Raw genomic sequence first — 54980 nt, 5'->3', positions numbered from 1 at the left:
GCACCCCGTCAGTCCCATCGCACCGAAAGCTGAGTACGCAGCCCGTCATGTCGATCGACATCGCCAACGAGTCCGGTTGGGACGCCGATGAGGAAGCCATCCTCGACGTCGCCCGCTTCGCCCTGGACAAGATGCGGATCCACCCGCAGTCCGAACTGTCCGTGATCCTGGTGGACGGAGCGGCGATGGAGGAGCTGCACATCCAGTGGATGGACCTCCCCGGCCCCACCGACGTGATGTCCTTCCCCATGGACGAGCTGCGCCCCGGCAAGGAGGGCGAGGAGCTGCCGCAGGGCCTGCTCGGCGACATCGTGCTCTGCCCGGAGGTCGCCGAGCAGCAGGGCAAGGCGGCCCCCTCCAAGCACTCGATGGACGAGGAGCTCCAACTGCTCACCGTCCACGGGGTGCTGCACGTCCTCGGGTACGACCACGAGGAGCCCGAGGAGGAGGAGGAGATGTTCGCCCTCCAGAAGCGCATCCTGGACGACTGGCGGGCGGGCCGGGGCCTCGGTGGTCTCTCCCCGGCCCCCACCACCCACTGAGCGCGGAGCCCGAACCCCTGTGAGTGGTGAAAGTACGAGCTTCATCCTCGGTGCCGTGCTCCTCGTCGTCCTCGGCTGGCTGGCCGCGTGCGCCGAGGCGGGCATCTCCCGGGTCTCCCGGTTCCGGGCGGAGGAGGCCGTGCGGGCCGGGCGGCGCGGCTCGGCCCGGCTGCTGACCGTCGCCTCCGACCCGATCCGCTACCTCAACCTGGCGACCCTGATCCGGGTGGCCAGCGAGATGGCGGCGGCCGTCCTGGTCACCGTGGTGTGCGTGCGCAACGTGGAGCCGATCTGGCAGGCCGTGCTGCTGGCGTTCGGCGTGATGGTGCTGGTGTCCTTCGTCGCGGTGGGGGTCTCGCCGCGCACGATCGGGCGCCAGCACCCGCTCACCACCGCGACCGCCGCCTCCTTCGTGCTGCTGCCGCTGGCCGCGGTGCTCGGCCCGATCCCGCGGCTGCTGATCCTGCTCGGCAACGCGCTGACCCCGGGCAAGGGCTACCGGGAGGGGCCGTTCGCCTCCGAGGCCGAACTGCGGGCGCTGGTCGACCTCGCCGAGAAGGACGACCTGATCGAGGACGAGGAGCGCCGGATGGTGCACTCGGTCTTCGAGCTGGGCGACACCATCGTCCGCGAGGTGATGGTGCCGCGCACCGACCTGGTGATGATCGAGCGGCACAAGACCGTCCGGCAGGCGCTCACCCTGGCGCTGCGCTCGGGCTTCTCGCGGATCCCCGTGGTCGGGGACAGCGAGGACGACGTGGTCGGCATCGTCTACCTGAAGGACCTGGTCCGGCGCACCCACATCAACCGGGAGGCGGAGTCCGAGGAGGTCGGCGCGGTGATGCGCCCGGCCGTCTTCGTACCGGACTCCAAGCCGGCCGGCGACCTGCTGCGCGAGATGCAGCAGCGCCGCTCGCACGTGGCGATCGTGATCGACGAGTACGGCGGCACGGCCGGCCTGGTCACCATCGAGGACGTCCTGGAGGAGATCGTCGGCGAGATCACCGACGAGTACGACCGGGAGATCGCGCCGGTGGAGGACCTCGGCGACGGCTCGTACCGGATCACCGCCCGGCTGCTGGTGGAGGACCTGGGCGAGCTGTTCGGCATCGAGCTGGAGGACGAGGACGTCGAGACCGTCGGCGGCCTGCTGGCCAAGCACCTCGGCCGGGTGCCGATCCCCGGCTCGGCCTGCGAGATCCCGCTGCCCGAGCCCGCCGGCACCGGGCTGACCGGCATCCTGCTGACCGCCGAGTCCTCGGCCGGGCGCCGCAACCGGATCGGCTCGATGGTCGCGACCCCGGTCCGCAAGGCCGCGGAGGCCGGGGCGGAGCCCGGCGAGTAGCGGTCGCGCCCCGGCGGAGCGACCATGGACAGCATGACGCATCAACTTCGCGCGGAGTACGGCCCGCAGGGTGCGACCGGCGGGGTCAAGGTCTGGCACGTGGTGCGCGACGGCGACCCCGCGACGGCGCTCTGCGGCCGCAGCCTGGCCGACGACGCCGAGACGCGGCCCGAGCAGGAGTGGGGCACCGGGCTGCGCTGCTGCCAGCAGTGCGGTTCGCTCTACATGCACGAGGTGCCGCACATGCAGGGGAGCCATCCCTACAGCTAGGCCGTGGTGGAGGTCGCCATGAAGCTGCAAGACGAACTGCCCGTGAACAGCCGGCTCGCCACGGTGTGGCGGATCGGGGCGGGGCTCGGGGGGATCTTCCTGATCGTGTTCGGGTGCCTGGGGCTGGCCGATCACCCGGGCTTCCTCGCCACCCACGGTGACCGGATCACCGGGCTGTCGACCAACGGGGCGCTGAGCATCCTGTCCATCGTGGCGGGCGCGATCCTGGTGGCGGGGGCGGTGGTCGGCGGCAACTTCGCGTCCAACCTGAACATGGTGGTCGGCGTGCTGTTCGTCCTGTCCGGCTTCTACGGCCTGGCGGTGCTCGGGCGGCCGGACGCCAACATCCTGAACTTCCGGATGTCGAACGTGCTGTTCGCCTTCATCTTCGGGGTGATCCTGACGACCTTCGGGATGTACGGCCGGGTGAGCAGTCACCTGCCGCACGACAACCCGTTCTGGCGCGAGCGCACGGAGCACGAGACGGCGCGGCCGTCCGGGCCGAAGACTTTCGTCAAGGTCCTCAACCCGAACCCCGGTCCGACCCACCCGGTCGGCCACTGAGCGGCCGCGGGGGCCGCCTATGCTCGGCGGCATGAGTGACATCGTCGAGCTCGACCCCGAAGACAAGAAGATCATCACCCTGGCCCGCTCGGCCCGCGCCCGCAACGGCGTCGCCGAGGGGGCCGCGGTGCGTGACGAGACCGGCCGGACGTACGTGGCCGGGACGGTCGCGCTGGAGTCGCTGCGGCTGAGCGCGCTGCAGACGGCGGTGGCGATGGCGGTGGCCAGCGGTGCGAAGTCGCTGGAGGCGGCGGCCGTGGTGAGCGAGGCGGAGCAGCCGGCCGAGGCCGACCTGGCGGCCGTCCGGGACCTCGGCGGGGCCGGGACGCCCGTGCTGCTGGCCGGTGTGGACGGGACGCTGCGGGTGGCGGCCGAGGCCCGCTGAGGGCTGCCGAGGGCTGCTCAGGGCCCGCTGCGGCCTGCCGCGGCGGGCGATGCCGGGCGATGGCGGCGGCCTGGCGAACACCTGCCCGAACCGAGCGGATAGTCTCACCGGGGGAGTGAACTCGGTGAGGGGGCTGGGCACATGGGGGCGGTGGCGTTCTTCGCCGGGCTGCTGCTGTTCGTGATGGGGATGGGCAAGTGGCAGGAGACCGGCTCGCCGTATTGGCTCTGGGGTTCGGTCGCCTTCCTGGTCCTGTTGGTGGTGATGTCGGTGGTTTCGCGGGGCGGTCGCAAGGGCTGATCGGGCGGTGCGGGCGGGCCCGGGCAGCGCGACTCCGGTGATCAGGGAGAATGGAGCACATGAGTGCCCCTTCCTCCTCGTACCGCTCCGGCTTCGCGTGCTTCGTCGGCCGACCCAACGCGGGCAAGTCGACCCTGACCAACGCTCTGGTGGGGACGAAGGTCGCGATCACCTCCGACCGCCCGCAGACCACCCGGCACACCGTGCGCGGCATCGTGCACCGCCCGGACTCCCAGCTCGTCCTGGTCGACACCCCCGGCCTGCACAAGCCGCGCACCCTGCTCGGCGAGCGCCTCAACGACCTGGTCCGCAGCACCTGGGCCGAGGTCGACGTGATCGGCTTCTGCCTGCCCGCCGACCAGAAGCTCGGCCCCGGCGACAAGTTCATCGCCAAGGAACTCGCCGAGGTCAAGAAGACCCCCAAGGTCGCCATCGTCACCAAGACCGACCTGGTCGACTCCAAGCGGCTCGCCGAGCAGCTGATCGCCATCCACCAGCTCGGTGAGGAACTGGGCATCGAGTGGGCCGAGATCATCCCGGTCTCGGCTGTCGGCGACAAGCAGGTGGAACTGGTCGGCGACCTGATCACCAAGCTGCTGCCGGAGGGCATGCCGCTCTACCCGGACGGCGACCTCACCGACGAGCCCGAGCAGATCATGGTCGCGGAGCTGATCCGCGAGGCCGCCCTGGAGGGCGTCCGGGACGAGCTGCCGCACTCGCTGGCCGTCGTGGTCGAGGAGATGCTCCCGCGCGAGGGCCGCCCGGCGGACCGCCCGCTGCTGGACATCCACGCCAACGTCTACATCGAGCGGCAGAGCCAGAAGGCGATCGTCATCGGCGCCAAGGGCGCGCGGCTCAAGCACGTCGGCACCACCGCCCGCAAGCACATCGAGGCGCTGCTCGGCACGCCGGTCTTCCTGGACCTGCACGTCAAGGTGGCCAAGGACTGGCAGCGCGACCCGAAGCAGCTGCGCAAGCTCGGCTTCTGAGCCCCGGCTCCCAGCGAAGGCCCGCCCGGATCTGATCGACCGGGCGGGCCTTCGGCGTGTCCGGGGGCCGGTGGGGCTACGCGCCCTCGCGCAGGACCAGCGACACCAGTTCGCGCTGCGAGTCGGTGAGCTTCGGGTCGGCGCAGTAGACCGTCCGGCCGTCGACGGTGATCTCGTAGTGGAAGCCGTCCGGCACCCCGTACGAGGGCGCCCGCAGCCCGCCCGCGACGGCCTCGCGGGCGAGCGCGTGGACGTGCGGGGCGTCCGTGCGGTCGACGGTGTCGAGTTCCGCGTGGCGGACGATCCCCGCGAAGCCGCCGGTCCGGGTCACCTGGATACGCATGGTGTCCATGGTGCTACCAGGGGAGGGAGTTTGCCGGTCTTTTCCCGGACCGTGACCTTAAGCCCGGCTCAACCTGGTCTCAATCGGTCCTCGGCCGGGGCCGTCGCCGGGGCCTTCATCGTGGCTGCCGGAGGGGCTGCCGGAGGGGCCGCCGGAGGGTTCAGCCGGGGCTGACGCCCACCTGCGCCCAGGAGGCCGTCACGGTGTCCGCGACCGAGGACTGGTCGGGGTAGCGGGCCTTGGCGGCGGCCACGGTGGCCCGGGCGAAGGCGGTGAAGTCGGCGTCGGCGGCCAGCTGGTGGCCGGTCAGGGCGTCGTACCAGATCCGCCCGGCGCGGTCCCAGGCCTGGCCGCCGAGGGCGGTGGCCAGCAGGTAGAACGCGTGGTTGGGGATGCCGGAGTTGATGTGCACGCCGCCGTTGTCGTCGGTGGTGTCCACGTAGTCCCGCATGTGCGCGGGCTGCGGGTCCTTGCCGAGCCGGGGGTCGTCGTAGGCGGTGCCGGGGGCCTTCATCGAGCGCAGCGCCACGCCCTGGATGCCGGGGGCGAGCAGTCCGGCGCCGATCAGCCAGTCGGCGTGGGCGGCGTCCTGGCGCAGCGCGTACTGCTTGACCAGCGAGCCGAAGACGTCGGAGACCGACTCGTTGAGCGCGCCGGGCTGGTCCTGGTACTGCAGGCCGGCGGTGAACTGGGTGACGCCGTGGGTGAGTTCGTGGCCGATGACGTCGACGCAGGCGGTGAAGTCGCCGAAGATCTCGCCGTCGCCGTCGCCGAAGACCATCTGGTGGCCGTTCCAGAAGGCGTTGTCGTAGTCCTGGCCGTAGTGCACGGTGGCGTCCAGGCGCAGCCCCCGGTTGTCGATCGAGCGGCGGCCGAAGACGGTGGCGTACAGGGCGAAGGTGTCGCCGAGGCCGTCGTAGGCGTGGTTGACGGACTGGTCGGCGACCGGGGCCTGGCCCTCGGTGCGGACGGTCCGGCCGGGCAGCCGCTGGCTGTGGGCGGTGTCGGCGATCAGCCGGCTGGGGGTCGGGCCGGTGCTGACGGGCGGGGGAGGGGTGAGGCGGGCCGCGCGGTGCGCGGTGTCGAGCAGGAGGGAGCGGACGGCGGGCTCGTGACCGGCCTCGGCGAGGCGGTCCAGGACGTACGGCGGGACGATCGCGCAGATCGGAACTGCTGCAGTCATGTGGCCCAGGGTGAGGCCTCGATGACCGGTTGTCACCACTCTTGGCGTGACCGGTCGGTGTCTCAAGGGGTGGAACGGTGGCCCGGATCACTTCGGGGGCGCGCGGCCCTGGGTTACGCTGGGGCCATCATGCGCAACGGGCTGCTTCTTCTTAGCTGCCGCGTCGAGGGCCTGTAGTCCACAGGGCCGGCTCCCTCGCCGCGGGGATCGAGCTGTGCGCGTCATCCGGCGATCCAACGGAGGGTCGCGAGCGGCAGCTGCCGGCCAGTCGGTGTCGACCACCCCGACCCGCCCCCGCACCACGCATCACAGGAAGCCGAGAGTCATTCCATGACCGAGCAGAGCTCCGCCGCGCCCATCCCCGCCGGTCGCGCCTTCGTCGACCGTCCCACCCCGATCACCGCCGCGTCCGTGCGCCAGCTGCCCTCCGGCATGCGGTACGGGCGCTACCTGCCGTTCGACACCGTCGACCTGCCGGACCGCACGTGGCCGAGCACGGTGATCACCAAGGCGCCGCGCTGGCTCTCCACCGACCTGCGGGACGGCAACCAGGCGCTGATCGACCCGATGTCCCCGGCCCGCAAGCGCAAGATGTTCGACCTGCTGGTCGCGATGGGCTACAAGGAGATCGAGGTCGGCTTCCCGTCCTCCGGAGCCACCGACCACGCCTTCGTGCGGTCGCTGATCGAGGAGGGGGCGATCCCCGAGGACGTCACCATCTCGGTGCTGACGCAGGCCCGCGAGGAGCTGATCGAGAAGACCGTCGAGTCGCTGGTCGGCGCCCCGCGCGCGACGGTCCACCTGTACAACGCGACGGCGCCGCTGTTCCGCCGGGTGGTGTTCCGCAACGACCGGGCCGCCACCAAGGCGATCGCCACCGACGGCACCCGGCTGGTGATGGAGTACGCCGAGAAACTGCTGGGCGAGGAGACCGTCTTCGGCTACCAGTACTCGCCGGAGATCTTCGTGGACACCGAGCTGGACTTCGCGCTGGAGGTCTGCGAGGCGGTCATGGACGTCTGGCAGCCGGGCGAGGGCCGCGAGATCATCCTGAACCTGCCGGCCACCATCGAGCGGGCCACCCCGAACGTGCAGGCCGACCAGTTCGAGTGGATGTCGCGCAACCTGTCGCGCCGCGAGTTCGTCTGCCTGTCGGTGCACCCGCACAACGACCGCGGCACCGCCGTCGCCTCCGCCGAACTGGCCTACATGGCGGGCGCGGACCGCATCGAGGGCTGCCTGTTCGGCCAGGGCGAGCGGACGGGCAACGTCGACCTGGTGACCCTGGGCATGAACCTGTTCTCGCAGGGCATCGACCCGCAGATCGACTTCTCCGACATCGACGAGGTGCGCCGCACCGCCGAGTACTGCAACCAGATGGAGGTGCACCCGCGCCACCCGTACGCCGGCGACCTGGTGTACACCTCCTTCTCCGGCTCGCACCAGGACGCCATCAAGAAGGGCTTCGACGCCCTGGAGGCGGACGCGGCGGCGGCGGGCGTCCCGGTGGGGGAGCACACCTGGGGCGTGCCGTACCTGCCGATCGACCCGAAGGACGTCGGCCGCACCTACGAGGCGGTCATCCGGGTCAACAGCCAGTCCGGCAAGGGCGGTGTGGCGTACGTCCTGAAGAACGACCACAAGCTGGACCTGCCGCGCCGGATGCAGATCGAGTTCTCCCGGATCATCCAGGCCAAGACCGACGCCGAGGGCGGCGAGGTCACCCCGGCCGAGATCTGGCGGGTCTTCGAGGACGAGTACCTGCCGACCCCGGACAACCCGTGGGGCCGGATCTCGCTGAGCGGTTCGCGCACCCTGACCACCGAGGACGGCCGGGACGCGCTGATCGCCGGCGCGCTGGTGGACTCGGTACCGGTGACCCTGACCGGTGTCGGCAACGGCCCGGTCTCCGCCTTCACGGACGCGCTGGCCCGGATCGGCCTGGACGTCCGCGTCCTGGACTACGCCGAGCACGCGCTGAGCGAGGGCGGCGACGCCCAGGCCGCCGCGTACGTCGAGTGCGCGGTGGACGGCAAGGTGCTGTGGGGCGTCGGCATCGACGCCAACACCGTGCTGGCCTCGCTGAAGGCGATCATCAGCGCCGTCAACCGGGCACAGCGCGGGTAGTTCGTACGAGTGAGATGTGGCGGGGCCGTCCTCCGGGGCGGCCCTTCGCCGCGCCTGGGGCCAGTTGTGTCCTGCGCCACATTTTTTCGGGTCGGAAGCCGTTCGAGGTACTGACACGTGCCGGTAACCATGGCAACATCGATCCACCGGAAAGCCGGGTCGGTGGGACGGCCTCGGTGTCCGGTCGCGTGACCTGCCCATTGTTGTGCAGGCCGTCTGCCATGTCTGGGGAGTGGCGCCGTGACCAGGTTGTGGGGTGTTCGCCCGCGGTGGCGGACTGACGTTCTCGGTGACTTCTTCTGCCCGGGCTGTGGCGGGGACCGCAACTACCGCCGGCAGCACGGCCGGCGGTGGCTGCGGTTGCTGGGGACCCCGGTGGCCCCGCTCGGCCCGGTGATCGGCAGCGTGCAGTGCACCAGCTGCCACGGCCGCTACGGCGTCGAGAGCCTGGAACAGCCCACCTCCGTACGGCTCGGCGCGATGCTGCGGGACGCGCAGTACACCATCGCGCTCGCCCTGCTCGCGGCCGGCGGCACCGCGCACCGCGCGGCCCGCGAGTCGGCCTGCACGGCGGTGCGCGAGGCCGGGTTCGAGGACTGCGGCGAGGCCCAGGTGCTGGCCGCGCTCGCCGCGCTGTCCGGGCTCGGCGGCGAACTCTACGACGCCCACGGGATGGCCGGCGGCCTGGCCGTGGAACTGCACGCGGTGCTCGAACCGCTCGCCCCGCACCTGGCCCACCAGGGCCGGGAGCGGCTGCTGCTGCAGGGCGCGGCGATCGCCCTGTCCGACGGGCGCTACCTGCCGCAGGAGCGCGAGGCGCTGGCCGCGGTCGGGCGCTGTCTGGATCTACCGCAGTCGCGGGTCGGGGCGCTGCTGGAGGCGGCGACCCGGGCTCCGTACTAGACCTTCTCCGCAGTAACCGGACCTCCCCCGCAGGACGGAACCTCCTCCGCAGAACCGGGCCCGCTCCGCAGTGCCGGGCCCCGGGCCTGCCGCGCAACCCCCCGAGCCATCTCCGATCCCCCACAAAACGGGCCCGAAATCCCCCTCCGGGCCCGCCGTGACCCGCACCGCTCGGTCCTCCCCCACGGACCCGGTGCGGGCAACACGGCTGTCGGCGGCCGGGGCGCGCCGTGGGGGAGAATGGTTCCCATGAGTCTTTTCCGGGACGACGGCGTCGTGCTGCGGGCGCAGAAGCTCGGCGAGGCCGATCGGATCATCACCCTGCTGACCCGGCACCACGGCAAGGTGCGGGCGGTGGCGCGCGGGGTGCGCAAGACCAAGTCCAAGTTCGGCGCCCGGCTGGAGCCGTTCTCGCACGTGGACGTGCAGTTCTTCAGCCGGGGGAGTGAGCTGATCGGCCGTGGGTTGCCGCTGTGCACCCAGGTGGAGACGATCGCGCCGTACGGCGGGTCGATCGTCACCGACTACGGCCGCTACACCGCCGGGACGGCGATGCTGGAGACGGCCGAGCGGTTCGCCGAGAACGAGGGTGAACCGGCCGTCCAGCAGTACCTGCTGCTGGTGGGCGCGCTGCGCACGCTGGCGGCCGGGCTGCACGAGTCGCACCTGGTGATGGACGCCTTCCTGCTGCGCTCGCTCGCGGTGAACGGGTACGGCGCGAGCTTCACGGACTGCGCCAAATGCGGGCTGGAGGGGCCGAACCGTTTCTTCTCCCTTCCCGCAGGCGGGGTCCTCTGCCCGGACTGCCGAGTGCCCGGATGTGCCGTACCCTCCCCTGAGACACTGGTACTGCTCGGGGCGCTGCTGTCAGGGGACTGGCAGACGGCCGATTCCTGCGAGCCGAGGTACTGGCGGGAGGGCAGCGGCCTGGTCGCGGCCTATCTGCAGTGGCATTTGGAGCGGGGCATCCGCTCGATGAGATACGTGGAGAAGTGAGCACATGGCAGCGCGACGGCTCTTCGGCGGCGGCAAGCAGAGGGAGTACCTCCCCCCGACCCCGCACCCCAGTGGCGCACAGCCCCCGAAGATTCCCGGCGAGCTGGTCCCCGAACACGTCGCCATCGTGATGGACGGCAACGGCCGCTGGGCCAAGGAGCGCGGACTGCCCCGCACCGAGGGCCACAAGGTCGGCGAGTCCGTCGTGCTGGACGTCCTCAAGGGCGCGATCGAGCTCGGCGTGAAGAACATCTCGCTGTACGCGTTCTCCACCGAGAACTGGAAGCGCTCGCCCGACGAGGTGAAGTTCCTGATGAACTTCAACCGGGACGTCATCCACCGCCGCCGCGACGAGATGGACGCGATGGGCGTGCGGGTCCGCTGGGCGGGCCGGATGCCCAAGCTGTGGAAGAGCGTCGTCCAGGAGCTCCAGGTCGCCGAGGAGCAGACCAAGGACAACGACGCCGTCACGCTCTACATGTGCGTCAACTACGGTGGCCGGGCCGAGCTCGCGGACGCCGCGGCGGCCCTCGCGGCCGACGTCGCCGCCGGGAAGCTGGACCCGAAGAAGGTCAACGAGAAGACCCTCGCCAAGTACATGTACCACCCGGACATGCCGGACGTGGACCTGTTCCTGCGCCCCAGCGGCGAGCAGCGCACCTCCAACTTCCTGCTCTGGCAGTCCGCGTACGCCGAGTTCGTGTTCCAGGACGTGCTCTGGCCGGACTTCGACCGCCGCGACCTGTGGCGCGCCTGCGAGCAGTACGCGAGGCGCGACCGCCGCTTCGGCGGGGCGATCCCGAACGAGGTGCCCGAGCCGCTGGACCTGCCCACCCAGCGCTGACGCGGTACGGCGGCGGTACGGCGAAGGGCCCGTGGGAATCGCTCCCACGGGCCCTTCGCCGTACCGGTGCTCCGCTGGTCAGACCTTCTTGGCGCACTCCGCGCAGGTGCCGAAGATCTCCAGGGTGTGCGCGATGTCGCTGAACCCGTGCTCCGCGGCGACCGCGTTGGCCCAGCGCTCCACCGCCGGGCCCTCCACCTCGACGGTGGCGCCGCAGTGCCGGCACACCAGGTGGTGGTGGTGTCCGCTGCTGCACCGGCGGTAGACGGCCTCGCCGTCGGCGGTGCGCAGCACGTCCACCTCGCCGGCGTCGGCGAGCGACTGGAGGGTGCGGTAGACCGTGGTCAGACCGACGGAGTCCCCGCGGTGCTTGAGCATGTCGTGGAGCTCCTGCGCGCTGCGGAAGTCCTCGATCTCGTCCAGGGCCGCCGAGACGGCGGCACGTTGCCGGGTCGAGCGGGCGCGCGGCGACGGGCCTGCGGTGGTCACCGTGGGTCCTCCTGGGGTGGTGGGCGTCTCGCACCTCATTGTGCCAGCCCCGCACCCCGCTCCGGAGTGATCGCGTCGGAGGAACCGCGGCCCGGGAGTTGCCCCGGGATCTGTCCCGGGATCTGATCCGGGGATTGCCCCGGGGATTGTCCCGGGACGGGTTCCGGCAGGGCGACGTCGCAGACCTTCGGTCCGGGGTCCGCGACGCCCCTGCGGTGGCGCCGCCGGGCGAGCGGCGCGGCGAGCAGGCTGAACACCGCGAACACCGCGATGGCGAGCAGCACGATGGCCGGGCCGGAGGGCACGTTGAGGTGGTAGGAGCCGGTGACGCCGGCCAGCGAGACCACCACGCCGAGCGCGATCGAGGCCGCCTGGGTGGCGGCGAACGACCGGGTGAGCTGCTGGGCGGCGACCACCGGGACCACCATCAGGGCGCTGACCAGCAGCAGCCCGACCACCCGCATCGCGACGGTGACGGTGACGGCGGCCATCACCGCGAGCAGCAGGTTGAGCGTGCGCACCGGCAGGCCGGTGACCCGGGCGAAGTCCTCGTCCTGGCAGATCGCGAAGAGCTGCCGGCGCAGGCCGACGGTGACCGCGACGACCACCGCGCCGAGCACCGCGATGGTGATCAGGTCGGCCGGGGCGACGGTGAGGATGGAGCCCCACAGGTAGCTCTCCAGCGAGCCGGCGCCGGCCTGGGCGGAGAGCGAGACGAGCAGCTTGCCGCAGGCCATGCCGCCGTAGAAGAGCATCGCCAGGGCGATGTCGCCGCGCTGGTTGCCGCGCGAGCGGACCAGTTCCATCGTGACGGCGCCGAGCACGCAGACCAGCACGGCCATCCAGACCGGGCTGGTCTGGAAGATGAAGCCGAGGCCGACGCCGGTCATCGCGACGTGCCCCATGCCGTCGCCCATCAGGGCCTGCCGGCGCTGCACCAGGTAGATGCCGACGGCCGGGGCGGTGATCCCGACCAGGACGGCGGCGAGCAGGGCGCGCTGCATGAAGTCGTAGGAGAGCATCTCGGTCATGCCAGCAGCCTCGGCGGGGTGTGGTCGGCGTGCGGGTGGACGTGGTCGTGGCCGGGCAGCGCGTGCAGTCCGGTGTTGGGCACGGGCGGGCCGTCGTGTGCGACGCAGCCGTCCCGCAGCACCACGGCGCGGTCGATCAGCGGTTCCAGCGGCCCGAGTTCGTGCAGCACGAGGAGGACGGCGGCGCCGCGGGAGACCTCGGCGCGCAGGGTGTCGGCGAGCACCTGCTGGCTGGCGGCGTCCACGCCGGCCATCGGCTCGTCCATGATCAGCAGGTCGGGGGTGCCGACCAGGGCGCGGGCGATCAGCACCCGCTGCTGCTGGCCGCCGGACAGGTCGGCGACGCCGTCCCCGGCCCGCTCCAGCATGCCGACGGCGGCGAGCGCGCGGTCGACCGCCGCGCGGTCCCGGCGGCGGAACGGCAGCAGCCGGTGCTGCGGCAGCCGCCCGGTGGAGACCACTTCGCGCACGGTGGCCGGCACGCCGGAGGCGGCGGTGGTGCGCTGCGGAACGTACCCGATCCGGTGCCAGGCGCGGAAGCCGGCGTACGGGATGCCGAACAGCTCCAGCGTGCCCTGCCCCAGCGGGACGGAGCCGATGACGGCCTTGACGGTGGTGGACTTGCCGGAGCCGTTGGCGCCGAGCAGGGCGACCACCTCGCCGGGCTGGACGGTGAGGTCGACGCCGCGCAGCACCGGCCGACCGCCGCGGGAGGCGACGGCGTCGCGGAGGCGGACGGCCGGGGGTATCGGGTGGGTCATGGTGCTGTCGTCCCGTCAGCTGGTGGGGGTGCCGGTCGCGGTGGGAGTGGTGCCGGTCGCGGCGGGGGTGGCGCCGAGGGCGGTCTGGAGGTTGGCCAGGTTCTGCTTCATGACCGAGAGGTAGTCCTCCTTGCCCGGGTCCTTGACGCCCTCCAGCGGGTCCAGCACGGCGGTCTTGAGGCCGAGGTCCTTGGCGACGGTGTCGGCGAGCTTGGGGCTGACCAGGGTCTCGAAGAAGATCGTGGTGACGCCGTTGTCCTTGGCGGCCTTCTGCACGTCGGCGAGGCGGGCCGGGGTGGGCTCGGACTCGGGGTCGACGCCGTTGATGGCGACCTGGGTGAGGCCGTAGTGGTCGGCGAGGTAGCCGAAGGCGGCGTGGCTGGTGACGAAGGTCCTGGACTTGGCGTCCTTCAGGCCGTCCCGGAACTCCTGGTCCAGCGTGGTCAGCCGGCCGACCAGGTCGTCGGTGTTCTTGCGGTAGTCGTCGGCGTGGGCCGGGTCGGCCTTGGCGAACCCGTCGCCGACGCTCTTGGCGATCGCCGCGTAGCGGGTCGGGTCGAGCCAGATGTGCGGGTCGCCGGCCGGGCCGTCGTGCTGGTGGCCGTCGGCCTCGGCGGTGCCCTCGTCGAGGTGGTGGTCGACCAGCGGGCTGGCGGCGGTGGCGTCGATCTTGTACTTGGCCGAGGACTGGCCGACGGCCTGGTCGACGGTGGGCTGCAGGCCCTTGAGGTAGATGATCGCGTCGGACTTCTGGACGGTGGCGACCTGCTTGGCGGTGAGCTCCAGGTCGTGCGGCTCGACGCCGGCCGCGGTGAGGTCGGTGACCGCGACGTGGTCCTTGCCGATCTGCTGGGCCAGGTACTCCATCGGGTAGAAGGAGGCGACGACCTTCAGCTTGCCGTCGGCGCTCTGGGCGCTGCTGCTGCCACCGCAGGCGGTCAGGACGAGGGAGGCGGTGAGGGCGGTGGCGGCGATGGCTATCGAGCTGCGGGTACGTCGTCCGATCATCATGACAATCATTCTCATCTTATCTGGAAATGATTGTCAACTCACTCGGACGGGTGAACGGCAGGTGGCCGTGGCTGGGAGGGGCCGGACGATACCGATTTGAACCCCGTACCCGTATGGCCGGTAACCTGAGGTATTCGGGTACGCGCAACCAGCCGTGCCCTGACCGTGCCGTACGTACTGAAGAGAGCACTGTGGCCGCCGACAAGATCGACACGATCGTCAGCCTGAGCAAGCGCCGTGGCTTCGTCTACCCCTGCAGCGAGATCTACGGCGGCACGCGTGCCGCCTGGGACTACGGGCCGCTGGGCGTCGAACTCAAGGAGAACATCAAGCGCCAGTGGTGGCGCGCGATGGTCCAGGCCCGTGAGGACGTCGTGGGACTCGACTCGTCGGTGATCCTCGCGCGCGAGGTGTGGGAGGCCTCCGGCCACGTCGCCACCTTCAACGACCCGCTGACCGAGTGCCTCTCCTGCCACAAGCGCCACCGGGCCGACCACCTGGAGGAGAAGTACGAGGCCAAGCACGGCTTCCCGCCGCCGAACGGCCTCAAGGACGTCAACTGCCCCGACTGCGGCACCAAGGGCCAGTTCACCGAGCCCAAGGACTTCTCGGGCATGCTGAAGACCCACCTCGGCGTCACCGAGGAGGCCAGCGGCCTGGCCTTCCTGCGGCCCGAGACCGCCCAGGGCATCTTCACCAACTTCAAGGCCGTCCAGACCACGTCGCGCAAGAAGCCGCCGTTCGGCATCGCCCAGACCGGCAAGAGCTTCCGCAACGAGATCACCCCCGGCAACTTCATCTTCCGCACCCGCGAGTTCGAGCAGATGGAGATGGAGTTCTTCGTCAAGCCGGGCGAGGACGAGCAGTGGCACGAGTACTGGCTCCAGCAGCGCTGGGACTGGTACGTCGACCTCGGCCTGCGCACCGAGAACATGCGCTTCTTCGAGCACCCGAAGGAGAAGCTCTCCCACTACGCCAAGCGCACGGTGGACATCGAGTACCGCTTCAACTTCGGCGGCAGCGAGTACTCCGAGCTGGAGGGCGTCGCCAACCGCACCGACTACGACCTGCGGGTGCACAGCGAGGCGTCCGGCCAGGACCTCAAGTACTTCGACCAGGAGAGCGGCGAGCGGTACTTCCCGTACGTCATCGAGCCGGCGGCCGGCCTCAACCGCGCCATGCTGGCCTTCCTGATCGACGCCTACTTCGAGGACGAGGCGCCCAACGCCAAGGGCGTCATGGAGAAGCGCGTCGGCATGCGGCTCGACCCGCGCCTGGCCCCGGTCAAGGTCGCCGTCCTGCCGCTGTCGCGCAACGCCGACCTCTCCCCGAAGGCCCGCGGCCTCGCCGCCGACCTGCGCACCGCGTGGAACGTCGAGTTCGACGACGCCGGCGCCATCGGCAAGCGCTACCGCCGCCAGGACGAGATCGGCACGCCGTTCTGCGTCACCGTCGACTTCGACACCCTTGAGGACAACGCGGTGACCGTCCGCGACCGCGACACCATGTCGCAGGAGCGCGTCTCGCTCGACCAGGTCAAGGCGTACCTGGGCGCGCGACTGATCGGCTGCTGAGCCCGCTCCGCCCTTCTGGAGCCCTCGTTCGCCCCGGTCCGTCCGGGGCGGGCGGGGGCTCCTGCGTTCTGTTTCCCCATCTGCGGTCCTACCGTCTGCCCCAGCGGGAACGGGGGGCCGCGGCCGGTTCGGTCGGCAGGCCGGCGCTGCGCAGGGCGGCCAGCGTCGTCCGGTGCCGGGCGCCGTCGGCGAGCAGCGCGGCGAGCAACCGCCCGTACAGCTCCGGGCTGGTGTCCAACGCGGCCGCCAGCTTGACCAGCTCCACCGGCGGGCGCAGCGCCGCCAGCTCGTACAGCAGGACGGTCGCGAGCTCGGCCGGCAGCTCCGTCGCCAGCGCGGCCAGCTCCGCCGTCGGCCGGCCGGCCGCCTGACGCAGCAGCGTCCGCACGTCGGCGTGCCGGCCCGTACGGCGGAGGCCGGTCGCCAGCGCCGTCAGCTCCGGCGTCGGCGCCGAACCCCACTCCCACAGCAGCGTCGCGCCGTCCGCGCCCTGCCCGGCCCGCTCCAGCGCGGCCAGCAGGGCGGGCAGTGCCGACGCCGGATAGCCCCAGAACGCGTGGAACAGCTCCGCCGCCTCCTCCGCCAGCCCCAGCTCGCGCAACTCCGCCAGCATCGCCACCGCCTGCTCCGGCGCGCACTGCGCGGCGCTCCTGGCCAGGTGCAGGGACGCGCCCGTCGGACCGCGCCGGGAGAGCATGCCGACCAGCAGAGCGGCGTCCGCCGGATCGAGGCCGGTGGCCGCCCGGGACAGCAGCTCCGTCGCCTCGGCGAAGGCGCCGGCACGGTGCAGGGCCGCCACCCGCTCGGCGAGGGCGCCGATGTCGGGGCGGGCGGGCCGGGCCTGGGGCGGCGGGGCCTGGGCCGGTTGCGGCTCCGGCGGTCGGCTCCTCAGCCGGTTCTCCAACGCCTCCAGCCGATCGCTCAGTTGGAGGCAGCGGGCGCCCAGGCCCTCGCGCAGCGTGCGCGCCTGCGCCAACTGCCGCAGCAGGTCCCCGTCCGGCCGCTGGCGGCCCGGCGCCGCCCGGATCGCCTCGTTCAACCGCCGCTCCCGCTGGCTCGCGTAGCGGCTCGCGCGGAGTAACTCGTCCAGTTCCGCCCGGAGTTCGTACGCCTGCTGCTCGCCCTCCGGGTCCTGGCCCGCGGATTGTGCCGTCGGCCGCATGCGCATGATCGCCCCACCCCGTCCATCTCTCCCCTGACTGCGGGACATCCTGGCGTCGCTATATGGCGGGGGAGTTAAGGGAGCACGTCCAGTCGTGCGCGACTGGTGTCAAGGAGCGCGCAGACGGCGGTCGTGGCAAGAAGTGCGCCGGTCGCGCTCCGCAGCAGGGTCGCCTCGTAGTACGAGCCGGGTGCGACCACGGCGACGGCACAGCCGACGGCCGCCCCGACCAGGGCGGCGGGGATCAGACGGACCGTCCGCACCGCCGGCAGGAGCACCACGAGCCCCGCGACGGCCGCCAGTTCGGGGGTTCCGAAGGAGACGCCGTAGCGGACAGCCAGCGCGGGGACGAAGAACAGGACGAGGGCCCGCCCGAGCGTGCCGGTCAGCGCGGTGGTGTGCGGGCCGGCCGGACCGCCGCTCCACGGCACGAACCGGGTGGCGGCCAGGACCGCCAGCGCGGCCAGCGCGCCGGCGAGATGGTCGCCGAGTCGGGCCAGGTTGTACAGCAGCGCGGTGTCGTACAGCGTCAGCATCAGCGTGCCGAACGCCCACAGGTCGAGGGTGAACAGCACCGGGCCGCGGGGTGGCCGGGCCCGCTCGCGGGAGGCCAGCCAGACGAGCAGCGGTGGTGTGACGAGCGCGGACACCGTCCGCAGCGCGATGTCGTCCACCGTGTACGGATTCCGCAGGTCCCACTCCACCGCGCAGAACGCCACCGTATACGAGGCGGCCGCGAGCCCGGTCAGCGGCGAGCGCATCGCCCGGACGTAGAGGCCGTGGTCCAGGCGTCGCAGCACGGCGGCGAACGCCAGGAGCACCAGCGGGAGTTCGAGGAACGCCTGGACGCGGAGCACGGTGGGCGCGAGCAGCTCGGGCGCGGGGAAGTGCGCCGCCAGCCAGTCGATCGCCGGGTTGCCGCGCGGCACGTCGAACCACCCGGGCGGCAGGTAGCGGGCGACGAACGCCGTACTCCCGCCCCGCACCCGCTGCACGTACACGGCGAACAGCACCTGGTTCAGATAGACGAGTGCCACGACCAGCGCCAGCGCCACCTCCGGGCCGAAGCGCCCCCCGCGCCCCGGCCGGACCTCCTGCCGCCGCCACGCCCTGGGCGCCAGGGCCAGCGCGGCAGCGGCCGACACCACCACCGTGCCGTCCAGCACCGGGCCGACCGCCCTCATGCGGCGAGCCGTGCCCGCGCCTCCATCAGGGCGAAGCCGAGCAGGTTCAACCCCCGCCACTCGTCCGGCCGTTCCGCGCGGATGTCGTCGGCCGCGAGCCCGATGCCCCAGATCCGGTCCACCGGGCTGGCCTCGACCAGGACGCGGTCGCCGGTGCCCAGCAGGTAGGCGCGCAGCGCCTCGTCCTGCCCGAACTTCGCGACGTTCCCCTCGACGACCAGCTCGAACCGGCCGGCCGTCCAGGCCGCGTCGTCGAAACCCCTGACCAGCCGCCCCAGCTTCTTCGCCTCGGCCGGCGTGTGGGCCGCCAGCACCCGCTGCTCGATGGCCTCGTCCCCGAACATCCGGGCCTTGCCCGCCATCATCCAGTGTTCGGCGGACGCGTACGCCACCCCGTCGACGGTGAACTGCCCGGGCCGCCACTGGCTCAGGCACTCCCGCCGCGTCCCCCCGCCCTTCCGCTCGGTGTGCCCCCAGAACATCAGCCACTTCGGCCGCACCCCGGCGGCCGTCAGCGCCGCCAGCTCCGCCCGGCTACGGACGTCGGCAGGGCTCCCCACGCGCATCTCGCTCATATCGTCATTCTGACGCAAAGGGGGCCGTCGGGCCAGCGGGTTTTCGGTGGCCGGTCGGGTCAGTTGGCGGGCAGTGCGTTCGCCATGTCCCGGAAGCGGGGCGACACCCGCATCATGCCGTCCGAGCCGACGTTGAGGTTCTCGATCCAGCCTTCCCGGTACCAGAAGAGCGACGGGGTCAGCGGCGCCGGGTCGCCGGCCGCGAGCTCCTTCGACAGGTCGATCAGGAAGCGGATGGCGTTCAGCGACAGGCTGGTGCGGATCGGCACCGCGCAGAGTGTGTTGTTCGTCGGCAGGGCGACCAGAGCGCCGTTGGGCAGCTCGATGCCCCCTCCCAGGGCGTTCTCCAGGCGCAGCGCGTGGGCGGCTCCGGGCCAGGCGCCCATGCCGTTGACGGTGTGGATGGTGTCGCCGTTGGACGCGTCGAAGACCTGCCGGTTGAGCTGCTCGGTGGCCAGGTTCGCGAAGGCCCGCTCCCACAGCTCGGCCCGGCTGATGCTCCACTGGTCGGCGGCGTGTTCGGCTATCGACAGGGCCTCGGTCTTTCCGGCCCGCTTGCCGGCGTCCACGCAGAGGACGACCGACAACTCGTCGTCGATCTGCCGCGCCATCGGATCGGGCCCCAGGCCGCGGCTCCTGGTGATCAGGAGCCGCAGTCGGTCCCGGACCTCGAAGACCGAGATCTTCGCCAGCGCCTGGCACGGGCCGTGCTCGTCGCACAGCGGCCTCGGAAGGTTCTTGCGGCTGCCGAACAGCGGCATGGGTCACTCCTCGGGTGGTTGCGATGGTCGGACTGGGCCACAGCATTCCATCGGTTGGCCCTGCCGTCCCGAGATCACCCCATTCCCGAAGGTGTCCTGTCGATCTGTCAGATGGTGGCGTGCTCCCAGCGGAGGGCGGGGTGGCCGTCGATCCAGTAGTGGGTCGCCCGGTCGGTGATCCGCAGGCGGACGGCGGTGAGGTCGGGGCGTCCGGCCTCCTGCCAGGCGGTGAGGATGCGCTCGACCTCGTCCCAGAGCGGGACCGGGCCGTATTGGTGGACCGTCCAGCCGTAGGTGTCGTCGGCGACCTCGGCGGCGGATCCGGGGGTGGCCAGGTAGTGGATCGACTCCAGATCCTCCCCGATCGATACGGTGAACTTGGCGCTGGGAAAGGCGAGTTGGGTGAGGATGGCCGGCGTCGGTTCGTTGAGGAGGGTGGGGGAGGCGTGCGCCAGCCGCTTCGGTGAGGCCGCCTCCGCCCGGGCCGCGGGGCCCCCGGCCCGGGCCGCCAGGGGTTCGGGGCGGACGGGAGGGAGGGTGGAACGGTCGATGAACCGGCCGTCGGCGGTGCCGTCGGCGGCGACGGTGACCCTGGCCAGGCCGGCGCCCTCGGGCCAGGTGCCGACCGTGGCCAGGATCGTGCCGCCGGGCTTGGTCCGCTGCACCCAGGCGTAGGGGATGCGGCGCACCGCGTGGGTGGCGATCACCCGGTCGTACGTGACTTTCGGGTCGGCCTCGACGGTGCCGACGTTGCGCTCGCCGAGGAGGTGGCGGAGCAGGGCCGTCGAGTAGCCCGTGCCGGTGCCGATCTCCAACACGGTGTGCCCGTCCTCGGCGCCCAGGGCGTCGATCACGCGGACGGTGGCGGCCGGGGCGGTGGTGGAGGCGGTGGGGAAGCCCCGGACGGGCGCGGAGGCCTGGTCGGCGGTCAGATGGCCGTTGAGTTGTGTGACCAACGACCGGTTGCTGTAAGCGAGTTCGACCCACTCTGTCGGATCGGCGCCGCGCTCGGTCACCGGCCGCCAGCGGCGCCTGCCGGTGGACACGAACACCCCGGGGCGCAGGAACGGCTCCCGGGGGACGGCCTCCACAGCCGCCCGCAGCGCCGGGCTGGTCAGGGCGCCGCCCGCCTCAAGCCGGTCGGCGAGTGCGCGGCGGGCTGCTGCGGTGTCCGGGGTCATGGTTCTCCTTTCCCGGGCGGGCGTGTGCGTCTGCGCTGGATCGCCTTGCTGGGTGCGGAGTTGACCAGCACGGTCACAACGCAGAGTACGAGGAGGAGGAAGAGGTTCGCCATGCCGGGGTCGCCGTGGCGAAGCGGGCGGGAGGCGAGTACCCCTGCGCCCGCCCCGGTCGCGATGGAGAACGCTGCGGCGGCGACCAGGGCGGGGCGGGGGCGGGTCGGTGGCGTCACGAGTTCTGCGGGGGCGGCGGGCCGATGTCCTCGGGCCGGGCCGTCCACTCGACGCCGCCCTGGGGAGGGCGGAGGTGGAGGAGGCCGGCGACGTGGTCCATGACGACGCCGAGTCGCCCGGTGTAGCTGTCGTGGACGAGAGCGGCGTCGGGGGCGGTGGGGGTGGCGGCCGTCACGGGGTGAGCCAGCTGTCGAGCCGCACGGTGATCAACTTCCCGTTCGCACCCACGACTTTCGAGCGCGCTCGTGCGCTCCTCGAAGGGATGCTCTCGCTGATGACTTTCGCAGAGGCGCCCCCGATGACCTACCTTGAAGGTCCCCCTGCTGCCTGGCAGTCCTTCGTAACCGCCGTTCGGGCGGGCGAGCTCGGCGCCGCCCTCTGATCTCGCGGCCTTGGGCCCCCGCGCCCAAGGCCGCCGTTACCGCCGGAGGCATCCCGCATGGCCAGGCGTGACTACGAGGACACTCCTGCCGCACTCCCGTCGTGCGCCGAGGCCTAGGAGTAGTGCTTGTGCAGGTCGTCGCTGATCAGCCCGGTGCCGTGGTGGACGGCCAGGCTGGAGTAGGTTCCGCGCAGTTGGGCGGCGTGCGCGGTTCGCTGGTGTTCGATCAGCAGCCCCTCGGTGTCGTCCGAGTGGCCGCTGCGGGCGCGCTCTCGGCGACTCAGGAAGACGGTCGTGCCGATGATGGTGGCCACGAGTGCGACCAGGAACGCGATGACGAAGGTCATGAGGTCTCACCTTTCCCCCGGGCCTGGATCGTCCCATGACGAACCATCTCCACGGAAGGGTCAATTCCACCCGACCCGCCGCAGGAGAAGTCGACCAGGCCGACTTCCTGCGCCGGGCGCCACGGGTTTCGGGGCCCGCCCCATCGAGCAGATCGGGGAGGGGGCATGACAATTCCCCCTCCCAGAGGTCGATGTGAGGAGCCCGCATGAGCCCCACCCGTCGTGACGTCCTGCGCTGGGGAGCCGGTGCCGGCGGCGCCCTCCTGGCCGCCGCCGCGTTCAGCCCGGACGCGGCGGCAGCGGCGGCGGCAGCCGCAGCCGTCAGCCCGTCCGCCTGGATGAGTGCCCTGGACGACGCCACTCCGCTGACCGCCCTGACGATCCCCGGCACCCACGACTCCTGCTGCACCGACCCGCTGCACGGCACCGAGTGGTCCCACACCCAGAACTGGGGCCTGCCCGAGCAGCTCCAGCGCGGTATCCGCTTCCTCGACATCCGCTGCAACGGGCTCGCCGGGACGGCCGACGAACTCGGCATCTACCACGGCGACAACTACCAGTACGTCCGCCTCCAGGACGTCCTCGACCAGTGCCGCGCCTTCCTCGCCGCCAACCCGGGCGAGGGCCTGGTCATGCGCGTCAGGAACGAGTACGCGGGTGGGAACCGGCTCGACGACACCGAGTTCCAGCGCCGGATCAACCACTACCTGGACGGCCTCGGCTACCGGGGCCTGTTCTGGACGAACCCCTGGTGGCCCACCCTCGGCCAGGCCCGCGGCCGCGTCGTCCTCGCCGCCGACTTCGCCAACCCCTGGTCCGTCATCCAGTGGTCGAGCGCCACCAACACCTGGTTCGCCACCCAGGACACCTTCCAGGGCATCAGCCTCGCCGCCAAGTCCAAGGCCGTCACCGACTGGTTCGACCGCGCCTTCCTCGACCAGGGCTCCCCGCGGATGTACGTGAACTTCACCAGCTACGCCAACGGTGGCTGGCCCAAGGTCAACGCGGCCGCCATCGTGCCTCCCGTCCGCGACTACCTGAACGCCCGCCGCCAGCAGCCCGCCCACTTCGGCATCGTCCCGATGGACTTCCCCGACTTCCACACCGACGTCCTGCAACTGCTCATCGACAAGAACTTCATCGGCCGCTGACCGGCCCGCTGACCGGTCCCCGGACCGGCCCGCCGACTCGCCGTTGCTCACGCTCCGCGACGTGCCGGTGGCCCCGCGATCGGGTGTCGATCGCGGGGCCGTCGCCGTCGCCGTCGCTGTGGCCCGTGGCCCGGGGGCCGGGGGGGGGGCTCAGCCGATGGAGCGGGGGAGGCGGGTGGTCAGGTACAGGATGACGAAGGAGCCGATGAGCTGAAGGCCCAGGCAGAGGGCGAGGGCGCGGTCCATGCCGAGGCTGGGGGAGAGCGACAGGTAGAGGGTGCCGAGGGTGGCGACGCCGAGGGCGAGGCTGGACTGCTGGCCGGTGGCCAGGACGCCGCTGCCGACGCCGGCCCGGGCGGCGGGCACCTTGGCGAGGACGACGCGGAACAGCGGGGTGCCGATCAGGCCTTGTCCGATGCCGGCGAGGGCGACGCCGGGCGCCATCCGCAGCGGGGAGAAGTGCGACCAGTCGGCGAGGACGGTGACGGCGAGGGTGGCCAGGCCGGCGGCCTGGATGACGGCGCCCGCACTCAGCACCCGGCTGCCGTAGCGGCCGATCAGGCGGGGGCCGGAGAGCGAGGCGGTGAAGTAGCCGACGGCCATCGGGACGAGCGCCCAGCCGGCCGCGACCGGGCCGAGGTGCAGGCCCTGCTGGAGGGCGACGGCGATGACGAACATGAAGCCGCCGAAGCCGGCGAAGTAGGGCAGGGCGATGCCGAGGCCGCGCCGCATCTCGGGGATGCGCAGCAGGGACGGCGGCACCAGCGGGGTGGCGCCGCGCTGCTCCGCCCGGCGTTCGACCAGGACGAAGGCGGCGGCGAGGACGGGGAACAGTGCGAGCAGCACCCAGGACCAGAGCGGCCAGCCGGCGGCGCGGCCCTCCATCAGCGGGACGAGCAGGGCGAGCAGCGAGGCGGTGAGCAGGACGGTGCCGGGCACGTCGACGCGGGCGGCCTGGGTGGCCCGGCTCTCCGGGACGTAGCGGACGGCGAGGACCAGGGCGAGCAGCGCGAACGGCACGTTGAGCAGGAAGACGGAGCGCCAGCCGGTGCCGAACAGGTCGGCGGCGACGAGCATGCCGCCGAGCACCTGCCCGATGACCACGGAGATGCCGCCGACGGCGCCGTAGATGCTGAGGGCGCGGCCGCGCCGGGCGCCGTCGGTGGCGGCGGTGATGGTGCCGAGGACCTGCGGGATCAGCAGCGCGGCCGAGGCACCCTGGGCGGCGCGGGCGGCGACCAGGGTCCAGGCGCCGGGGGCGAGGCCGCAGGCGAGCGAGGTGAGGGCGAAGGTGGCGGCGCCGACGACGAAGAGCCGGCGGCGGCCGAAGATGTCGCCGAGGCGCCCGCCGAGGACGAGCAGGACGGCGAAGGCGATGCCGTAGCCGGCGGCGACGAGTTCGAGGACGGCGGGCCCGGCGGCCAGGTCGTGGTCGATGGTGGGCAGGGCGACGTTCACGATGAAGAAGTCGAGCATCGGCAGGAAGGCCCCGAGCAGGACGGTGACCAGCCCGGCGGTGCCGAGGGAGGGGGCGGCGGTGCGGGCGGCGGCCGCGGTCGCGGTGCCGGGGGTGGTGGCGGCGCGGACCGGGTCGGGGGCGACGGCGAGTTGTTGGGTCACGGGTCCTACGATCCGCCTGGCCGTACCCTGGTACCAGAGTGTGGTTATCCAGGTATAAGAAGTACCTGGCAACAGGCTCCGGGCTGGCGCATGCTAGGAACCATGAGCCTCACCACCCCGGCCGCGCAAGCCCGGACCGCCCCGGCGACGCAAGCCCGGACCGCCCCCGACGACGCCCGCCGGCACGACCTGGCGGCCTTCCTGCGCAGCCGCCGCGAGCGGATCGCACCCGACCAGGTGGGCCTGCCCCCGACCGGCCGCCGCCGCACGCCGGGGCTGCGCCGCGAGGAGGTCGCGCAGCTCGCCGCCGTCGGGGTGACCTGGTACACGTGGTTGGAGCAGGGGCGCGACATCCAGGTGTCCACCCAGGTGCTGGACGCGGTCTCCCGCGCCCTGTTGCTGGACCCGAGCGAGCGCGCGCACCTGTTCACCCTGGCCGGCGCGGAGGATCCGGCGCCGGTGAGGGAGTGCCCCTCGGTCACCCCGAGCGTGCGGCTGGTGCTGGAGCAGATGGCGCCGTACCCGGCCGTGGCGGTCAACACCCGCTACGACGTGCTCGCGTACAACGCCCAGTACACCGCGATCGTCGGCGATCTCAGCGAACTTCCGCCCGAGGACCGCAACTTGATGTGGCTGGCGTTCGCCCCCTCGCGGTTCCGCGAGGTGCTGATCGACTACCGGACCGAACGCCTCGGCATGGTGGCCCGCTTCCGTGCCGCGATGGCCGACCACAGCGCGGAGCCCGCCTGGAAGGCACTGCTGGCCCGGCTGCTCAAGACCTCGCCGGACTTCGCGGAGGTCTGGCAGCGGCACGAGGTGATGGGGCCGAGCAACGGGATCAAGCGGTTCCAGGTGCCGGGCGTCGGGCTGCTGCGCTGCGAGTACACCAGCTTCTGGCTCGGCCCCCGACTCGGGACGCGGATGATCACGTACACCCCGCTGGACGAGGAGACCCGCGCGCTGATGGACCAGCTGCCCAGCAGCTTCTAGCCCCTCCTGATGGCTTCTAGCGAGGGGCGAGGACGGCACGCCCGAGCAGCACGCACACCACCGCGAGCGGCAGTTCGACGCCGAGCGCCATCACCAGGGCGGCGAGCACCGCGTGGCCCGGGCCGGCGCAGGCGATGTCGGCCAGCGCGTCCCCCGCGAGCAGCAGCGCCACCGCGCCGCCGGCCCAGCCGGCGGCGGCGCTGCGCCGGCGCAGCAGGGCGTCGAGCGAGAGCAGCGCGGAGAACTCCAGCAGGTCGAGCACGACCCACGGGGTCTCGTGGCAGGCGGCGAGGACCGCGAGCCAGGGCAGCAGAGCGACGGCGGCCATGACGGGCACCCGCTCGAAGCGGGCGGGCAGGACGAGGGCGGCGGCCGGGCGGCCGGCGAGGACGGCGGTGCTCATGCGGCCCCTCCGGCGACCGAGGCCCCGCCGACGACCGAGGCCTCGCCGGCGATCGCGGCCTCGCCTCGGCGCCGCACCCGCTCCAGCGGCTGCCGCTCGGTGGTGTCCCCGCCGGGGTGCCGGACCAGCACCCCGGTGTACGGGCCCTCGGCCCAGGCGAGCCAGAACCGCCCGGCGACCGCGACCACCTCGGCGCCGACGGCCGGCCGCTCGAACCGGAACGGCCCGGCCGACCAGAGCGACCGTACGGACCAGAGTGACCGCACGGACCGGAACGGCCGCCCGGACCCGAGCGGCCGTGCGAATCCGAACGACCGCCCGGACCGGAACGGCCGGGCCAGCCGCCCGGCGGTGAACGCCACCGCGGGCGCGCTGCCGTCGGCCGCTAGCCGGCCCCAGGCGAGCACGTGGTGCGCCCGCCCGCCGGCCGGGCTGCGACGAGCACCGCGCAGCAGCTGCGGGGTGAGCCGGGCGGCGACCAGGACATCGGCCAACTCGCCGTCCTGGTACACCTCCAGCGCGGCCCGGCCGCGGCGGCCGACCAGGCTGCGGACCGACCAGGGCCCGGCCCCGACCGGCAGCGTCCCCTCCGGCCCCGCCGTCCGGCGGAGCGCGTCCCCGGGAACACCCCCGTGGCTCCCGGGGACGGGCCGCCGGTGCGGCGGGGTGGCGGAGTGCGATGCGGTGCTCGTCATGCCGTCCAGCTTCCCGTCGATCATGGGCCGCTGTCGGTGGTGCCGTGCTCCGAATCCGGGGTGTACCTAGATACACCCCGACCGTGAGCCCCCCTTCATGGCGGCCGTTGATCATCGCGCCCTACGCTGTCGGTCATGCCCTCCACCACGTTGCGCCGAGCGCTCGTCAGGAGCCTTCGGCGCCCCCCGTGGTCGCCCGAGGCCTGGCGGGACACCCGTTTCATAGCCGCCGGCCTCCCGCTGGCCCTGCCGGTCTGGCTGGCCGTCACCGAGTCCAAGCTGCTCTTCCCGATGACGGCCCTGGTCCTCATCTGCACCCGCCCGCTCACCGCCGCCCAGCGCGGCCGGCTGCGCGCCCTGCGCGGGGTGGAGGTGTCGCCGCCGCGTCCGGGCGAGCCGTGGGCCTGGCTGCCGGGCCGGCTGCTGCTGGGGCTGACCTGGCGCCAGGCCGTCCACCACCTGCTGGCCGGCCCGCTGCTGGCGGCGGGCGCGCTGGTGGTGCTGTACGCCTGGGGCGCCGGCGTGGTGATGGCCAGCGTGTACGGCTGGGTCTGGCTGATGCCCGTCGGCAGCCCGCTGCGCTCGGAGCTGGCCGGGCTGGACGTGGTGATCACGGTCGCCGGGGTGCTGCTGCTGGCCGTGATGCCCTGGCTGGCGGCGCTGGCGGCCTGGCTGGAGGTGCGCACGGCCCAGCTGCTGCTCGGCCCCAACCGGGCGGAGGCGCTGGAGCGGCGGGTCGAGGAGATCGCCGAGAGCCGGGCCGGGCTGGTCGACGTGGTGGACGCCGAGCGCCGCCGGATCGAGCGGGACCTGCACGACGGCGCCCAGCAGCGCCTGACCTCCCTCGCGATGAACCTGGGCCTGGCCCGGCGCACCCTCAAGGACGTCCCGCCCGAGGTCATGCAGGTGATCGTGGACGCGCACGAGGAGGCGCAGGCGGCCATCGACGAGCTGCGCGACCTCGTCCGCGGCCTGCACCCGGCGGTCCTGGAGGACCGCGGCCTGGACGCGGCGCTGTCCGGCATCGCGGCCCGCGCCCCGCTGCCGGTGCGCCTGGACGTGCACCTCGCCGAGCCGGTCGCCCCGACCGTCGAGGCGGTCGCCTACTTCACCGTCTCCGAGGCCCTGACCAACGTGGCCAAGCACGCCCGCGCCCAGCGGGTCGACCTCTCGGTGCGGACGGTCGGCGGCCGGCTGCGCCTGGTCATCAGCGACGACGGCGTGGGCGGCGCGGACGCCTCGCGCGGCACCGGGCTGACCGGCCTGCGCAAGCGCGCCGCCTCCGTCGACGGCACACTGTCCGTTCTCAGCCCCCTCGGGGGCCCCACCACCATCACCGTGGAGTTGCCGTGCGCGCTGTGATCGCCGAGGACTCGGTCCTGCTGAGGGTCGGCCTGGTCAAGGTCCTGGAGGCGGTGGGCTTCGAGGTCGTAGCCGCCGTCGGGGACGCCACCGAGTTGCTGGCGGCCGTCGAGGAGCACCGCCCGAAGGTGGTGGTGGCGGACGTCCGGATGCCTCCGGACTTCACCGACGAGGGCGTGAAGGCCGCGCTGATGATCCGCCGGCAGTGGCCGGACGTCGCCGTGCTGCTGCTCTCCCAGTACGTGGAGGAGCGTTACGCCGCCGACCTGCTGGCCACCAACACCAGCGGCGTCGGCTACCTGCTCAAGCAGCGGGTGGCCAACGTGGACGACTTCGTGGAGGCGCTGCAGCGGGTCGCCGCGGGCGGCACCGCGCTGGACCCTGAGGTGGTGGCCCAGCTGCTGGTGCGCCGCCACCGGGACCCGCTGGAGAAGCTGACCCCGCGCGAGCGGGACGTGCTCGGCCTGATGGCGGAGGGCCGCTCCAACGCCGCGATCGCGGCCGCCCTGGTGGTCAGCGACAGCGCGGTGGCCAAGCACATCAACTCGATCTTCACCAAGCTCGACCTGCCGCCGGCCGACGACAGCCACCGCCGGGTGCTGGCGGTGCTGCGGTTCCTGGAGGTCGGGTAGCCGTGGGCGGACCGACGAAGGCGTGGGGGCGGAAGGCCTGGCGCACCACCGGGGCGCTCGCGATCGCGGTCGTCATGATCGGCGCCGGGATGCAGACCTGGGCGATGGTGGTGCAGCAGCAGACGACCTCGATGCAGCCGTACAACGTCGTCATCCACAAGCTCCGGCTGGACACCGGCAGCGCCTCGGTGCGGATCAGGGCGGGCCGGGACGGCCGGGTGGTGGTCCGGCAGAACCTGGACTGGATGGTGCGCAAGCCGTCGGTGTCGACCACCTTCGACGGTGACGTGCTCACGGTCGGCATGGAGTGCCGGAAGGTCCTGCCGTTCGCCGACTTCGGCTGCGGTGCCCAGATCGAGCTGGAGGTGCCGGCCGGTACCGACGTGTCGGGGCAGGTGAGCTCGGGCAGCGTCGAGGTGGACGGCCTGAGCGGCGGCGTTCGGATGGACCTCACCTCGGGCGAGCTGAAACTGATCGGCACGTCCGGGCAGGTGTACGCGCACGCCACCTCCGGGATGGTGCAGGGCACCGACCTGAGCTCGGAGCAGGTGTACGCGGAGACCACCTCGGGGGCGGTCGACCTGGCCTTCTCCAAGGCGCCGCGGTCGGTGGACACCAAGAGCACGTCCGGCTCGGTGAAGCTGACCCTGCCGCAGGACTCCCACTACGCCTTCAGCGGCGAGGTCGGCAGCGGCAGCCGCCACATCGACCCGAGCCTGGCGGACCCGGCCAGCCCGAACCGGATCCACGGCTCGGTCACCTCGGGCTCGATCACGATCGACCCGGCCTAGAAAAGGCCCGGAGCGGTCCGGAGCGGTCCGGGGCGGCCTGGAGCGGCCCGGAGCGGCCCGGAGCGGCCCGGAAACAGGGGCTGACCCGGGTGGGGGACAATGGAGAGTCCCGTTCCCCTGCCCCGAGGTCAGCCGCGCATGACAGCCACGCCCGCACCCACCGCGCCCGACGCCGAGTTCGCGCCGCTGGACATCGGCCCGATCCGGGTGTGGCCGCCCGTCGTGCTGGCGCCGATGGCCGGCATCACCAACGCGCCGTTCCGCACCCTCTGCCGCGAGCAGAGCGGCGGCAAGGGCCTGTACGTCTCCGAGATGATCACCACCCGGGCCCTGGTCGAGCGCAACGCCAAGACCATGCAGCTGATCAAGTTCGACGCCAGCGAGAAGCCGCGCTCGATCCAGCTGTACGGCGTGGACCCGGTGACGGTCGGCAAGGCCGCCCGGATGATCGCGGACGAGGGCCTGGCCGACCACATCGACCTCAACTTCGGCTGCCCCGTCCCCAAGGTGACCCGCAAGGGCGGCGGCTCGGCGCTGCCGTACAAGCGCAACCTGCTGCGCGAGATCCTGCGCGAGGCCGTGGCCAACGCGGGCGACCTGCCGGTCACCATGAAGATGCGCAAGGGCATCGACGACGACCACCTCACCTACCTGGACGCCGGCCGGATCGGCGCCGAGGAGGGCGTGGCCGCGATCGCCCTGCACGGGCGCACCGCCGCCCAGCACTACGGCGGGACGGCCGACTGGTCGGCGATCGCCCGGCTGCGCGAGTCCGTTCCGGCGCACGTCCCGGTGCTGGGCAACGGGGACATCTGGTCGGCGGACGACGCGCTGCGGATGATGCGGGAGACGGGTTGCGACGGTGTCGTGGTGGGCCGCGGCTGCCTGGGCCGGCCGTGGCTGTTCCGGGACCTGGTCTCGATCTTCGAGGGCGAGGTCGACTACGCCCGTCCGGACTTCGGCTACGTGGCGCGGGCGATGGTGCGGCACGCGCAGCTGCTCGGCGAGTGGATCGGGGACGAGGCGCGCGGCGTGATCGACTTCCGCAAGCACGTCGCCTGGTACACCAAGGGCTTCTCGGTCGGCTCGGAGCTGCGGGTGAAGCTCGCCAACTCCTCCTCCCTGGCCGAACTGGCCGAAACCCTCGCCCTGGTGGAGCAGTCCCAGGCCTGGCCGGCCGGTGCGGACGGGCCGCGCGGGCGTACCGCCGGCAACAACCGGGTGGTGCTGCCCGAGGGCTGGTTGGACGATCCGTACGACTGCGCCCGACCGGGCGCGGACGCCGAATCGGACACCTCTGGCGGATGATCTGTCCGTAGTGGCGAAATTGGCCCTCCAGGGCCCACTGCCACTCGGTCCCAGCCCTCTTGTCCAATCTGGACAGGAGGGCTCCTTTTCGGCGGTCCGATGTCACGGAACGGGCACGTTTCTGGACGGAGTGCGACGATCGGCGGAGGCGGACTACGTTCGACCGGTGAGATGCGCTGGTGACGCTTGCCACATGCGGTGGCGCCTGACGGCGGGTCAGTGGACGAAATGGACAGGTCGACTGTGAATCGCTTCCCGAAGCCGGTGGGCCGGTGATCGGCCGATCCGAGTGCAGGAAATCAAGCCGGGGCAACGCGGGCGACCCGCGACCGCTACCCAGCGTCCGAATCGTGCGATCTTCGTGTTTCTCTTCGTTCAAGACTTGAAGGCGGGCTAGCGTCATCCGGACGATTTCACCAACAGAGGTGAACGCCTTTATGTGCATTCGATCTATCGGGTTACCCCCGGGTACCGGCCTCGTACGGCCTATTCGGGGCAGAGAAGAACCTTCGAAATGGGTATGTTCTCCGGCGTCAGGGCAACCGCGTACGAGGAGACCGACCCGTGCCGTCCCAGCAGAAGTTTGTTTACTCCTTCACTGAAGGAAACAAGGACCTCAAGGACCTTCTCGGCGGCAAGGGCGCGAACCTGGCCGAGATGACCAACCTTGGCCTCCCCGTCCCTCCGGGGTTCACCATCACCACCGAGGCCTGCAAGGTCTTCCTGGAGACCGGCAGCGAGCCCTCCTCGCTCCACCAGGAGATCAGCGCCCACCTGGACGCGCTCGAGCAGGAGATGGGCAAGAAGCTCGGCCAGCCCGACAACCCGCTGCTGGTGTCGGTGCGCTCGGGCGCGAAGTTCTCCATGCCCGGCATGATGGACACCGTCCTGAACATCGGCCTCTCGGACGCCTCGGTGGTCGGTCTCGTCGCCCAGTCCGGCAACGAGCGCTTCGCCTGGGACTCCTACCGCCGCCTGGTCCAGATGTTCGGCAAGACCGTGCTGGGCGTCGACGGCGAGCTGTTCGAGGAGGCCCTCGACGAGGCCAAGCACGCCAAGGGCACCGTCAACGACCTGGACCTGGACGCTGCCGACCTCCGGGAACTCGTCGAGCTGTTCAAGGGCATCGTCGAGCGCGAGACCGGCCGGGCCTTCCCGCAGGACCCGCGCGAGCAGATGGACCTCGCCATCCACGCCGTCTTCCACTCCTGGAACGGCGACCGCGCCCGCCTGTACCGCCGGCAGGAGCGCATCCCGAACGACCTCGGCACCGCGGTCAACGTCTGCAGCATGGTCTTCGGCAACCTCGGCGAGGACTCCGGCACCGGTGTCGCCTTCACCCGTGACCCCTCCACCGGTGCCCAGGGCGTCTACGGCGACTACCTGTCCAACGCCCAGGGCGAGGACGTCGTCGCCGGCATCCGCAACACCCTGCCGCTGGCCGAGCTGGAGAAGCTCGACAAGAAGTCGTACGACGAGCTGATGACGATCATGCAGACGCTCGAGAACCACTACCGCGACCTCTGCGACATCGAGTTCACCATCGAGCGCGGCAAGCTCTGGATGCTGCAGACCCGCGTCGGCAAGCGCACCGCCGCCGCGGCCTTCCGGATCGCCGTCCAGCTGGTCGACCAGGGCCTGATCGACCTGGACGAGGCCCTCATGCGGGTCACCGGCGGCCAGCTCTCGCAGCTGATGTTCCCGCGCTTCGCCCCGAACGCCGAGTCCCAGCAGATCGCCTGGGGCCTCGCCGCCTCGCCCGGCGCCGCCATCGGCAAGATCGTGTTCGACTCCTACACCGCCGTCAAGTGGTCCCGTTCCGGCGAGAAGGTCATCCTGGTCCGCCGCGAGACCAACCCGGACGACCTGGACGGCATGATCGCCGCCGAGGGCATCCTCACCTCGCGCGGCGGCAAGACCTCGCACGCCGCCGTCGTCGCCCGCGGCATGGGCAAGACCTGTGTCTGCGGCGCCGAGGAGCTGGAGGTCGACACCAAGCGCCGCCGGATGACCACCGCCGCCGGCCTGGTGCTGGAGGAGGGCGACGTCGTCTCCATCGACGGCGCCACCGGCAAGGTCTACCTCGGCGAGGTCCCCGTCCTGCCGTCCCCCGTCGTCGAGTACTTCGAGGGCACCCTGCACGCCGGCGCCGACGTCCAGGGCGGACTCGTCCAGGCCGTCCACCGGCTGATGGCGCACGCCGACGTCCGCCGCCGGCTCGCCGTGCGCGCCAACGCCGACAACGCCGAGGACGGCGGGCGCGCCCGCCGCTACGGCGCCCAGGGCATCGGCCTGTGCCGCACCGAGCACATGTTCCTCGGCGAGGAGCGCCGCAAGGAGGTCGAGCACCTGATCCTGGCGGACAACGACAAGGACCGCGAGCTCGCCCTCTCCACCCTGCTGCCGCTGCAGAAGGGCGACTTCCTGGAGCTCTTCCAGGCCATGGACGGCCTGCCGGTCACCGTCCGCCTGCTCGACCCGCCGCTGCACGAGTTCCTGCCGGACATCACCGAGCTGTCGGTGCGCGTCGCCCTCGCCGAGGCCCGCAAGGACCCGAACGAGAACGACCTGCGCCTGCTCCAGGCGGTGCACAAGCTGCACGAGCAGAACCCGATGCTGGGCCTGCGCGGCGTCCGCCTCGGCCTGGTCATCCCCGGCCTGTTCGGCATGCAGGTCCGCGCCATCGCCGAGGCCGCCGCCGAGCGCCGGCTGGCCGGCGCGGACCCGCGCCCCGAGGTGATGATCCCGCTGGTCGGCACCGTCCAGGAGCTGGAGCTGGTCCGCGACGAGTGCGAGCGCGTGCTCGCCGAGGTCGCCCAGTCCACCGGCGTGCAGCTGGACATCAAGCTCGGCACCATGATCGAGCTGCCGCGCGCCGCCGTCACCGCCGGTCAGATCGCCGAGGCCGCCGAGTTCTTCTCCTTCGGCACCAACGACCTCACCCAGACCGTGTGGGGCTTCTCCCGGGACGACGTGGAGGCCTCGTTCTTCACCGCCTACCTGGAGAAGGGCATCTTCGGGGTCTCCCCGTTCGAGACCATCGACCGCGACGGCGTCGGCGCGCTCGTCAAGCACGCCGTCGAGGCCGGCCGGGCCACCCGCCCCGACCTCAAGCTCGGCGTCTGCGGCGAGCACGGCGGCGACCCGGACTCGGTCCACTTCTTCCACGAGGTGGGGCTGGACTACGTCTCCTGCTCCCCCTTCCGGATCCCGGTGGCGCGCCTGGAGGCAGGCCGCGCCGCCATCGAGACGGCGGGCAGCGACCCGCGCTGAGAGAGGGTAGGCATCCCCTCCTCGGCCGCGGGCCGGACTGACCGCTTCCCTCCCCACCGGGAGGGCGTACACCGGAGCTCGGCGCAGGAGAACCGGCGTACGTAACAACGGCCGGGCGGGGACGGACAATGGCGTCCGTCCCCGCCCGGCCGTCCGTCTGTGCCGGGCGGTCCTTCCCCGGCCGTCCGTCTGTGCCCGGCCGCGCTTCCCAGCCGGCCTTCCCCGTCCGGCCGGATGTGGCGGCGGCCACGTGTGTAGCTGGCCGGGCGGCGCCCGCGCGCCTGCCAAGCTGGGGCGCATGACCAGACGTAAAAGCCCGCTCGTCGTCGTGGCCGTCCTGATCCTGGCCCTCGTCGCCGGGATCGGGTACCTGCTCGCCGGCAAGGGCGGCAGCAGCCACCCCAAGGCCGCCGCGAGCTCCACCGCCACCTCGGCGGGCGCCTCGGCCCCCAAGTCCTCGGCCCCCAAGCCGTCCCCGCCCGCCGGCGGCACCCCCGCCCCGAGCGGCACCTGGGTGCCCGCCGACCCGGCGCTCGCCGACGTCTGCCGCAGCAAGCTCCCCAGCCAGGCCCAGGACACCCTCGGCCTGATCGCCAAGAACGGCCCGTACCCGTACAACCGCGACGGCATCATCTTCGAGAACCGCGAGAGCCGCCTGCCGAAGAAGTCCGGCGGCTACTACCACGAGTTCACCGTGGTCACCCCGGGCTCCAACGACCGCGGCACCCGCCGCGTGGTCACCGGCGGCTCCGGCGAGCAGTACTGGTCGCCGGACCACTACGCGACCTTCCAGGAGATCGACCCGCGCTGCTGACACCCCGCACGGTGTGATGCCCCGCACCGCGCCCGCGGCCCGCACCGAGCACCCGACCGCACCGCGCCCGCGGCCCTCACCGGGCCCGGCGCCAGCTGACCCGGCGGTGGGGGCCGTGCGGGCCGGTGGTGAGGAGGGCGGTCAGCTCGTGGAACACCGGGACGGGGTCGCGCCGGAGCTGGACCGGGGTGGTGCGGACCACGGGGAGCCCGACGGCGGTCAGCCGGTTGGCACGGGCCAGGCCGCGTTCGTGGTCGGCGGGGCGCAGGTGCCAGGCGCGGGAGTCGATCTCCAACGCCACGCAGGCGTGCGGCCAGTAGGCGTCCGGGACGGTGAGGAAGCGGCCGTCCAGGAAGAGCACCGGGTTCCACAGCGGCTCGGGCAGGCCCGCGTGCGCCAGGAGTTCGCGGGCCTCGCCCTCCACCACCGACCGCACTCCGGCGGTGAGGTCCTCCACCACCCGGGCCACCTGCGGCAGCCCGAGCGCGCCCGGCCGGGCCAGCAAGTGGTCTAGCAGCTCGCCGAGTTCGCAGTGCCGCCGCTGGACGGCCTCCGCGCACAGCGCCCGGAACCGGCGCTGCCCGGTCTCGCCCGGCGCGAGGTCGGCCAGCGCCCGGGCGACGGTGGTGCTCCACAGCCCGTCGTTCCGCTCGAAGCCGCCCGGCAGCGGCCCGGCCGACCGGTGGATCCGGACGAACTCGCGGTCGACGACCCGGCGTTGGGTGGGGATCAGGACGTCGATCCGGGCCAGGTCGGCCGGGTGTCCGGCGCTCGGCAGCCCTGCGTCGGCCAGCACCGCGTCCCCGGTCAGCAGTACCTCCCCGGCCTGCGGCGCCCGCCCCTTGGGGCTCGCGTACGCCAGCGCGGCGCGCAGCCGCTGGTGCGCTGTCAATCGGCCGGACTGCAGGCAGATCACCCGGGGCAGCACCTGCTGCCAGGGCCCGTCGGGGCGCAGCCGGTGGGCAATGGTGCCGGACGGCACGCCGAGCCGGCGCAGTTGCGCCCGGGTGACGATGTGCTGCTGGTCGGCGCCGAGCAGCACGACGGGGTCGAGCGGGTTCACGCGGGTCATACCCGGGGTGCTGCCCACCAGGATCGGATGTATGCGAAACATCGCTCGTCGGGGGAGCCTGTGAGAATGAGGTTGACGGAGCACCGGTCGAACCGCTGAGCTGGGAACCATATGACGACTCCACCCACCGGCCCCGCGCTCGACGCGCTCAACGGCCTTTCGGTAGGCGACGCCTACGGTGCACAGCTCTTCGTCCCGGCCACCGCAGCCGCCCACTTCGCCGGCCGCACCGACCCGCCCGGCCCCTGGCCGTGGACCGACGACACCGAGATGGCCTGCTCGGTGTACGCCGCGCACACCGAACGCGGCACGATCGACACCTTCGACCTCACCCACGCCTTCGCCCGGCGCCACGACTTCGACCGCGGGTACGGGCCGGCCGCCAACCGGATGCTGCGGCTGATCCGGGAGGGCGGTGACGCGAAGGCCCTGGCGGCCGAACTCTTCGACGGCCAGGGCTCGTACGGCAACGGTGCCGCGATGCGGGTCGCCCCGCTGGGGGCGGCGTACGCCGAGGACCCGGCCTCCGCGGTCCGGCCCGCTGCCGACACCGCCGTGATCACCCACACCCACCCGCAGGCGGTGGACGGCGCCGTCGCGGTCGCGGTGGCCGCCGCGTACGCGGCGCGGGCGCGCACCGAGGCGATGACGCCGGAGTCCTTCCTGGAAGCGGTGATCGGCCTCACCCCGTACGGCGCCGTCCGTGACGGTCTCACCGAGGCGGTCCAGCTGCTCGCCGAACCGGACCCGAGGGCCGCCGCCGAGATCCTGGGCAACGGCAGCCGGACGTCCGCCGTCGACACCGTCCCGTACGCCCTGTGGTGCGCCGCCCGGCATCTGAGCGACTATCCGGCCGCCGTCCGGGAGGCGGTCGCGGCCGGCGGCGACATGGACACGGTGGCCGCGATCGCCGGGGGAGTGGTCGCCGCACACACCGGGACCGAGGGCATTCCGGCCGCCTGGCTGGCCGCCCGCGAACCGCTGCCCGGCTGGGCGTTCCCCGAGCAGGGCGGCGTCCGGCCCGCCCCGGAGAGCGAGGGCCGTCTGAAGCCCATGCTGCTGCCCCGCGCCTGCCCGGTGCCGGACGTGGTCTGGACGGACGAGGAGTGGCAGCGGATCCGGGCCGGGCTGCGCCCCCGGGAGATGGAGGACAAGTGGGTGTCCCACACCGCCGAGGGCGTGCTGCACCTGCACCGCAGCTGGACCGGCTTCGAGATCTGGAGCGTCCGGGTCGCCCCGGTGCGCGGCGGCTGGCGGCCCGGGTCGGCACTGGTCGAGGCGCATCCCGACCGCTTCCGGGGAGCTGCCGATCCGGAGCTCCTCGCCCGGGTCCTCGGCCTGGCCGCCGGGGGCTACGGGTGGCGGCCGTAGCCCCCTTCGGGCCGTGAGCAGGCGTCCGGGTCAGGCGGTGATCAGGTGCCCGGGGCCGCCGCCGTGTCTAAGGCACTCCTGGTTGATCGCCGGATCCGGGGCGCTGGGCGAGGTGGCGGCGGCGATCCGCAGCTCGATGATGTCCCGCACCGCGGGCCACTCGTCGTCGAGGATCGAGTAGAACGCGGTCGAGCGCACCACCCCGTCGAGCCCGCGCGAGTGGGCCCGGCGGACGCCCTCGGAGGTGGCGCCGAGCCGCTCGATGGCGGTGCGCGAGCGCTGGTTGCGGGCGTCGGCGCGCAGCGAGATCCGCTGCACCCCCCAGGTCTCGAAGGCGTGGCGCAGCATCAGCAGCTTGGCCTCGGTGTTGATGCCGGTGCCCTGGGCGCGCGGCGAGAGCCAGGTGTTGCCGATCTCGGCGGCGTCCGGGACGGCCGTGGCCGGGTCGCCGAACGGCACCCCGGGCACCGGCGGCCAGACCATCGGCCCCTGCCAGTAGTCGAGTTCCAGGAATCGGGTGGAGCCGACGACCCGGCCGGTTGCCACGTTCACCGTCGCGAACGGCAGCGACCGGCCCGCGGCCTGGTCGGCGAGGGCGCGCGCGATGTAGTCGCGGGCCGCTTCGAGGCCGTGCGGGACGGGCGTGAAGGCGTAGGTCGTACGGTCTTCGGCGCCGGCCTCGGCGATGGCCGAGGCGTGGTGCGCGGCGAGGGGCTCCAGCCGCACGGTGCGGCCGGTGAGGATGACAGGTACGGGCACGGAACCTTCGGTCCTTCATCGGTCGGAGGGTGCCTACCGTGCCGGGGTACGGCTCGGGAGGCAGGGACAGTCGCCCCGGCCCCGGAGCACGCCCGCCGGTACCCGCGCACGCCGGAGAGCCGGTCGGGCGGGGCGGGGGCGGCGGCCCGGAGGCGGGCAGCGCGGTGCCGGAACGGACTCGGGTCCACGGACCGGTCCGGCGGGGATGAGCGAGGGGACAGTGTGCGTCCGCGAGATGGCCGATGAGGAAACGGGAGCGCGAAGGAAACAGGCGGCCAGATGAAGGCAAGATGCGTCGTGTGGGCTGGCCGAACACCGGTCCGGGACGTGGCCGACGGCGTTATGGGACGACGTGACGACGACGCGACGATGCGAGGCAGCGAGAGGACGATACCCGTCAGAAGGCGGTGCGTCACTTCGCGGCACGCGAATGGCGGTGCGGGCCGCTGCGACCCGCCCCCGGACGGGCCGTTGAACACCCGTGACCAGGGGCTTTCCACCCGGGTGCGATCATGGTCCGGAGCGGTCCGGGGAGGCCGCCGACCCCGCCGACGGGCGGGTCGGGAATTCCGGCGGCGCCCGGCACGCTGGAGAGGACGAGAAGCCGGTACGTCGTGACGAGCAGAGAACGGGGTTGGGTGCGCGGTGCGTGACTTCCAGGCGTTGTACGAGCTGGATCAGCAGGGCGTGGCCGCGGTGGCCGCGGCCACCGCGGAGCTGCGCGACACCGGTGCGGGCCTCGTGCTGCTCCAGCACTTCGAGGGCTTCATGGACGCCGGCGAGGCCGGCGGCCAGGTGGTGGCCCACCTCCTGGAGACGGGCTCGCCGCAGGTGGTGGCCCGTTTCGACCACGACCGCCTGGTCGACTACCGGGCGCGCCGCCCCGCGATGGTCTTCGACCGGGACCAGTGGGCGTCCTACGAGCCGCCGGAGATCCTGCTCCAGCTCGTCCGCGACGGCGCGGGCGCGCCGTTCCTGCTGCTCACCGGCCCCGAGCCGGACGTCGAGTGGGAGCGTTTCGCCGGTGCCGTCCGCGAGCTGGTGGAGCGCTTCGAGGTCCGGCTGGCGGTGGACTTCCACGGCATCCCGATGGGCGTGCCGCACACCCGCCCGGTCGGCCTGACCCCGCACGGCAACCGGCTCGACCTGGCGGCCGGCTACCCGCAGTGGTTCGAGCAGGCGCAGGTCCCGGGCAGCGCCCAGGCGCTGCTGGAGTACCGCCTGGCCGAGGCCGGGCACGACGTGTTGGGCTTCGCCGTGCACGTCCCGCACTACGTGGCGCGCTCGGAGTACCCGGCGGCCGCCGTGCTGATCCTGGAGGCGGTGCAGTCCGCCACCGGCCTGGTGCTGCCCGGCACCCGGCTGCGCGAGCGGGTCGGCGAGGTGTACGCCGACATCGAGGAGCAGCTGGCGCACGGGGACGGCGAGTTGCGCTCGGCGATCCGCGGCATGGAGGGCCAGTACGACGCGGTGGCGGGGGCGGAGAGCCGGGAGAGCCTGCTGGCCGAGCCGGTGGACCTGCCGTCGGCGGACGAGTTGGGGCGGCGCTTCGAGGAGTTCCTGGCCGAGCACGAGCGCGGCGCGGAGTAGGCCGGGGCGGGGAGCAGGTCCGGGCGGGGAGTAGGCCCGGCGCGGAACAGGTCCGGCGCGGAATCGGCCCCGCAGGGGCGGGAACCGGCCGGGTCGGCGGCGGCCGGGAGTCACGGGAGTCATTCGCGGGCCCCGTTCGTTGGTGCTGGCGGCGTCGGGGGACGCGCCGCCGTACGGAGCTGCCCGTGACGCCTATCCCCCGGGGGGATGCCATGCCCACGACCATGTCCAGGACCATCCGCCCGGCCGTCGCCCTGACGGCCGGGCTCGCCGCGCTGCTGCTCGCCGGGTGCACCCCCGCGGACGGCGGGACGGACGGTTTCGCGGGCGCGCTGCCCGGCAAGAACGCCAAGTCCACGCCGCCGCCGAACGGCCCGTACGTGGCCCTCGGCGACTCGTACACCGCCGGCCTGAAGATCGCCCCGCAGGTGGGCGAGCCGAAGGGCTGCTCCCGCTCGGGGGTCAACTACCCGTCCCTGGTGGCGAAGGGGCTCGGGCTGCCGGCCGGCCAGTTCCAGGACGTCAGTTGCAGCGGCGCCCGCACCGGGGACCTGACCGGCGCCCAGGAGACCGACCACGGCACCAACCCGCCCCAGCTGGACGCGCTGACCCCGGCCACCCGCGTGGTGACGGTCGGCATCGGCGGCAACGACGCGGGCTTCATGGAGGTCGTCAAGGAGTGCGCCAAGGAGAACCTGGTGGACGCGGTGAAGGGCATCGTCGGCGCCACCCGCGCGCCCTCGCCCTGCCGCGAGCACTACGCCTCCGGCGGGACGGACGAGGTGCAGCGCAAGGTCGACGCGGCCGGTGAGCAACTCGGCCGGATCCTGCAGGACATCAAGCACCGCTCCCCGCAGGCCCGGGTGTACGTGATCGGGTACCCGACGCTGCTCCCGTCCGACCCGGCCGGCTGCCGACAGGTGTTGGGCAAGGCGGTCGCGGCCGGGGACCTGGGCTTCCTCTCGGAGAAGGAGCAGCAGCTCAACGGCATGCTCAAGCGGCGGGCGGAGGGCGCCGGCGCGGTGTTCGTGGACGCGGCCGCCCCCTCGGCCGGGCACGACATGTGCGCGGGTGAGGCCACCCGCTGGGTCGAACCGCCGTTCCCGGCCCCGGGCCTGGCAGCGATCCACCCCAACGCCAAGGGGCAGGAGGCGGTGGCCGCCGCCGTCCTCAAGGCCGTCCGCGGCTGAGGCCGGAGGCCGGGGGCCGGGGCCGGACCGCAGGCGGCGAGCCGGGGCGGCCACCGGCGCGCAACCCGGGCCGGGGCGGACACCAGCGCGTACCGCAGGATTCACGCTCCGGCCCACACTCCTTCGTGCGCGGCACACCCTGGCTGTCGGGGGCGCGGCGTACCGTGAGGGGCATATGGATGACACCGCGCACCGCCTCGCCGCCGCCCCGCTCCCGTACGACCACGCCGCCGAGGCCCGCTGGGTCCCCGAACCGGACAAGCGCCCCGGCCGCACGGCGTTCCAGCGCGACCGGGCCCGGGTGCTGCACTCGGCGGCGCTGCGGCGGCTGGCCGGCACCACCCAGGTGGTCGCCCCGATGCGCAGCGACTTCCCCCGCACCCGGCTCACCCACTCCCTCGAATGCGCCCAGGTGGGGCGGGAGTTGGGCGCCGCCCTGGGCTGCGACCCGGACCTCGTGGAGGCCGGCTGCCTGGCCCACGACATCGGCCACCCGCCGTTCGGCCACACCGGCGAGGAGGCGCTCGACCAGGCCGCCGAGGCCTGCGGCGGCTTCGAGGGCAACGCGCAGTCGCTGCGCATCCTCACCCGGCTCGAACCCAAGCGCTTCGCCCCGGATGGCGAGCACCCCGCCGCCCGGCTCGCCCCCTGGCCCGGCCGCAGCGTCGGCCTCAACCTGACCCGCGCCGCCCTCGACGCCGCCACCAAGTACCCGTGGACGCGCGGCGCCCACCCCACCGACCCGGCCTCGTCCAAGTACGGCGTCTACGCCGACGACCTGCCGGTGTTCCGCTGGCTGCGGGCCGGCTCCCCGGCCGGGCGCAAGTGCTTCGAGGCCACCGTCATGGACTGGTCCGACGACGTCGCGTACTCGACCCACGACGTCGAGGACGGCCTCCAGGCCGGCCACATCGACCCGGCCGCGCTGCGCGCGCCGAGCGAGCGGGCCGAACTCTTCAAGGTCGCCGAGCGCTACGCCCCGGACGCCGAGCCGGAGGAGCTGGCCGCCGCCCTCGACCGGCTGCTCGGCCAGGACCGGTGGCCCCAGGAGTACGACGGCACGGCCCGCGCCCGGGCCGGGCTGAAGGACCTCACCAGCCAGCTGATCGGCCGCTTCTGCCTGGCCGCCGAGCAGGCCACCCGGGCCCGCTACGGCCCCGGCCGGCTCACCCGGTACACGGCCGAGCTGGTGGTGCCGCGGGGCGTCCGGCTGGAGGTCGCGGTGCTCAAGGCGGTCGCCGTCCGCTTCGTGATGCAGCGCGACGAGCAGGCCCAGCTGCGGGCCCGCCAGCGGATCGTGATCGCCGAGCTGGCGTACGTGCTCACCCAGCGCGCCCCCGAGGGCCTGGACCCGGTGTTCGGCGCGCTCTACCGCGAGGCCGAGGACGACCGGGCCGCCCTGCGCGCGGTCATCGACCAGATCGCCACCCTCACCGACGCCTCCGCCCTCGCCCTGCACGCCAGGCTCGTCGGCGCCGCCTGGGCCTGACCGCCCGCGGGCCCCGGCGCGCGACCGCTCAGGCGCAACCGCCCGGCGCCCGGCGCGCGACCGCTCAAGCGCAACCGCCCGGCGCCCGGCCGCGCGCAGTGCGACCGGTCCCGGCACGACCGGCCCGCCGGGAAACCCCGGCCACCCCAGTAGACTTCCGGGGTGGCCGGGCGGATCAGGGACGAAGACGTACAAGCGGTGCGCAGCGCACTGCCGATCGACGCCGTGGTCGGCGACTACGTTCAGCTCACCAACGGTGGCGGCGGCGAGTACAAGGGCGTCTGCCCCTTCCACGACGAGAAGTCCGCCTCGTTCTACGTGAACCCCGCCAAGGGCGTCTTCCACTGCTTCGGCTGCCAGGAGAACGGCGACACCATCGCCTTCCTGATGAAGATCGAGCACTTCACCTTCGCCGAGGCCGTCGAGCGGATGGCCGCCCAGGCCGGCATCACCCTGCGTTACGAGGAGGGCGGCTACAGCCCCCGCCACCAGCAGGGCGAGCGGACCCGCCTGGTCGAGGCGCACAAGGTGGCCGCCGCCTACTACCGGGAGCAGCTGGCCTCGGCGGAGGCGGAGATCGGCCGCCGCTTCCTGGCCGAGCGCGGCTTCGACGAGGAGGCCGCGAAGACCTTCGGCGTCGGCTACGCCCCGGTGGGCTGGGAGCACCTGGTCCGCTACCTGCGCGGCAAGGGCTTCACCGACAAGGAGATCCTGCTCGGCGGCCTGGCCTCGCAGGGCCAGCGCGGCGGCCTGATCGACCGCTTCCGGGGCCGGCTGGTCTGGCCGATCCGGGACATCGCGGGCGAGGTGGTCGGCTTCGGCGCCCGCCGCCTGCGCGAGGACGACAACGGCCCGAAGTACCTGAACACCCCCGAGACGCCGATCTACAAGAAGTCGCACGTGCTGTACGGCATCGACCTGGCGAAGAAGGAGATCGCCAAGTCGGGCCGCGCGGTCGTGGTCGAGGGCTACACCGATGTGATGGCCTGCCACCTGGCGGGGGTCACCTCGGCGGTGGCCACCTGCGGTACGGCCTTCGCCGAGGACCACATCAAGATCATTCGCCGGCTGCTGATGGACACCTCGCAGTACCGCGGCGAGACGGTCTTCACCTTCGACGGCGACGCGGCCGGCCAGAAGGCCGCCCTGCGGGCCTTCGAGGACGACCAGAAGTTCGCCGCCAAGACCTCCATCGCGGTCAGCCCGGGCGGCATGGACCCGTGCGAACTGCGCCTGGCCCAGGGCGACGAGGCGGTCAAGCAGCTGATCGACAACCCCGTCCCGCTGTTCGAGTTCGCGCTGGTCTCGGCGGTGTCCAAGCACCGGGTGGAGACGCCGGAGGGGCGGTCGGCGGCCCTGGAGGAGGCGGCCCCGATCGTCGCCAAGATCAAGGACCGCTCGATCCAGCACGAGTACGCCGTCCGCCTGGCTGGCATGCTCGGCATCCTGGACGAGCCCTTCGTCGTCCGCCGGGTCTCCCAGCTGGCCCGCTGGGACCGCGAGCGCCAGCAGAACCCCCGGGGCGCCGACCGCGGCCGCCGCGCCGAGCCCGCGCCGGTGCGCCCGGCGCAGCCCGCCTTCCGGCTCAACCCGCGCGACCCGGCCCAGTTCGTCGAACGGGAGCTGCTCAAGCTGGCGCTCCAGCACCCGGACCTGGTCAGCCCGGCCTTCGACCACTACGGCGAGGACGAGTTCCCCACCCTGCCGTACACGGCCGTCCGGCAGGCCATCGCCAAGGCCGGCGGCGCCGCGTACGGGGCGACGCTGCCCGACTTCACCAGCGTGGTGCGCGAGGCGGCCCCGGACGACCAGGTGCGCTCGCTCGTCACCGAGCTGACCGTCGAGCCGGTGCGCTCCCGCCGGAAGGTGGACGCGGTCTACGCCGGGGAGTTCCTGGTGAAGCTGCGCCTGCTGGCGGTGGACCGGCGGATCGCCGAGGTCCGCGGCTACCTGCAGCGGCTCGGCCACCGGGCCGACGCCGAGCAGCAGCACGCGGTGCAGACCGAGCTGTGGCAGCTCCAGCAGTACGGCCAGCAGCTCCGCAGCCAGGGCGCGGCGGCGCTGTAGGAGCGCGGCGGGGCCGTGGGAGCGGCCCAGAAAGTCGGCGCACGAGTCTCGGCCACGGAGTGTGGCGTACCGCACACTGGAGGGCGTCCCACCTCCGTTCAGCGCGGGTCCGCCAGAGTCGCGCCCGCCCCGAGGGATGCCCGTGGACCGAGGCTTTGCCGCGACCTCCAGCCCGACTTCCAGCCCGACCGCCGCACCGACCGGCGCGCTGACCGCCGCACCGCCCGGCGCCGGCACCGGACCGCACCCCGCCGGCCCGGCCGGGGACCGGGAGACGGACCACGGCCGGGCCGGGGCCGCGCCCCCGGACGGCGCCCGCGGCGTGCCGCAGGGCCACCCCGAGGCCCCGGAGGCGGACCCCGACGCCGAGGACCCGGAGCCTGACGCCGACGGCCCGGAGCCCGGCGACGGGGACGAGGAGGAGCCCCGCCCGCAGGCCGAGGGCGACGCCGGCCCGGCGCCGGACCTGCTCCGCCAGTACCTGCGCGAGATCGGCCGGGTCCGCCTGCTCACCGCCGCCGAGGAGGTGGAGCTGGCCCGCCGGGTCGAGGCCGGCCTGTTCGCCGAGGAACGGCTGAACGGCGACCCCCCGCCGTCCGACCCGCCGGCCCGCGAACTGGACACCCTGGTGGTGCGCGGCCGGATCGCCAAACGCCGGCTGATCGAGGCGAACCTGCGGCTGGTGGTGTCCGTCGCCAAACGCTACGTCGGCCGCGGACTGACCCTGCTGGACCTGATCCAGGAGGGCAACCTGGGCCTGATCCGGGCGGTGGAGAAGTTCGACTACGCCCGCGGCTACAAGTTCTCCACGTACGCGACCTGGTGGATCCGGCAGGCGATGAGCCGGGCACTGGCCGACCAGGCTCGGACGATCCGGGTGCCGGTGCACGTGGTCGAGCTGATCAACCGGGTGATCCGGGTGCAGCGCGCCCTGCTGCAGGAGCGCGGGCTGGAACCGACCCCGGCCGGGATCGCCGCCGCCCTGGAGCTGACCGAGGAGCGGGTGCGTGAGCTGCTCCGGCTGGCCCAGGAGCCGATCTCGCTGCACACCCCGGTCGGCGAGGAGGACGACGTCGCGCTCGGCGACCTGATCGAGGACGCCGACGCCGCCTCACCCGCGGAGTCCGCCACCTTCCTGCTGCTGCGCCAGCACCTGGACGCCGTCCTGGCCACCCTGGGCGAGCGGGAGCGCCAGGTTGTCCAGCTCCGCTACGGGCTGGACGACGGCCGCCCGCGCACGCTGGAGGAGATCGGCACGGTGTTCGGCGTGACCCGGGAGCGGATCCGCCAGATCGAGTCGAAGACGCTGATCAAGCTCCGCGACCACGCCTTCGCGGCGCAGCTGCGCGGGTATCTCGACTGAGCGGCCCGCCGGGGTCGGCCGGGACCGGCCCAGGACCCTAGGACCGGCCTGGGGAGGGCTGCGCGGTGGCGGGCTGTGTGTCGGTCGGCTGTGCCGGGGAGGGCGGGTCGGTGGCCGCCGCGTCCGGGCCGGTGCCCGGGGGCGGCGAGGCGGGGCCGATCGGGATCGGGGTGGAGGCCACCACGGCGGCCAGGCCCGAGACGGGCGAGGTGCAGACGTGCCCGGCCGGCTGGTACCCGCAGACCTGGAAGGTGACGGCCGGGTCGGCCGCGTCCAGCATCGACGAGTAGTTGTCGTAGCCCCAGTGGATGAGCGCCGTCTCGCTCTGGCCGGAGTCGTCGGTGATGGTCGCGTAGTCGTTCGGCTCGCCCTCGGTGATCGCCGCCCAGGCCGCCTGGCAGGTCTGGCTGTACCGGAGGTAGACGACGACCTTGCCGATGACGTCGGTCTGCAGGGTCCGGGCGTCCTTGCCGCAGCCGGTGGCCTTGGGGTCCTTGTGCGCGCAGCCGACGGCCTGGCAGACGGGAGCGCCCGGGACGGGCTTGGCCGCGGTGGCGGTCGGGACGGGCTCGGCGACGGTCTGGGGCTGCTCCTGGTGCCGGGTGGCCCGCAGGCCGACCAGCACCAGCAGGGCCACCAGCAGGGCGGCGCCGGTCAGCAGCGTCGCCGGGCGCCGCCACCACGTCACCGGTGCCGTCACGGCGCCGCCGGGCTCGCCGGGTGCGGCGGTCGCATCGGTCACATCGGGTACGTCGGTCACATCGGGTACGTCGGAGGCAGCGGGTGTGGCGGGCGCGCCGGCCCGGTCCGTCGGGGGCTGCGTCGCCCGGGGCTGCTCGGGGGCCGCCTGCGCGGCGGGCTCCTTCGGGGCGCCGGGCTCGCCGTCCTCCTCGGGCCCCGCCACGGCCTGCTCCCGCAGCGCCCGCAGGGCCGGCCCGTCGCAGTCCACCGCCCTGGTCAGCGCCTCCAGTGCCTGCCCGGTGATGACCCGCTTGCCGTTCAGCCAGCGCTCCCAGGAGGCCCGGCTGTAGTGCGTCCGGGCGGCCAGCTCGGACAGCGAGAGTCCGGCGGCGTCCTTGATGGCCCGGAGCTCCTCGGCCAGGAGCCGGGCGGGTCCGGACAGCTCTTCGGGCAGGTTCTTCCAGGCGGAACCCATGGGGCCTTCCAACGATGCGAGACGGGAACGGGGGGACGGGGAGAGCGGAACGGGCTCCGGCCCGGGCCGTTCGGGTGTCTCCGCTTCTCCAAACTCACCGGTCCGGCGTCCCAAACCCCAGGTCATGGCGCTGAGACGGACGGAAGTGTCTCACAACCCCCGGGAACGCTCGCATGTGCACGTGTCCGTCGTGCACAGTTCTCTGGTCGGCGCGGTTCGCCGCCCGACGGCGTCGTTCGGACGCGGACCGGTCACCGGTCCCCGCTCCGGCAGCACGTCCCGATTCCCCCACCGGCCGGGGCAGCCTCGCGGGGGGAGGCTGCCCCGGTTCGTCCGGGACGCACGGTGGGGAGGGCGCTTCGCAGCGCCCTCCCCACCGTGATCACGCCCCGCCGTGATCACGCCCCGCCGTGTTCACGCCCCGGCGGACCCAGGCCCTAGTGGTGGAAGCCCGACCGGGCCGGCACCCCGAGTTCCTTGAGCGGGCCGGGTTGGCGCCGCAGCTCCGGCAGCAGCCGGGAGAGGTCGGCCAGCAGCAGGTCGGCGAGGTCCAGCGAGAAGCCGTTGCGGCAGACCACCCGGAGCACCGACAGGTCCGTCCGGTTCGCGGGGAACGTGTACGCGGGCACCTGCCAGCCGCGCTCGCGCAGCCGCCGCGAGACGTCGAACACGTCGAACGGCTCGTCGTCGGCGGTGGTGAAGGCGAAGACCGGCAACTGGTCGCCGCGGGTCAGCAGCCGGAAGCCGCCCATGTGCTCGATCGCCCCGGACAGGTGGGTGGCGACCTCGCGGCAGGCGCCCTGGACGGCCCGGAGGCCGTCCCGGCCGAGCCGCAGGAAGATGTAGTACTGCGCGACGACCTCGGCGCCGGGGCGGGAGAAGTTGAGCGCGAAGGTCGGCATCTCGCCGCCGAGGTAGTTGACCCGGAAGACCAGTTCCTCCGGCAGCGCCTCCTGGTCGCGCCACAGGGCCCAGCCGACGCCGGGGTAGACCAGGCCGTACTTGTGCCCGGAGCTGTTGATCGAGGCGACCCGGGGGAGCCGGAAGTCCCAGACCACCTCGGGGTCGAGGAAGGGCGCCACCATGCCGCCGGAGGCGCCGTCCACGTGCACCGGGACGTCGAGGCCGGTGCGCTGCTGGAGGTCGTCCAGGGCCGCGCAGATCTCCGCGATCGGCTCGTAGGAGCCGTCGAAGGTGGAACCGAGGATGCCGACCACGCCGATGGTGTCCTCGTCGCACAGCGCGACCGCGTGCTCGGCGTCGAGGTGGAAGCGCCCGCCCTCCATGGGCGCGGTGCGGGCCTCGACCTCCCAGAAGGTGCAGAACTTCTCCCAGCACACCTGCACGTTGACGCCCATCACCAGGTTGGGCCGGGCCCCGGCCGCGTAGCGCTCGGCGTTGCGGTGCATCCAGCGGCGCTTGAGCGCCATGCCGGCCAGCATGCAGGCCTCGCTGGAGCCGGTGGTGGAGCAGCCGACCGTGGCGTCCGGGTCGGGGGCGTGCCAGAGGTCGGCGAGGATCGCCACGCAGCGCCGCTCCAGTTCGGCGGTCTGCGGGTACTCGTCCTTGTCGATCATGTTCTTGTCCAGGCACTCGGTCATCAGCCGGGCGGCCTGCGCCTCCATCGAGGTGGTGACGAAGGTCGCCAGGTTGAGCCGGGCGTTGCCGTCCAGCATCAGCTCGTCGTGGATCAGCTGGTACGCGGTGTCGGCCGTGACGGGCCCCTCGCCGAGCCGGTGCAGCGGTGGTGCCAGCTTCATCGAGCCCAGCGGGTCGGCGGCGCCCACGAGCGGCCCGATGCTCAGCCGGCGGTCGTTGCGGGCCCCCTTGTGCAGCGCCATGGAGTCCTGCCGCCCTTCATGTCGGTGGCCGTGTCCCGTCCCACGCTGCCACCGGCCGCCGGGTGACGCATCTTCACCGGTCGGGGTCGGGGTCGGGGTCGGGGTCGGGGTCGGGCGCCGCCGTCCCCGGCCGGTGAGGCCGCCGCGGGCCGCCTTCAGGCCGCCGTCTCCGGGTGGATCTGTTCGCGGGCGGCGCGGTACTGCTGGCGCACCGCCGAACCGATCGCCAGGTCCTGCTCCCCGTCCGGCTCGACGGTCTCGGCGTCCGGCAGCTCCCACTCCGGCGGCTCCGGGGTGCCGGCCAGCGCCCAGGCGGCCTGCCGGGCGGCCCCGCGGGCGGCGTGGGCGCCCGGCGGCGGCACCACGACCGGGACGCCGAACAGCGGCGGGGCGATGTGCCGGACGGCGGGCAGCCGCCCGGCCGCGCCGAGCAGGAACACCCGCCGCACCGCGACGCCCTGGGCGCGCAGCACGTCGAGGGCGTCCGCGATGTTGCACAGCATGCCCTCGACGGCGGCCCGGGCCAGGTGCTGCGGCGTCATCGACTCGGCCCGCAGGCCGGTCAGGGTGCCGGCCGCGTGCGGGAGGGCCGGCGTCCGCTCGCCGTCCAGGTAGGGGAGGAGCACCAGCCCGTACGCGCCGGGGGAGGAGTGCAGGGCGAGGTCGCTCAGGCCGTCCAGGTCCCGGCCGAGCATGGCGGCGGTGGCGCGGAGCACCTGGGCGGCGTTGAGGGTGGCGACCATCGGGAGGTGGCGGCCGGCGGCGTCGGCGAAGGAGGAGATCAGCCCGGTGGCGTCCACCACGGCCCGGTCGTGCACGGCGAAGATCGTTCCGGCGCTGCCGAGCGAGACCACCGCGTCACCGGGGCGCAGCCCGAGGCCGAGCGCGGCGGCCATGTTGTCGCCGGTGCCGGCCGAGATCAGCAGGCCTTCGGGGGTGTGCCCGGCGGGTTCGGCGGGGCCGAGCACCTCGGGCAGCCGCAGCTCGTGGCCGAGCGCCAGCTCGACCAGGTCCTGCCGGTACTCGCCGGTGATCGGGGACCAGTAGCCGGTGCCGGAGGCGTCGCCCCGGTCGGTGCTGCGGCGCCTGGGGTGGCCGAGGAGCTGCCAGACCAGCCAGTCGTGCGGCAGCAGGACCTCGGCCACCCGGCGGGCGTTGGCCGGCTCGAACTCGGCCAGCCAGCGCAGCTTGGCGATGGTGTAGGTCGGGCTGGGGACGGCGCCGATCGCGGCGGTCCAGGCGGCCGGGCCGCCGAGCGCGTCCAGCAGCTTGGCGGCGGCGCCGCTGGAGCGCGGGTCGTTCCAGAGGATCGCCGGCCGGACCAGCACGCCGCCCGCGTCCAGGCCGATCATGCCGTGCTGCTGTGCGCTGACGCCGATGGCCCGGACGCCCTCCAGCAGGCCGCCGGCGGCGGCGTCGCCGAGCGAGTGCAGCCAGAGCTGCGGGTCGGTCTCGCCGGGGCGGGTGTCCGGGTCCTCGGGGACGGGGTGCGGCGCCTTGCCGGAGCGCAGGACGGCGCCGGTGTCGGCGTCGCACGCGACGATCCGGGTGCGGTTGGTCGAGCTGTCTATCCCCGCGACGATGGCCATGTCGAGATCATGCCTCAGCCCGGCCCGGGACGCGTCCGGGCCGGGTGAGGTGTTGCCCGTTCGGGACTCGACGCAGGGCCCTGGTACACCCTGGCGTCACCGTCCCGTCACGGGCGGAAGGTACCCCAGCCGTCGTCCTCGGCCCGGGAACGGTTGAAGTACGGCACCCGGTCGGTGACGGCGTTCGGCAGCCGGTCGCCGACCTTGTCCGCGACGGCGCCGGCGGCCTTCCCGGCGACCGCGCCGGCCTGCTGCCTGGCTCGGTCGGCCGCGCCCTGCACCGTGGGGTTCTGGGCGATCTTCCGGGTGACCTTCGTGATCTGGTCGTAGCGCCGGCGCCCGGCCCGGGAGCCCAGGACGTAGCCGGCCGCGAACCCCGCGGCCAACGACAGCTTCCACATGATCGGATCCACCCTCTCCTGGCGGCCTTCTGCCGCATTGCCCTACCCGTCCGTCGGGACGGCGAACCGTCCGTGCCCCCCAGCATCCCCGGGGGCCGTGCCGGGCGCGCGCCGGGCACGCCGGGTGGGAGCCCGGGGGGCGGTCCGGCGAAAGCGATTGGCGGACCACCCCCCCGAGTGCGCTAATGTATGTCCCGCAGCGAGCGCCGAGGAGCCCGGGGAACCGGGGGCCGAGGCGGAAGCCGGTCCCCCATAGCTCAATTGGCAGAGCAGCCGACTGTTAATCGGCAGGTTATTGGTTCGAGTCCAATTGGGGGAGCTCGGGAGAGGTCTTGCAAGAGGCCTCCTCCCGTCCGTGGTGCAGCAGTTCGGTACCGCGATCCCGCATAGCTCAATTGGCAGAGCAGCCGGCTGTTAACCGGCAGGTTTTTGGTTCGAGTCCAAATGCGGGAGCTTCATCGGGTCCGCCCGGTGACTGCTCAGAGCGAAGGCCCCTCGGATGACCGGGGGGCCTTCGTGTTGCCTTCGTCACCTCGCGCCGTTCGTCACCTCGCGACGGCCGGGCGGCTCAGGTGGTCGCCTCTGGGGCTCGGACGGTCGCCGCCCGGGTTCGGGCGGTCGCCTCCCGGGCTCAGGCGGTCGCTTCCCGGTAGAGCGCGGAGACCCGCTGGTCGAAGGTGACGCTGTAGGAGGTGCCGGCCGTCTCGCCGCCCTCCTGGTAGCCGCCGATCACGCCGACGACCGTGCCGCTGTCCGTCACCCACGGGCTGCCGCTGGTGCCGTCGGTGTAGCCGTCGCAGTCGAAGCGCTCCTGGGTCGGGCTCTGCGAGCGGGTCCTGGCCGCGCAGGTGATCGGCTCGTCGCGCTCGTTCGGGTAGCCGGTCACCGAGACGGCCAGCCCGAAGCCCTGGCCGGTGGCGATCGGGTTGCCGCCGACGGCGTCCTCGACCTGCTTGCCGCCGACCGTGCCCACGGTGACGAAGGCCACGTCGTACTCGGGGTCGTCGTCGTCCGCCCAGCGCGGGTCGACGGTGATCGACTTCACCGGCCAACTGCCGTGCGGGATGAAGCCGTTGCGGTAGCCGGGGGTGAACACCAGGCCGTCCAGCAGGCCGATCCGGCGGTTCTGCACGCAGTGCGCCGCGGTGACCAGCAGGTTGTGCCTGGGGCTGCGGACGACGCTCGCCGTGCAGGCCCGGGGGCCCTGCGCCGTCCGGACCGAGAGGGTGCCGATCCGGTCGCGGGTGCTGCTCTGCTGCGCGACCTCGGCGGCGGGCGCCTGGTCCTGCTCGCCGCCGTCGCACGCGGTTCCGGCGGCGAGCAGCAGGGCCGCCAGCGCGACCGTCCGTGCGGCGCGCGGGGGCCGTGCCGGGCGGGGGGCCATCGGGGCTCCGTCTCGTTCCTCGGGGCGGGCACCGGGTTCGTGCGTTCCGCCGTTCGAGAGGAAGATCTATCAGGCCGTGCCCGGCGGCGCCACTGCCGCCCCTCCGGTCAGCCGGTGGCCCGGTCGTAGAGCGCCTGGACGCGGTCGCCGAAGTAGCTGCTGTACGAGGTGTCCGGGCTGTCGCCGCCCTGCTGGTAGCCGCCGATCACACCGACCACGGTGCCGGTCCTGGTGCTCGGGTCGAAGTCGGTCACCCAGGGGCTGCCGCTGGTGCCGCCGGTGTAGTCGGGGCAGTCGATCCGCAGCTGGGTGGAGCTCTGCTCGGTGGTGTTGTTGGCGCAGGTGATCGGGACGTCGCTGGTGCCGGGGTAGCCGGTGATCCGTACGGGCAGCTGGTAGCCGAGGCCGACGCCCAGCTTGTTGGCGCCGAGCACCTGCTGCACCTGCTGCCCGTTCTGGGCCTGGACGACCGCGAAGGCGACGTCCACGTCCGGGTCGGCGTGGTCCTTCCAGCCGTCGTCGACGGTGACGGCGATCAGCGGCCAGACGCCGCTGGGGGTGTCGCCGTTGCGGTAGCCGGGGACGAAGACGAGGTCGCTGCGCTGGCCGAGTTGGGGGTCCCAGACGCAGTGCGCGGCGGTGACGATGAGGTTGAGCCCGGCGCTGTCGACGACGCTGGCGGTGCAGAAGTGGTCGCCGTCCGCGTTGCGGGTGAAGACGGCGCCGACCAGGCCGTTGAGCACGGTGGGCCTGGCGGTGCGGGTGACCCCGGTGTGCCTGGCGACGGCGCCCCTGAGCCGCTGCCGGCTCCAGCCGTGGCCGCCGCCGGAGGCCGAGGCGGATCCGGAGGGGCGGGCGGAGGGGCGGGTGGAGGGGGTGGCCGGAGCCGAGCTGACCGTCGGCGCGCCCCCGCCGGGCCCGGCCGAGGTGGTGCAGCCCGCCGCGGCCAGCAGCACCGCGAGCGCCCCGGCGGCGGCTCCCGTCCCACGTGTCGTCATCCGTCCAGGCTGCCCGTGGGGCCGTCCGGGCGCCACCCGAACTGCGCAACCAGGACAGGCGCACGCCTGTGCGCACCCGTGCGCGCCCCCGGCGCGCACCACGGGTGATCGACCGGCTATGCTGCCCGGGACGTCCTTTCGGGGCCGTCTGCTGCTGCCGTGGTCGACGACCGGCGCACGCGGCGAACCGGGGCGGTAGCTCAGCCGGTTAGAGCAGGGGACTCATAATCCCTTGGTCGTGGGTTCGAGTCCCACCCGCCCCACCTCAGCCACTGATCGATCGTTGGATCGATCATCAGACAAAACAGTGGCTTGATCTGGCAGAACGGCTCCAGTTCCGGTCGGAACTGTAGAGCATCGGCCAGCCGCTCAGGGCTCGGCGCGCTGAGATTCACCCACCAGTGGACATGGCCGGGGCGGGCCGGTTTGCCCCACCCCCAGACGAATGCGGTCCGGTCCCTGGCGCCGTCGGCGCAAAAAGTGATATCACTTTGACAGCTGGATCGGAAAAACTCGCTGGAGGAGCTGGTCTCATGGCCACACCGCGTTCTGCCGTCGACGTCGAAGGCGGCCCCGTCCTCGACCTTCCGGCACCCAAGATCACCGAGCGGGTCATCACCGGTGCCGCGGGGCTGCCGGTGCTCGGAGGGACGCTGCTCGGCCTGCTCGCGGGGATCGGGGCGACCATCGTCGGCGGCATCCAACTGGCCGGCGGGTCCAAGGCGTTGGGGATCACCCTGCTGACCGCCGGGCCGCTGGCCGTCCTGGGCGCACTGCTGCTGCTGTGCGGGCTGACCGTGGTCTCGCCCGGCCAGGCGCGGGTGGTCCAGCTGCTCGGCCGCTACCGCGGCACCATCCGTGCCGAGGGCCTGACCTGGCTGAACCCGTTCACCAGCCGCCGCCGGATATCCACCCGGATCCGCAACCACGAGACCGAGACCAACAAGGTCAACGACGCGGACGGCAACCCGATCGAGATGGCCGCCGTGGTGGTCTGGCAGGTCGAGGACACCGCCAAGGCCGTGTTCGAGGTGGACGACTACAGCGACTTCGTCGCCATCCAGACCGAGACCGCCGTCCGGCACATCGCCAGCAGCTACCCGTACGACGCCCACCGCGAGGGCCAGTTGTCGCTGCGCGACGGCGCGGAGGAGATCAGCCGGATGCTCTCCGCCGAGATCGCGGCCCGGGTCGTCTCGGCCGGGGTGCGGGTCGTCGAGTCCCGGATCACGCGGCTCGCCTACGCGCCCGAGGTCGCCCAGGTGATGCTCCAGCGTCAGCAGGCCGGGGCCGTGGTCGCGGCACGGCGGCTGATCGTCGAGGGCGCCGTCGGTATGGTCGAGGAGGCGCTGGACCGGCTCGCCGAGCGCGACGTCGTCGAACTGGACGAGGAACGCAAGGCCGCCATGGTGAGCAACCTCCTGGTGGTGCTCTGCGGCGACCGGGGCGCCCAGCCCGTCGTGAACACGGGCTCCCTCTACCAGTAAGGCGCGGCGTTGGCGACGGAGCGGAAGAAGATCCTGCTGCGACTGGACCCGGCGGTCCACGACGCACTGGCCCGGTGGGCCGCGGACGAGCTGCGCAGTGCCAACGCGCAGATCGAGTTCCTCCTTCGCCGTGCCCTCAGCGACGCGGGCCGGATGCCCGGCGACGCGGCCCGTCTTCCCCGGCGCGGCCGACCGCCCAAGGAGAACCCGGAGACCGGCGGTTCCGACGCCGGATGAACGGGCCCATCCACCGTCCATCTGCTTGGAGTCCATCGTGGACCTGCCCATCACCCTGCCGGAGAAGCTCTACCTGCTCGCCTACCACCCCGAGCGCGAGCGGCTCACCGCCACCGCCAGGCTCGACCTGGTGCTGCGGGCCGCCGCGCTCGCCGAACTCCTGCGGCGCGCGCTGATCCGCGACGACGGCCGGCACCCGGCCGCCGTCGACGGCGCGTCGGCCGACGGCCTCGACCCGCTCTCCGCCGCGATGCTGGAGCAGATCCGGCAGGGCCGGCGGCGCAGCTGGCAGAGCTGGGTCGGCCGCCGCCAGGGCCCGGCGGCCCGCGCCGCGCGGGTGGTCCGGGACGGGCTGGCGACGGCCGGGCGGATCCGCCTCGAACAGCGCCGCACGCTCGGACTGTTCCCGTCCACCCGGGTCGTCCTGCCGGAGCAGCGGCTGCGCAAGTCGCTCGTGGCATCGGTGG

At 73.0% G+C, this 54980-nt stretch carries 54 protein-coding genes and 3 tRNA genes (2 of these 57 running past the window's edge); 33 read left to right on the top strand and 24 right to left on the bottom strand.

Going from position 1 to position 54980, the window contains the following annotated elements; all coding sequences use genetic code 11:
* From ACFWPI_RS03245 to era, 8 genes are all read left to right on the top strand, one after another.
* Positions 1–33, top strand: partial view of a PhoH family protein gene (locus tag ACFWPI_RS03245; protein ID WP_380379881.1) — the end only. The gene continues 1086 nt to the left of window position 1, outside the view; the window shows 33 of its 1119 coding nt (coding positions 1087–1119); the start codon falls outside the window, past its left edge; its stop codon occupies positions 31–33.
* A gap of 14 nt (positions 34–47) precedes the next feature.
* Positions 48–542, top strand: a complete 495-nt coding sequence (ybeY, locus tag ACFWPI_RS03240; RefSeq protein WP_063347517.1) for an rRNA maturation RNase YbeY — start codon at positions 48–50, stop codon at positions 540–542.
* Positions 543–561: 19 nt separating this feature from the next.
* Positions 562–1887, top strand: coding sequence for a hemolysin family protein (locus ACFWPI_RS03235; protein WP_063347516.1), 1326 nt, complete (start codon positions 562–564; stop codon positions 1885–1887).
* 33 nt (positions 1888–1920) lie between these two features.
* The gene (locus ACFWPI_RS03230) at positions 1921–2157 is read left to right on the top strand and encodes a hypothetical protein (RefSeq protein ID WP_063351092.1); all 237 of its coding nucleotides are present in this window, start codon (positions 1921–1923) and stop codon (positions 2155–2157) included.
* An 18-nt stretch (positions 2158–2175) separates the two neighbouring features.
* The gene (locus ACFWPI_RS03225; RefSeq protein ID WP_063347515.1) at positions 2176–2721 is read left to right on the top strand and encodes a DUF4383 domain-containing protein; all 546 of its coding nucleotides are present in this window, start codon (positions 2176–2178) and stop codon (positions 2719–2721) included.
* A 31-nt stretch (positions 2722–2752) separates the two neighbouring features.
* Entirely contained in the window at positions 2753–3106 is a 354-nt protein-coding gene (locus ACFWPI_RS03220; RefSeq protein ID WP_063351091.1) for a hypothetical protein, read from the top strand.
* Positions 3107–3256: 150 nt separating this feature from the next.
* Positions 3257–3406, top strand: coding sequence for a hypothetical protein (locus tag ACFWPI_RS03215; RefSeq protein WP_380336842.1), 150 nt, complete (start codon positions 3257–3259; stop codon positions 3404–3406).
* Between the two features lie 59 nt (positions 3407–3465).
* Positions 3466–4395, top strand: coding sequence for a GTPase Era (gene era, locus ACFWPI_RS03210; RefSeq protein ID WP_063347514.1), 930 nt, complete (start codon positions 3466–3468; stop codon positions 4393–4395).
* Between the two features lie 76 nt (positions 4396–4471).
* On the opposite strand, the gene ACFWPI_RS03205 is transcribed toward era, so the two are convergent.
* Complete coding sequence (locus ACFWPI_RS03205) at positions 4472–4738, bottom strand: protealysin inhibitor emfourin (RefSeq protein WP_063351090.1); 267 nt, start codon at positions 4736–4738, stop codon at positions 4472–4474.
* 160 nt (positions 4739–4898) lie between these two features.
* On the bottom strand, positions 4899–5921 hold the full coding sequence (locus tag ACFWPI_RS03200; RefSeq protein WP_380379874.1) for a M4 family metallopeptidase: 1023 nt from the start codon (positions 5919–5921) through the stop codon (positions 4899–4901).
* Positions 5922–6251: 330 nt separating this feature from the next.
* On the opposite strand from ACFWPI_RS03200, the gene leuA reads away from it, so the two are divergent.
* The 4 genes from leuA (at position 6252) to ACFWPI_RS03180 (ending at position 10791) form a co-directional block, all read left to right on the top strand.
* A complete protein-coding gene (gene leuA / locus ACFWPI_RS03195; protein ID WP_063347512.1) occupies positions 6252–8048 on the top strand; it encodes a 2-isopropylmalate synthase in 1797 nt (598 codons plus the stop codon).
* A 360-nt stretch (positions 8049–8408) separates the two neighbouring features.
* A complete protein-coding gene (locus tag ACFWPI_RS03190; RefSeq protein ID WP_244293348.1) occupies positions 8409–8951 on the top strand; it encodes a TerB family tellurite resistance protein in 543 nt (180 codons plus the stop codon).
* Positions 8952–9200: 249 nt separating this feature from the next.
* Positions 9201–9947: a DNA repair protein RecO gene (gene recO, locus ACFWPI_RS03185; RefSeq protein WP_063347510.1), complete on the top strand. Its 747-nt coding sequence runs from the start codon at positions 9201–9203 to the stop codon at positions 9945–9947.
* Between the two features lie 4 nt (positions 9948–9951).
* Positions 9952–10791, top strand: coding sequence for an isoprenyl transferase (locus ACFWPI_RS03180; protein ID WP_380336833.1), 840 nt, complete (start codon positions 9952–9954; stop codon positions 10789–10791).
* Positions 10792–10869: 78 nt separating this feature from the next.
* Here the strand turns inward: ACFWPI_RS03180 and ACFWPI_RS03175 are convergent, their stop codons facing one another.
* Genes ACFWPI_RS03175 through ACFWPI_RS03160 form a run of 4 tightly spaced genes read right to left on the bottom strand, consistent with a single transcriptional unit; the run spans position 10870 to position 14092 of the window.
* Complete coding sequence (locus ACFWPI_RS03175) at positions 10870–11280, bottom strand: Fur family transcriptional regulator (protein WP_063347508.1); 411 nt, start codon at positions 11278–11280, stop codon at positions 10870–10872.
* 35 nt (positions 11281–11315) lie between these two features.
* Positions 11316–12311: a metal ABC transporter permease gene (locus tag ACFWPI_RS03170; RefSeq protein ID WP_208869069.1), complete on the bottom strand. Its 996-nt coding sequence runs from the start codon at positions 12309–12311 to the stop codon at positions 11316–11318.
* Positions 12308–13072: a metal ABC transporter ATP-binding protein gene (locus tag ACFWPI_RS03165; protein ID WP_063347507.1), complete on the bottom strand. Its 765-nt coding sequence runs from the start codon at positions 13070–13072 to the stop codon at positions 12308–12310. Before ACFWPI_RS03165 ends, ACFWPI_RS03170 begins: the two co-directional genes overlap by 4 nt.
* A 15-nt stretch (positions 13073–13087) precedes the next feature.
* Positions 13088–14092, bottom strand: a complete 1005-nt coding sequence (locus ACFWPI_RS03160; RefSeq protein WP_380379294.1) for a metal ABC transporter substrate-binding protein — start codon at positions 14090–14092, stop codon at positions 13088–13090.
* Positions 14093–14274: 182 nt separating this feature from the next.
* On the opposite strand from ACFWPI_RS03160, the gene ACFWPI_RS03155 reads away from it, so the two are divergent.
* Positions 14275–15657 (top strand): glycine--tRNA ligase, encoded by a 1383-nt coding sequence (locus tag ACFWPI_RS03155; protein ID WP_063347506.1) that lies wholly within the window; start codon positions 14275–14277, stop codon positions 15655–15657.
* Between the two features lie 88 nt (positions 15658–15745).
* On the opposite strand, the gene ACFWPI_RS03150 is transcribed toward ACFWPI_RS03155, so the two are convergent.
* The 7 genes from ACFWPI_RS03150 to ACFWPI_RS03120 form a co-directional block, all read right to left on the bottom strand.
* Positions 15746–16825, bottom strand: a complete 1080-nt coding sequence (locus tag ACFWPI_RS03150) for a hypothetical protein (protein ID WP_159398423.1) — start codon at positions 16823–16825, stop codon at positions 15746–15748.
* 68 nt (positions 16826–16893) lie between these two features.
* Positions 16894–18003 carry a hypothetical protein gene (locus ACFWPI_RS03145; protein ID WP_380379268.1) on the bottom strand — a complete coding sequence of 370 codons (1110 nt, stop codon included), beginning with the start codon at positions 18001–18003 and terminating at the stop codon, positions 16894–16896.
* Positions 18000–18578, bottom strand: a complete 579-nt coding sequence (locus ACFWPI_RS03140) for an NADAR family protein (protein ID WP_380379270.1) — start codon at positions 18576–18578, stop codon at positions 18000–18002. The genes ACFWPI_RS03145 and ACFWPI_RS03140 overlap by 4 nt, the downstream gene beginning before the upstream one ends.
* 59 nt (positions 18579–18637) lie before the next feature.
* Positions 18638–19339 carry a hypothetical protein gene (locus tag ACFWPI_RS03135; RefSeq protein ID WP_380379271.1) on the bottom strand — a complete coding sequence of 234 codons (702 nt, stop codon included), beginning with the start codon at positions 19337–19339 and terminating at the stop codon, positions 18638–18640.
* A 107-nt stretch (positions 19340–19446) separates the two neighbouring features.
* Positions 19447–20520: a methyltransferase gene (locus ACFWPI_RS03130; protein ID WP_380379273.1), complete on the bottom strand. Its 1074-nt coding sequence runs from the start codon at positions 20518–20520 to the stop codon at positions 19447–19449.
* A gap of 226 nt (positions 20521–20746) precedes the next feature.
* Complete coding sequence (locus ACFWPI_RS03125; RefSeq protein ID WP_380379275.1) at positions 20747–20926, bottom strand: hypothetical protein; 180 nt, start codon at positions 20924–20926, stop codon at positions 20747–20749.
* A gap of 320 nt (positions 20927–21246) precedes the next feature.
* Complete coding sequence (locus ACFWPI_RS03120; protein ID WP_363369962.1) at positions 21247–21480, bottom strand: hypothetical protein; 234 nt, start codon at positions 21478–21480, stop codon at positions 21247–21249.
* 206 nt (positions 21481–21686) lie between these two features.
* On the opposite strand from ACFWPI_RS03120, the gene ACFWPI_RS03115 reads away from it, so the two are divergent.
* Positions 21687–22631, top strand: a complete 945-nt coding sequence (locus ACFWPI_RS03115) for a phosphatidylinositol-specific phospholipase C (protein WP_380379277.1) — start codon at positions 21687–21689, stop codon at positions 22629–22631.
* Positions 22632–22781: 150 nt separating this feature from the next.
* Here the strand turns inward: ACFWPI_RS03115 and ACFWPI_RS03110 are convergent, their stop codons facing one another.
* Positions 22782–24251 (bottom strand): MFS transporter, encoded by a 1470-nt coding sequence (locus tag ACFWPI_RS03110; protein WP_380379279.1) that lies wholly within the window; start codon positions 24249–24251, stop codon positions 22782–22784.
* A 102-nt stretch (positions 24252–24353) separates the two neighbouring features.
* Here ACFWPI_RS03110 and ACFWPI_RS03105 point away from each other — a divergent pair, with 102 nt between their 5' ends.
* The gene (locus tag ACFWPI_RS03105) at positions 24354–25241 is read left to right on the top strand and encodes a helix-turn-helix transcriptional regulator (RefSeq protein ID WP_380379281.1); all 888 of its coding nucleotides are present in this window, start codon (positions 24354–24356) and stop codon (positions 25239–25241) included.
* Positions 25242–25257: 16 nt separating this feature from the next.
* Here the strand turns inward: ACFWPI_RS03105 and ACFWPI_RS03100 are convergent, their stop codons facing one another.
* Together ACFWPI_RS03100 and ACFWPI_RS03095 are read right to left on the bottom strand one after the other, a co-directional pair.
* Complete coding sequence (locus ACFWPI_RS03100) at positions 25258–25644, bottom strand: hypothetical protein (RefSeq protein WP_380379283.1); 387 nt, start codon at positions 25642–25644, stop codon at positions 25258–25260.
* Complete coding sequence (locus ACFWPI_RS03095) at positions 25641–26339, bottom strand: hypothetical protein (protein ID WP_380379285.1); 699 nt, start codon at positions 26337–26339, stop codon at positions 25641–25643. The genes ACFWPI_RS03100 and ACFWPI_RS03095 overlap by 4 nt, the downstream gene beginning before the upstream one ends.
* 135 nt (positions 26340–26474) lie before the next feature.
* Here ACFWPI_RS03095 and ACFWPI_RS03090 point away from each other — a divergent pair, with 135 nt between their 5' ends.
* From ACFWPI_RS03090 to ACFWPI_RS03065, 6 genes are all read left to right on the top strand, one after another.
* Positions 26475–27701 carry a histidine kinase gene (locus ACFWPI_RS03090; RefSeq protein ID WP_380379287.1) on the top strand — a complete coding sequence of 409 codons (1227 nt, stop codon included), beginning with the start codon at positions 26475–26477 and terminating at the stop codon, positions 27699–27701.
* A complete protein-coding gene (locus ACFWPI_RS03085; protein ID WP_380379289.1) occupies positions 27689–28333 on the top strand; it encodes a response regulator in 645 nt (214 codons plus the stop codon). Before ACFWPI_RS03090 ends, ACFWPI_RS03085 begins: the two co-directional genes overlap by 13 nt.
* Positions 28334–28335: 2 nt before the next feature.
* Positions 28336–29124, top strand: a complete 789-nt coding sequence (locus ACFWPI_RS03080; protein ID WP_380379291.1) for a DUF4097 family beta strand repeat-containing protein — start codon at positions 28336–28338, stop codon at positions 29122–29124.
* 138 nt (positions 29125–29262) lie between these two features.
* Positions 29263–30432, top strand: a complete 1170-nt coding sequence (gene dusB / locus ACFWPI_RS03075; RefSeq protein ID WP_363369980.1) for a tRNA dihydrouridine synthase DusB — start codon at positions 29263–29265, stop codon at positions 30430–30432.
* A 564-nt stretch (positions 30433–30996) separates the two neighbouring features.
* On the top strand, positions 30997–33705 hold the full coding sequence (gene ppdK / locus ACFWPI_RS03070; RefSeq protein ID WP_380379293.1) for a pyruvate, phosphate dikinase: 2709 nt from the start codon (positions 30997–30999) through the stop codon (positions 33703–33705).
* A gap of 298 nt (positions 33706–34003) precedes the next feature.
* Entirely contained in the window at positions 34004–34519 is a 516-nt protein-coding gene (locus ACFWPI_RS03065) for a ribonuclease (RefSeq protein ID WP_380380334.1), read from the top strand.
* Positions 34520–34595: 76 nt separating this feature from the next.
* Here the strand turns inward: ACFWPI_RS03065 and ACFWPI_RS03060 are convergent, their stop codons facing one another.
* Positions 34596–35591, bottom strand: coding sequence for a hypothetical protein (locus tag ACFWPI_RS03060; protein ID WP_380380336.1), 996 nt, complete (start codon positions 35589–35591; stop codon positions 34596–34598).
* A 111-nt stretch (positions 35592–35702) separates the two neighbouring features.
* On the opposite strand from ACFWPI_RS03060, the gene ACFWPI_RS03055 reads away from it, so the two are divergent.
* A complete protein-coding gene (locus tag ACFWPI_RS03055) occupies positions 35703–36962 on the top strand; it encodes an ADP-ribosylglycohydrolase family protein (RefSeq protein WP_380380338.1) in 1260 nt (419 codons plus the stop codon).
* Positions 36963–36992: 30 nt separating this feature from the next.
* Here ACFWPI_RS03055 and ACFWPI_RS03050 read toward each other — a convergent pair whose 3' ends face one another.
* On the bottom strand, positions 36993–37721 hold the full coding sequence (locus tag ACFWPI_RS03050; RefSeq protein ID WP_063347487.1) for a GNAT family N-acetyltransferase: 729 nt from the start codon (positions 37719–37721) through the stop codon (positions 36993–36995).
* Positions 37722–38366: 645 nt separating this feature from the next.
* On the opposite strand from ACFWPI_RS03050, the gene ACFWPI_RS03045 reads away from it, so the two are divergent.
* The 5 genes from ACFWPI_RS03045 to ACFWPI_RS03025 all read left to right on the top strand — a co-directional run bounded on the left by ACFWPI_RS03045 (position 38367) and on the right by ACFWPI_RS03025 (position 45420).
* On the top strand, positions 38367–39311 hold the full coding sequence (locus tag ACFWPI_RS03045; RefSeq protein WP_380380340.1) for a PAC2 family protein: 945 nt from the start codon (positions 38367–38369) through the stop codon (positions 39309–39311).
* 224 nt (positions 39312–39535) lie between these two features.
* A complete protein-coding gene (locus ACFWPI_RS03040) occupies positions 39536–40501 on the top strand; it encodes an SGNH/GDSL hydrolase family protein (protein WP_159398421.1) in 966 nt (321 codons plus the stop codon).
* Between the two features lie 175 nt (positions 40502–40676).
* Positions 40677–41990 carry a deoxyguanosinetriphosphate triphosphohydrolase gene (locus tag ACFWPI_RS03035; protein ID WP_380380343.1) on the top strand — a complete coding sequence of 438 codons (1314 nt, stop codon included), beginning with the start codon at positions 40677–40679 and terminating at the stop codon, positions 41988–41990.
* A 162-nt stretch (positions 41991–42152) separates the two neighbouring features.
* Positions 42153–44057: a DNA primase gene (gene dnaG / locus ACFWPI_RS03030; protein ID WP_063347483.1), complete on the top strand. Its 1905-nt coding sequence runs from the start codon at positions 42153–42155 to the stop codon at positions 44055–44057.
* 136 nt (positions 44058–44193) lie between these two features.
* A complete protein-coding gene (locus ACFWPI_RS03025) occupies positions 44194–45420 on the top strand; it encodes a sigma-70 family RNA polymerase sigma factor (RefSeq protein ID WP_380380345.1) in 1227 nt (408 codons plus the stop codon).
* A 37-nt stretch (positions 45421–45457) separates the two neighbouring features.
* Here the strand turns inward: ACFWPI_RS03025 and ACFWPI_RS03020 are convergent, their stop codons facing one another.
* The 4 genes from ACFWPI_RS03020 to ACFWPI_RS03005 form a co-directional block, all read right to left on the bottom strand.
* Entirely contained in the window at positions 45458–46576 is a 1119-nt protein-coding gene (locus tag ACFWPI_RS03020) for a DUF2690 domain-containing protein (RefSeq protein ID WP_380380347.1), read from the bottom strand.
* A gap of 437 nt (positions 46577–47013) precedes the next feature.
* Positions 47014–48417, bottom strand: a complete 1404-nt coding sequence (locus ACFWPI_RS03015; protein WP_380374979.1) for a glutamate decarboxylase — start codon at positions 48415–48417, stop codon at positions 47014–47016.
* Positions 48418–48572: 155 nt separating this feature from the next.
* A complete protein-coding gene (locus tag ACFWPI_RS03010; protein WP_380374978.1) occupies positions 48573–50006 on the bottom strand; it encodes an FGGY family carbohydrate kinase in 1434 nt (477 codons plus the stop codon).
* 107 nt (positions 50007–50113) lie between these two features.
* Positions 50114–50419: a hypothetical protein gene (locus tag ACFWPI_RS03005; protein ID WP_380340974.1), complete on the bottom strand. Its 306-nt coding sequence runs from the start codon at positions 50417–50419 to the stop codon at positions 50114–50116.
* Positions 50420–50653: 234 nt separating this feature from the next.
* Between ACFWPI_RS03005 and ACFWPI_RS03000 the strand changes: the two genes are divergently transcribed.
* Both ACFWPI_RS03000 and ACFWPI_RS02995 read left to right on the top strand, forming a co-directional pair.
* Positions 50654–50726: transfer RNA gene (locus tag ACFWPI_RS03000), tRNA-Asn, on the top strand.
* 61 nt (positions 50727–50787) lie between these two features.
* Positions 50788–50860: transfer RNA gene (locus ACFWPI_RS02995), tRNA-Asn, on the top strand.
* Between the two features lie 178 nt (positions 50861–51038).
* On the opposite strand, the gene ACFWPI_RS02990 is transcribed toward ACFWPI_RS02995, so the two are convergent.
* Both ACFWPI_RS02990 and ACFWPI_RS02985 read right to left on the bottom strand, forming a co-directional pair.
* The gene (locus ACFWPI_RS02990) at positions 51039–51791 is read right to left on the bottom strand and encodes a trypsin-like serine peptidase (RefSeq protein WP_380374977.1); all 753 of its coding nucleotides are present in this window, start codon (positions 51789–51791) and stop codon (positions 51039–51041) included.
* 107 nt (positions 51792–51898) lie between these two features.
* Positions 51899–52789 (bottom strand): hypothetical protein, encoded by an 891-nt coding sequence (locus ACFWPI_RS02985; RefSeq protein ID WP_363370010.1) that lies wholly within the window; start codon positions 52787–52789, stop codon positions 51899–51901.
* A gap of 189 nt (positions 52790–52978) precedes the next feature.
* Between ACFWPI_RS02985 and ACFWPI_RS02980 the strand changes: the two genes are divergently transcribed.
* From ACFWPI_RS02980 to ACFWPI_RS02965, 4 genes are all read left to right on the top strand, one after another.
* Positions 52979–53052 (top strand) — tRNA-Ile (locus tag ACFWPI_RS02980).
* A 270-nt stretch (positions 53053–53322) separates the two neighbouring features.
* The gene (locus tag ACFWPI_RS02975; RefSeq protein WP_380374975.1) at positions 53323–54276 is read left to right on the top strand and encodes an SPFH domain-containing protein; all 954 of its coding nucleotides are present in this window, start codon (positions 53323–53325) and stop codon (positions 54274–54276) included.
* 9 nt (positions 54277–54285) lie between these two features.
* Positions 54286–54513, top strand: a complete 228-nt coding sequence (locus ACFWPI_RS02970; RefSeq protein WP_063347470.1) for a hypothetical protein — start codon at positions 54286–54288, stop codon at positions 54511–54513.
* Between the two features lie 37 nt (positions 54514–54550).
* A protein-coding gene (locus ACFWPI_RS02965; protein WP_380374973.1) for a GPP34 family phosphoprotein crosses the window boundary here: on the top strand, positions 54551–54980 show its 5' portion. The gene runs 215 nt beyond the window's last position; the window shows 430 of its 645 coding nt (coding positions 1–430); its start codon is at positions 54551–54553; the stop codon falls past the right edge of the window.

The sequence above is a fragment of the Kitasatospora sp. NPDC058492 genome (assembly GCF_042720685.1).
GTDB lineage: Bacteria > Actinomycetota > Actinomycetes > Streptomycetales > Streptomycetaceae > Kitasatospora.
The sequence above is the reverse complement of the archived record's forward strand: the minus strand, read 5'-3'. Positions and strand labels throughout refer to the sequence as shown.

Bases quoted from the DNA above. Each gene is read 5' to 3' on its own strand.
- ybeY (WP_063347517.1), top strand. From the start codon at position 48: ATGTCGATCGACATCGCCAACGAGTCCGGTTGGGACGCCGATGAGGAA.
- ACFWPI_RS03230 (WP_063351092.1), top strand. From the start codon at position 1,921: ATGACGCATCAACTTCGCGCGGAGTACGGCCCGCAGGGTGCGACCGGC.
- ACFWPI_RS03225 (WP_063347515.1), top strand. From the start codon at position 2,176: ATGAAGCTGCAAGACGAACTGCCCGTGAACAGCCGGCTCGCCACGGTG.
- ACFWPI_RS03220 (WP_063351091.1), top strand. From the start codon at position 2,753: ATGAGTGACATCGTCGAGCTCGACCCCGAAGACAAGAAGATCATCACC.
- era (WP_063347514.1), top strand. From the start codon at position 3,466: ATGAGTGCCCCTTCCTCCTCGTACCGCTCCGGCTTCGCGTGCTTCGTC.
- ACFWPI_RS03205 (WP_063351090.1), bottom strand. From the start codon at position 4,738: ATGCGTATCCAGGTGACCCGGACCGGCGGCTTCGCGGGGATCGTCCGC.
- ACFWPI_RS03200 (WP_380379874.1), bottom strand. From the start codon at position 5,921: ATGACTGCAGCAGTTCCGATCTGCGCGATCGTCCCGCCGTACGTCCTG.
- leuA (WP_063347512.1), top strand. From the start codon at position 6,252: ATGACCGAGCAGAGCTCCGCCGCGCCCATCCCCGCCGGTCGCGCCTTC.
- recO (WP_063347510.1), top strand. From the start codon at position 9,201: ATGAGTCTTTTCCGGGACGACGGCGTCGTGCTGCGGGCGCAGAAGCTC.
- ACFWPI_RS03180 (WP_380336833.1), top strand. From the start codon at position 9,952: ATGGCAGCGCGACGGCTCTTCGGCGGCGGCAAGCAGAGGGAGTACCTC.
- ACFWPI_RS03170 (WP_208869069.1), bottom strand. From the start codon at position 12,311: ATGACCGAGATGCTCTCCTACGACTTCATGCAGCGCGCCCTGCTCGCC.
- ACFWPI_RS03165 (WP_063347507.1), bottom strand. From the start codon at position 13,072: ATGACCCACCCGATACCCCCGGCCGTCCGCCTCCGCGACGCCGTCGCC.
- ACFWPI_RS03160 (WP_380379294.1), bottom strand. From the start codon at position 14,092: ATGATTGTCATGATGATCGGACGACGTACCCGCAGCTCGATAGCCATC.
- ACFWPI_RS03150 (WP_159398423.1), bottom strand. From the start codon at position 16,825: ATGCGCATGCGGCCGACGGCACAATCCGCGGGCCAGGACCCGGAGGGC.
- ACFWPI_RS03145 (WP_380379268.1), bottom strand. From the start codon at position 18,003: ATGAGGGCGGTCGGCCCGGTGCTGGACGGCACGGTGGTGGTGTCGGCC.
- ACFWPI_RS03140 (WP_380379270.1), bottom strand. From the start codon at position 18,578: ATGAGCGAGATGCGCGTGGGGAGCCCTGCCGACGTCCGTAGCCGGGCG.
- ACFWPI_RS03135 (WP_380379271.1), bottom strand. From the start codon at position 19,339: ATGCCGCTGTTCGGCAGCCGCAAGAACCTTCCGAGGCCGCTGTGCGAC.
- ACFWPI_RS03130 (WP_380379273.1), bottom strand. From the start codon at position 20,520: ATGACCCCGGACACCGCAGCAGCCCGCCGCGCACTCGCCGACCGGCTT.
- ACFWPI_RS03120 (WP_363369962.1), bottom strand. From the start codon at position 21,480: ATGACCTTCGTCATCGCGTTCCTGGTCGCACTCGTGGCCACCATCATC.
- ACFWPI_RS03115 (WP_380379277.1), top strand. From the start codon at position 21,687: ATGAGCCCCACCCGTCGTGACGTCCTGCGCTGGGGAGCCGGTGCCGGC.
- ACFWPI_RS03105 (WP_380379281.1), top strand. From the start codon at position 24,354: ATGAGCCTCACCACCCCGGCCGCGCAAGCCCGGACCGCCCCGGCGACG.
- ACFWPI_RS03100 (WP_380379283.1), bottom strand. From the start codon at position 25,644: ATGAGCACCGCCGTCCTCGCCGGCCGCCCGGCCGCCGCCCTCGTCCTG.
- ACFWPI_RS03095 (WP_380379285.1), bottom strand. From the start codon at position 26,339: ATGACGAGCACCGCATCGCACTCCGCCACCCCGCCGCACCGGCGGCCC.
- ACFWPI_RS03090 (WP_380379287.1), top strand. From the start codon at position 26,475: ATGCCCTCCACCACGTTGCGCCGAGCGCTCGTCAGGAGCCTTCGGCGC.
- dusB (WP_363369980.1), top strand. From the start codon at position 29,263: ATGACAGCCACGCCCGCACCCACCGCGCCCGACGCCGAGTTCGCGCCG.
- ACFWPI_RS03065 (WP_380380334.1), top strand. From the start codon at position 34,004: ATGACCAGACGTAAAAGCCCGCTCGTCGTCGTGGCCGTCCTGATCCTG.
- ACFWPI_RS03060 (WP_380380336.1), bottom strand. From the start codon at position 35,591: ATGACCCGCGTGAACCCGCTCGACCCCGTCGTGCTGCTCGGCGCCGAC.
- ACFWPI_RS03055 (WP_380380338.1), top strand. From the start codon at position 35,703: ATGACGACTCCACCCACCGGCCCCGCGCTCGACGCGCTCAACGGCCTT.
- ACFWPI_RS03040 (WP_159398421.1), top strand. From the start codon at position 39,536: ATGTCCAGGACCATCCGCCCGGCCGTCGCCCTGACGGCCGGGCTCGCC.
- ACFWPI_RS03035 (WP_380380343.1), top strand. From the start codon at position 40,677: ATGGATGACACCGCGCACCGCCTCGCCGCCGCCCCGCTCCCGTACGAC.
- ACFWPI_RS03025 (WP_380380345.1), top strand. From the start codon at position 44,194: ATGCCCGTGGACCGAGGCTTTGCCGCGACCTCCAGCCCGACTTCCAGC.
- ACFWPI_RS03020 (WP_380380347.1), bottom strand. From the start codon at position 46,576: ATGGGTTCCGCCTGGAAGAACCTGCCCGAAGAGCTGTCCGGACCCGCC.
- ACFWPI_RS03015 (WP_380374979.1), bottom strand. From the start codon at position 48,417: ATGGCGCTGCACAAGGGGGCCCGCAACGACCGCCGGCTGAGCATCGGG.
- ACFWPI_RS03010 (WP_380374978.1), bottom strand. From the start codon at position 50,006: ATGGCCATCGTCGCGGGGATAGACAGCTCGACCAACCGCACCCGGATC.
- ACFWPI_RS02990 (WP_380374977.1), bottom strand. From the start codon at position 51,791: ATGGCCCCCCGCCCGGCACGGCCCCCGCGCGCCGCACGGACGGTCGCG.
- ACFWPI_RS02985 (WP_363370010.1), bottom strand. From the start codon at position 52,789: ATGACGACACGTGGGACGGGAGCCGCCGCCGGGGCGCTCGCGGTGCTG.
- ACFWPI_RS02975 (WP_380374975.1), top strand. From the start codon at position 53,323: ATGGCCACACCGCGTTCTGCCGTCGACGTCGAAGGCGGCCCCGTCCTC.